The organism is Rhodospirillaceae bacterium (assembly GCA_002746255.1).
GTDB lineage: Bacteria > Pseudomonadota > Alphaproteobacteria.
This window is the reverse complement of record NVWO01000014.1, coordinates 1-45,578: the sequence shown is the minus strand read 5'-3', so window position 1 is coordinate 45,578 and position 45,578 is coordinate 1. Positions and strand designations below refer to the sequence as shown.

Genomic DNA, 45,578 nt, shown 5'->3' with positions numbered 1-45,578 from the left:
GGAAGGGTCTGTTTTGTCAGAATGACTTTTTCGGGCAGGTCGGGAATGACGGGTTTTGGTGCCGGCGCGCTTGCGTCGCGCTTGCGGACCATGACCCAGCGGATGAATTCCAGCACCGTCTGGCCGCGCTGGTTGATGCCTTTTGAGCGGACGTAAACGACGCCCGTCTTGCCGTTTGAATTTTCTTTTTTGCCGATGATCGTTGAGACCGTCGAAAGGGTGTCATTGGGAAAGGCGGGCACGCCGAAACGGCAGTCCGCGTAGCCCAGATTGGCGACGGCGTTGAGCGAGATGTCCGGTACTGTTTTTCCAAAAACGACGTGAAAGACAAGCAGGTCGTCGATGGGCGCGTCCCGATACCCGATGCTGCGTGCAAACTGGTCCGACGACTGGACGGCAAAGCGGGAACCGTACAGCGCCGTATAAAGGGCAACGTCTCCGCATGTAACGGTTCGCGGGGTCGCGTGGATAATTTTCTGCCCGATTTCAAAATCTTCGAAAAAATTGCCGACACTCGCTTTTGTCACAAGGCTGCTTCCTTTTCCATTTCCGAAATTGCCGTCGCCATCTGCACCATGCGTTCGGCATTCTGGACATGCAGGTTTTCGATCAGCTTGCCATCGACCACGACGACGCCTTTTCCTTCCGCCGCCGCCGCCTTATGGGCGTCGATGATCTTGTGGGAAAAGGCGATCTCTGCCTCGGAGGGCGCAAAGGCCGTGTTGGCTGCGCTGATCTGTTTTGGGTGGATCAGGGTCTTGCCGTCGAAGCCAAGCTCAACCCCCTGACGGCAGGCATCGGCAAAGCCTTCCGCGTCGCCAAGGTCCAGATAGACGCCGTCAACGATCGCCAGGCCAAAGGCGCGTGCGGCAAGCAGGCAAATGCCCAGGCTGGTCAACATCGGCAATCGCATGGGCGTGTGCGCCGCGTGCAAATCCTTTGCCAAATCGGACGTGCCCATGACGAAACCGCCGAGCCTGGGGCTTGCGCCCGCGATTTCTTCAGCATGGAGGATGCCGGTGGGCGTTTCCATCATGCACCAGATGGCCAAATCGTCCGGGGCACCGTTTGCGACCAGGGTGGCTTCCGCTTCGCGCACCTGTTTGGCGTTGTCGATTTTGGGCAGCAACACGCCGTTTGCACCGGCGGTTGCGGCGGCGACCAGATCGGCCTGGCCCCAGGGCGTATCAGTGCCATTGACCCGAAGCAGGATCTCGCGGTTGCCATAGCCGCCGGTTTTCAGTGCTTCGCAGACCTGCGTGCGGCCCATTTCCTTTGCGTCCGGAGCGACGGCGTCTTCAAGGTCAAAGATCAGGCCGTCGGCGGGAAGGCTGCGGGCCTTTTCAAGGGCACGCGCGTTTGATCCCGGCATGTAGAGGACGCTGCGGCGGGGGCGGGCGGTTTTGGGCATGAAGCACCTCGTCTGCGGTCGGCGGCGGGAGAGTGGTTGAGATTATCGAAAAACTTTAGGCCGAAGCAAGGGGCCTAAGCGTCGTTGCACACGCCTCAGCCAAGGTGGTCCCTGACGAGGATTTCCGCGATCTGTACGGCGTTTAAGGCCGCCCCTTTGCGCAGATTGTCGGCGACGATCCACAAATTCAAGCCGTTCTCGACGGTCGGGTCCTTGCGGATTCGTGAAACAAAGACCGGCTCTTCGCCATTGCATTCCTGGGGCGTGACATAGCCGTCTTCGGTTCGGTAATCGACCACGGAAACGCCGGGAAACGTCTTTAGGGCCTCGCGCGCCTGTTTCACCGTGATGGCGTTTTCAAAGGTCAAATTGACGGCTTCCGCATGACCGATGAAGACCGGCACGCGCACACAGGTTGCCGTCACGGCAATGTCGGGATCCAGAATCTTCTGGGTTTCGACAGCCATCTTCCATTCTTCCTTGGTGTCGCCGTTTTTAAGGAAGACGTCGATTTGCGGGATGACGTTAAACGCGATCTGTTTTGGGAATTCTTCTTTTTCGACCGGGGTGTTGACGTAAATGGCGCGCGTCTGGTTGAACAGCTCGTCCATTGCCTTGCGCCCGGCACCGGAAACGGATTGATAGGTGGAAACCACAACCCGCTGGATGCGCGCCAGATCGTGAAGCGGCTTTAGGGCCATGACCATCTGTATGGTCGAACAATTCGGATTGGCGATGATGTTGCGCGCGCGATAGCCGGCGATGGCGTCGCCATTGACTTCCGGCACGATCAGCGGCACGTCGGCGTCCATCCGGAAATGGGACGTGTTGTCGATGACGACGGCACCGGCCGCCGCTGCCCGGGGCGCATGTTTTTTCGAAACGGCGGCCCCCGGCGAGAAAAGCGCAATGTCGATGCCGGCAAAATCGAAGGATTCCAGCGCCTGCACCTGCAACGGTTTTTCGTCGCCGAAGGAAACTTCAAGGCCTTTGGAGGCCTCGGAGGCAAGGGCGACGACTTTATCGACGGGAAAAGCGCGTTCGGCAAGTATCTGCAATATTTCGTTGCCGACGGCGCCGGTCGCGCCAGCAACAGCAATGCGATATCCCATGGTTTTTAACGTCCAGATTTACGCGTGGGGGGGGGAACAGGATTAGATACGCGCCCAAGGCTCTTTTTTCAAGCGTGCCCTGCGCGTCTTAAGGCGAAAGCTTGTCGAGTTCGCGCAGCAGGGCCTCGCCCATGACCGGGGTTGAGACCCTGGCCATGCCCGGCTGCATGATGTCGGCTGTGCGCAGGCCGCCATCAAGAACATGACGGACCGCGTTTTCGATGGCGCAGGCTTCCTCCTGCAGGTCGAAGGAATAGCGCAGCAGCATCGCAAAGCTCAAAATCGTTGCCAGCGGGTTGGCGATGCCTTGGCCGGTGATGTCCGGCGCGCTTCCATGAACCGGCTCGTAAAGGGCGCGGCTGCGCCCGTTCGCATCGGCCTTCCCAAGGGAGGCGGAAGGCAGCATGCCGAGGGAGCCGGTCAACATCGCCGCTTCGTCCGACAGCATGTCGCCGAAAAGATTGTCGGTTACGATCACGTCAAACTGTTTCGGTTCGCGCACCAGTTGCATGGCGCAGTTGTCCGCGTACATGTGGGTAAGCGCGACGTCGCTATATTCCGCCGCATGCAGCTTGGTCACGTCTTCCCGCCAGAGAAGCCCGCTTTCCATCACGTTGCTTTTTTCGACAGAACAGACGCGGTTGTCGCGTTTTCTGGCAAGGGCGAAGGCGACACGCGCGACGCGGACGATTTCTTTCGTCGTGTAGACTTGCGTGTTGACGCCGCGGCGTTCGCCCTTGCCAATCTCTTCGATGCCTCGGGGCTCGCCGAAATAGATGCCGCCGGTAAGCTCGCGCACGATCAGAATGTCGAGGCCGAAAACACGGTCGCGTTTCAGGGCCGAGGCGTCGGCCAGGGCGTCGAAGACAATCGCCGGGCGCAGATTGGCAAACAGGCCCATTTCCTTGCGGATGCGAAGCAGGCCCCGCTCCGGTTTTTTGTCAAAGGGAAGCACGTCCCATTTCGGTCCGCCGACGGCGCCCAGAAGAACGGCGTCCACCGCCAGGGCGCGCGCCATCGTTTCGTCCGTTAGCGGCGTGCCTTCGACGTCATAGGCGCTGCCGCCAATCAGGCCTTCCTCGATTTCGAATTGCACATCCCGGTGTGTGTCCAGCCAGTGGATCAGGTGGCGGACTTCTGCCATCACCTCGGGGCCAATGCCATCGCCAGGCAAAAGAAGCAGCTTTCCGATTTTAGCCATCGTTTTCATTGCCCGGTTATGGGGAGAGGCTTACGCAACAAGCCAGGGATGTGTCTCACGCTGGCGCGCTTCAAAGGCGGTAATCTTTTCTTCCTTCTGCAGCGTCAACGCAATGTCGTCGAGGCCTTCCAGCAGACAGCGCTTCAGGAAGGGGTCGATCTCGAAGGAAAAAACACCACCATCGGTGCGCGTGACCGTCTGGGCCGCCAGGTCGATGGCAAGCGACCCGTTACGGCCGCGTTCGGCATCCTTCATCAGGGTTTGAACGTCGCCCTGGGGAAGCTGGATGGGCAGAATGCCGTTCTTGAAGCAGTTGCTGTAGAAAATATCGGCGAAGGACGGCGCAATGACGCACCGGATGTTGAAATCCGAAATTGCCCAGACGGCGTGTTCGCGGCTGGAGCCGCAACCGAAATTGCGGCCCGCGACCAGAATGGTGGCGTGCGTCCACGGTTCCCGGTTGAGGATAAAATCCGGTTTTTCGGCGCCGTCCTGGGTGTAACGCATCTCGAAGAAGAGGTTTTTTCCAAGCCCCGTGCGCGTGATTGTCTTTAGGAATTGTTTGGGGACAATCATGTCGGTATCGACATTGATGATCGGCAGCATTGCTGCAATGCCTTTGAAGTTTTTAAATTTTTCCATCGCGTCCGAATCCTTTAAGAGATTTTGCGAATGTCGGCGAGATGTCCGGCGAGGGCTGCGGCGCAGGCCATGATCGGGCTCATCAGATGGGTGCGTCCGTCGCGGCCCTGGCGGCCTTCGAAATTGCGGTTCGAGGTCGAGGCGCAGCGTTCGCCCGGCTTCAGCTTGTCGGCGTTCATCGCCAGGCACATCGAACAGCCGGGCTCGCGCCATTCAAAGCCCGCGTCGAGGAAAATTTGGTCGAGGCCTTCGGCTTCCGCCGCCTGTTTGACCAAGCCTGAGCCCGGCACCACCATGGCGCGAACATGGGCGTTGATTTTCTTTCCCTTTACGATGGCGGCGGCGGCGCGCAGATCTTCGATCCGCCCGTTTGTGCACGAGCCGATGAAGACGCAATCAATTTTGATGTCCTGCATCGGCGTTCCCGCCGTCAATCCCATATAGGCAAGGGCGCGTTCCATGGCACGCCGGCGGTCCGGGTCCGTTTCACGGACCGGGTCCGGCACAGCCCCGGTGATGGGGGCCACGTCCTGGGGGCTGGTTCCCCACGTCACCTGGGGGACGATGGCGTCGGCGTCGAGGGTGACTTCCTTGTCGTAGGTGGCACCTTCGTCGGAAGGAAGCGTCCGCCACATGGCAACCGCCTGTTCCCAGACGGTGCCCGTTGGCACAAAATTCCGGCCTTTCAGATAGGCAAAGGTCGTTTCATCTGGGGCGATGAGGCCTGCGCGTGCGCCTGCCTCAATGGTCATGTTGCAGAGTGTCATCCGCCCTTCCATCGACAGATTTCGAATGGCGTCGCCGGCATATTCAATGACATACCCGGTGCCGCCGGCGGTGCCGATGGCACCGATGATGGCCAGGGCAATGTCCTTGGCCGTGATTTCCGGCCCCAGGGTTCCGGTCACCGTCACGCGCATATTTTTTGCGGGTTTTTGAATAAGCGTCTGGGTGGCCAGGACGTGTTCGACCTCGGACGTGCCGATGCCAAAGGCAAGGGCACCAAAGGCGCCGTGGGTTGCCGTGTGGCTATCGCCGCAGACGATGGTCATGCCGGGTTGCGTAAAGCCCTGCTCTGGTCCGATGACGTGGACAATTCCCTGGCGGATGTCGTCCATCGAAAAATAGGCAATGCCGAATTCCTTGCAGTTTTTTTCGAGGGTTTCGACCTGCATGCGGGATTCCGGGTTGGTGATGCCGGCGGCTCGTGCTGTCGTTGGCACGTTGTGATCGGCGACGGCGAGGGTTGCCTTGGGGTGGCGCAAGCGCCGCCCGGCCGCACGCAGCCCGTCGAAGGCCTGGGGGCTGGTTACCTCATGGACGAGATGCCGGTCGATATAAAGCAGGCAGGTGCCGTCCTTGGCACTTTCCACCAGGTGGGACTGCCAGATTTTATCGAATAATGTCCTCGATCGCGCCATCGTCCTATTCGGCTTTTGCCGCCGCCGCTTTTTTCTTTCCGCGCGTTTTTTTCTTGGTCGGGCTGCTTCCCGCCGCTTCGCGCGCCTTCTCACGCGCTGCAATGCGCCGTGTTGCGTCTTCGGCGATGCGTGCGCTGCGTCCGGAACGTTCACGCAGATAATAGAGTTTTGCCCGTCGCACCGAACCAAAACGCACAACTTCGATGCTGGCGATGCGTGCGGAATAGAGGGGGAAGACACGCTCGACGCCCTCGCCATGGGAAACTTTTCGCACCGTAAAAGCAGAATTGATGCTGCGGTTTGTGCGGGCGATGCAAACGCCTTCGAAAGCCTGAACGCGCTCACGCGATCCTTCAACGACTTTCACGTTTACGCGGACCGTGTCGCCGGCCTGGAAGTCCGGAACGGGGCGTTCGGCGTTCCATTTCTCGATTTCTTTCTTTTCGAGCTGTTCGATGATGTTCATGGTCATTCCTCTTAAAGCTTTTTCCGGACGTAACGGGCCCACAGGTCCGGACGTCGCTTGTGCGTAATTTCTTCCGCCATGGCAAGACGCCAGTCGCGGATTTTCTCATGGTGCCCGGAAAGCAGAACTTCCGGCACCTCGCGGCCTTTCCAGTTTTGCGGCCGGGTGTAGTGCGGGTATTCTAGAAGCCCGCCTTCAAAACTTTCTTCAACCAGGGCATCCTGGCTTCCAATCACCCCCGGCAGCAGCCGCACGCAGGCATCGATCAGCGCGGTTGCGGCCGGTTCGCCGCCAGACAGGATGAAATCGCCGAGGCTGATTTCTTCCATGTCCCATTTCTCCAACACGCGCTCGTCGATGCCCTCGAAGCGTCCGCAAAGAAACGTCACGTCTTTCTCCTGGGCGAGGCGGCGGACGCAATCCTGGTCCAGCGGTCGGCCCCGTGGGGAAAGGCAGATCATCGGCGCTTGTGGGGTGGCTTCCGCCTCAAGGGCCGTATCAATGACGTCGGGGCGAAGCACCATCCCAGGCCCGCCGCCGAAAGGCGTGTCGTCGACAGAGCGGTGTTTATCGCGCGCAAAACGGCGAATGTCCACCACTTCCAAGGCCCAAATCCCGCTTTTACGTGCCTTGCCCGGCAGCGAAAAGTCGAGAATTCCCGGAAACATCTCCGGGTACAGGGTAAAAACCTTTGCCTGCCACAGGGGCGTCTGTCCGGCCACGGCGTTATTCCCCTTCCTTGGCTCGCGGCGGTTCTTTTGGCGGGTGTGCCGCTTGTGATCCACTGCCAGCCTCAGGATTGACACGCATTCGGCCCGCCTTCAGGTCAATCTCGGGGGCCGCCTGATGGGTGAATGGGATCATCAGGGTTGCTCCGCTTTCGGCTCCGATCTCTAAAACATCGCCGGCACCGAAATTATGGACGCCGCGTACGCTGCCAAGGGCGTTGCCGTCTCCGTCCTCGACCCGAAGTCCGATCAGGTCGCCATGGTAATATTCACCCTCTTCCGGTTCGGGCAGGGCGGCGCGCGGTACGTAAAACCGCGTGCCCTTAAGTGCCAGTGCCGTGTCGCGATCGCTAACGCCGGCGACGCGCACCAGAAGATCGTTCTTTGCCCTGCCCTCGACGGAAAGTTTGAAGACGCGTTCGCCCGCTTCGTCCGTGGCCGGGCCATAGGCCGTTAGGTCCTCCGGGTTTTCCGTGAAGCTGCGCACGCGAAGCGTCCCCTTTACGCCATGGGCACCGACGACGGCACCGACGCAGATGCGGTCTGCTTGCGTTTCACGCGCCGGGCGTTTCTCGGTCATCATGGCGTTGCCCTTTAGGAATGGCCGCGCGCTCTATTCTGCTGCGGGCGCGTCTTCGCCTTCCTTGCCGCGGTCCTTTTTAGGGATTGCCTTTTGCGGGTTGTTGCGCCGTGCCGGCATCGGGATGATTCCCGCCTCGCCAAGGAAACGGGCAACGCGATCACTTGGCTTGGCACCAACGGAAAGCCAATGGGTGATCCGGTCCGGGACGAGCTTCACGCGGTCCGGGTTGTCCTTGGCCAGCATCGGGTTGTAGGAGCCGACCTTTTCAAGGAAGCGGCCATCGCGGGGGTTGCGCGAATCCGTTACGACGATCCGATAGAAGGGGCGCTTTTTGGCACCGCCACGGGACATGCGAATTTTAACACTCATCGGCTCTTGCTCTCCTTTAGGCGTTGGGGGGACGCGTTGGGTCAAAGGGGATAGGGCCGCCAAGGGCGGGTTTTCCCATCCCCAGCTTTCCCATATTTCCCATCTTCTTCATTTTCTTCATCATCGTCTGCATGTCGCGGAATTGCTTCAGCAGGCGGTTCACATCGCGCACATCCGTGCCGGACCCTTGCGCGATGCGCTGTTTGCGCGAGGCGTGCAGGATTTTCGGGTTGCGTCGTTCGCCAGGCGTCATCGAATGGATAATGGCTTCCTGGCGTCGCAAGAGGCCTTCGTCGATTTTCGAGGCTGCCCGGTTCTTCTGGAGTTTGTTCAGTCCGGGCAAATGCGAAACCAGTTCGCTGATCCCGCCCATCTTGCGGAGCTGGCGAAACTGCTGCGCCATGTCTTCAAGGTCGAAACGGCCTTTTTCCAGTTTCGAGGTCAGGCGCGCAATGTCTTCTTCGCTGGTCGTCGCCTGGGCTTTTTCGACGAGGCTTACGATGTCGCCCATGCCCAGGATGCGACCGGCGATGCGGTCCGGGTGAAATTCTTCCAGCGCGTCGATTTTTTCACCGACGCCGACAAATTTGATTGGGCAGCCGGTTGCCGCGCGCATGGAAAGGGCGGCACCGCCGCGCGCGTCCCCGTCAAGGCGCGTCAGCACGATGCCGGTGAGGCCAATGCGGGCATGGAAAGTTTCGGCCACGCCAAGGGCGTTCTGGCCCGTCATGGCATCGGCGACAAGCAGGGTTTCGGTCGGCGTGACGGCGTTGCGGACGGCCTCGGCCTCGGCCATCATGGCGTCGTCAATCTGCAGCCGCCCGGCGGTGTCGAGCAGCACGATGTCGAACCCGCCCTTGCGGGCATCGGCCATGGCGCGCTTTGCAATCGCGACCGGCGCTTCGTCTTTTATCGGCGTCAGCACGGCGAGGGACGCCTGTTGGCCTAGAACGCCAAGCTGTTCCTGGGCGGCGGGCCGATAAACGTCAAGGGACGCCATCAGCACCTTTTTCTTTTCCTTTTGGGTCAGACGCTGGGCGATCTTGGCGACCGTCGTCGTTTTTCCCGAGCCTTGGAGGCCGACGACAAGAATGGCAAGGGGCGGTTCCGCGTTCAGGTTCAGGCCCTGGGCCTCGGCGCCAAGCATTTCGACAAGGGTATCGTGGACGATTTTCACGACCATCTGACCGGGGGCGATGGCGCGCGCGACCGCTTCGCCGACGGCGCGTTCCTCGATTTTGGTGATGAAATCCTTGACGACGGGCAGGGCGACGTCCGCTTCCAAAAGCGCAATCCGGATTTCCCGAAGCGCTGATTTCACGTCCTCTGGCGAAAGGGCACCACGTTTGCGGAGCCGATCAAAGACGTCACCAAGCCGGTTTGTAAGACTTTCGAACATGGTTTCCTTAAAAGTCGGGTCGTTCTTAAAAACGCGGTCTTTCAACGCAAAAAACGCCAGCGCGCGAAACTCGCGGACTGGCGGCCCCCCTCGAGAGGGAAAAGGCCTTTTTGGGCGGAAAGTTCGCGGCATGCTAGGGGGCCACGCGCAAAACATCAAGCCTTTCCGGGGGCTTTTGCCAAGGCGGAGGGCTTTTGCCAAGGCGACAGTCGCGCTTGCGCTGGCCGTCACGCGTCGGCCATAAGATAGGGCGATGACGGATGAGACTGTTTATGGAGAAATTAAAGCGGCGCTGGCCCCCCTTGGGCTGATTGCCCGGGGCGGCTTTTACCCAGAGGCTGGCGATGACGTGCCGCTTCTGGCTTCCGGGCACATGGCAAAGACCCTGATCATGATCGGCAATGCCGGCGGCGCGCTTTGGGAGGTTTTCCCCCTTTCGCCCGAAGCGGCGGATGGCGAGGCCGATCCCCTTGATCGCTGGACGGCCCGGGTGCTGGCGCCTCTGGCGTTAAGGCTTGGGGCCGAATTGTTCTTTCCCTTTGGCGGTGGCGGCCACCCCTTTGCCCGCTGGGCCCAACGGGCCGAGGCGGTCGCGCCCTCGCCGCTCGGTCTTCTCATTCACCCGGAACATGGCCTGTGGCATGCCTATCGCGGGGCGTTTGCCTTTGCCGGGACGCTGCCCGTGGCCCCACGGGTCGACAGGCCTGTTCCTTGCGACACTTGCGCGGCAAAGCCCTGTCTGGACGCCTGTCCGGTGGGCGCGTTTGCGTCGTCCAGCTATGACGTGCCGGCTTGCGCGACCTATCTGACGACGCCTGCGGGAAACGCCTGTCTGGAGGCGGGATGCCAGGCCCGGCGCGCCTGTCCGGTGGCGGCCCCCAACGCGCCCGTTCAGGCGTCTTTTCATATGGCGGCCTTTTTCCGCTCGTTGTGCAACGCCGGTCTCACCGGAAACGAATAGACTTCCCAAGCTTTTCGGCCATATAAGCGGGCATGGAAACGTTTTCTTTTCAAAAAATGCAGGGCGCTGGCAACGACTTTGTCGTGCTCGATGGCCGGACGCCGGATTCGCCCGCGTTGGGTTTGCCGGAGGCGGCGTTTAGCGCCGCTGGTGCGCGCGCCATTGCCGCGCGTCACACGGGTGTCGGTTGTGATCAGGTTGTGTTGATTGAAGATGCGCGCGACGCGACGGCGCAGATGCGTATCCGCAACGCCGATGGTGGCGAGGTTTCGACCTGTGGCAATGCGACGCGCTGCGTGGCGCTTTTGCTGATGGACGAAGGGGCGGAAAGCCGCGTGACCATTGCCACGAAGGCGGGCGTGCTGGAAGCCACGCGCGACGATACGGGCTGCATCTCGGTCCATATGGGGCCGGCACAAACCGATTGGCAGGCGATCCCCCTGAAGGAGGCCGCCGATACGCTGCATCTCGCCCTTGGCGATGGCGCGCTTGGGGACGCCGTGGCCGTCAGCACGGGCAATCCCCATGCGGTTTTCTTTGTCGAGGACGCGGAAAAGGTGCCCCTTGGCGAAATCGGTCCGGTTCTGGAACGGGACCCGATTTTTCCTGAACGGGCGAACATCGGCATTGCGCAAATGCTTGGCGACAATCGCCTGCGCCTGCGCGTCTGGGAACGTGGCGCGGGTCTGACGCCGGCTTGTGGCAGCGGCGCGTGCGCCGCTGTCGTCGCTGCCAGCCGCCGGGGGCTTTTGGAAACGGGTGCCGCGATTGAGGTTGTGCAGGATGGCGGCAGCCTGTTTGTGCGCCTCTTTCTCGGTGGCGATGTGTTGCTTTCAGGTCCGGCATTGCGAAGTTTTTCAGGCGAGATTTCCTGCGAATGGCTGGCCCGGGAGATGGGGCCATGACGGCGCCGGACGTTCTTACCTTCGGTTGCCGGCTGAACGCGTATGAGTCGGAAGTCATCAAGGCCCATGCGCGCGGTGCCGGTGAAACCGATGTTGTCTATGTCAACACCTGCGCCGTCACGGCAGAGGCCGAGCGCCAGGCGCGCCAGGCCATCCGGCGTCTGCGCCGCCAACGTCCGGACGCGCGCATCGTTGTGACCGGCTGTGCCGCGCAAATTTCGCCCGAAACCTATGGGCAGATGCCGGAGGTCGATTTCGTGCTTGGCAACGCCGAGAAGCTGGATCCGAAAAACTATGGCGATCCGTCCGGCGCGCGCATTCAGGTGAACGATATTTTTTCCGTGCGCGAGACGGCGTCGCATCTTGTCCAGGGGTTCGAAGGTCGCGCGCGGGCCTTCCTGCAGGTGCAGAACGGTTGCGATCATCGCTGCACATTCTGCATCATTCCCTATGGCCGGGGGGCAAGCCGCAGTGTGCCGCTGGGGGAACTTGTCGACGCGGCGCGCGCCCTTCTCGCCAATGGGTACAAGGAAATCGTTCTGACCGGTGTTGATCTGACCTCTTATGGCGCGGACCTTCCCGGCAAGCCGGGCTTTGGCGCGATGCTGCGCCGGTTCTTTGCCCTGGTGCCGGAATTGCCGCGCCTGCGCCTTTCTTCCATCGACGTGGCGGAGGTGGACGCGGATCTCTTGCGCCTGCTTGCGGACGAGCCCCGATTGATGCCGCATCTGCATTTAAGCCTGCAATCGGGCAATGACATGATTTTAAAGCGCATGAAACGTCGCCACAGCCGCGCCCAGGCTATCGCCTTTTGCGAACGCGCACGGAATTTGCGCAAAGACATCGTCTTTGGCGCCGATCTGATTGCAGGCTTTCCGACGGAAACGGACGCCATGTTTGAAGACACGCTTAGCCTGGTTGCGGCCTGCGGTCTGACCTATCTGCATGTCTTTCCCTATTCCGCCCGCCCGGAAACGCCAGCGGCACGGATGCCCCAGGTGCCGGGTGAAATTCGCAAGGCGCGCGCGGCGCGGCTGCGCGCAGCGGGCAAGCAGGCCGAGCGACGTTTTCATGAAGCCTGTGCCGGCACGCGCGCAAAGCTGCTGGTTGAAACGCCACGCCTTGGCCGCAGCGAACATTTCGCGCCCGTGCGGCTGGATACGGATGCTCTTCCCGGGACGATTGTCTCCGCCGGGATTGAATTGGGCGCGGAGGAATTGTTGGGGCGGGTTTCCCGATAATGCGCGCATGGTGAAAGGGACAAGCTGGCTTGCGCGCCTTCGAACGGGGCTTAAAAAATCATCGGCGAAGCTTACGGACGGCATCGGCGGTATTTTCAAAAACCGGCCGCTGGACACCGCCACCCTCGAAGAACTGGAAGAACTTCTGATTGGGGCCGACCTTGGCGTGGCGGCGGCATCCCGGCTTGTTGCGTCCTTAAAGGAAACGCGTTTCGGCAAGGACGTGACGCCGGAAGACGTGCGTGAAGCCCTGGCGACGGCGGTGCAAGCTCTTCTCGACCCGGTGGCAAAACCGCTTGCGATCGATCCCGAAAAAAAACCCTTCGTCGTTCTTGTTGTCGGCGTGAACGGCAGCGGCAAGACGACAACCCTTGGCAAATTGGCGGCACGCTATGCAACGGAAGGCCATCGCGTTCTTCTTGCTGCCGGGGATACGTTTCGCGCGGCGGCGGTTTCGCAATTGCAGCTTTGGGGCGAACGGGCAGGTGTGCCCGTTTTTACGCGGGAAGCGGGTTCGGACGCAGCGGCGCTTGCCTTTGATGCCTATGAACAGGCGACGCGTGATGGGCGCGACGTGCTGCTGGTGGATACGGCGGGCCGGCTGCAGAACAAGCTGGAACTGATGGAAGAACTGAAGAAAATTGTTCGCGTGCTGAAAAAATGCGACCCCACAGCCCCCCATGCAACGCTTTTAATTCTGGATGCGAATGTCGGGCAAAACGCGCATTCCCAGGTCGAAGCTTTTTGCCAGGCGGTGGCACTCACGGGCCTGATGGTGACCAAGCTGGACGGCACGGCACGTGGCGGCGTTGTCGTGGCCCTGGCCGAGCGTTTTGGCTTGCCGGTCCATGCGGTGGGGGTTGGCGAAGCGGTAGACGATTTACACGCCTTTGATCCGCGTGCTTTTGCGCGTGGCCTATTGGGGCTCGACCTGCAAAATCCGCAAGCGTAACCGGGCCGCTTTTTAGACGACGAGATCGAGAAGACTGCCGCGTGGCAGGTCGCGCGCATAGGCCTCTGCGGATTTTTTTGGGTCGAAAAGGGCTTTTGGGGGCTGGGGCGGAGCGGATGCCTGAGCTTCCCGTGGGACCGCGCCCGCCTTGCGGGCCGCCAACACCTGCTGTGCCGCCAGCGCGGCGGGTGCCGCCTGCGGGTTTTGGGGCGTTGGCTGTGGAGAGAGGGCCTGAAGAAGCGCCGGGATCGGCGTAACGTTCATCCTGCCTAGCCTCGTGGATTGTGCATATCGTGAAAGACCGTCAGGCTAGGCGCTGTCTCTTTAAAAAGCGTTAAGGCGCGTGCCTTGCGCGGTTCTCTTCATTCGCCTTCGCTGGCCTTTTTCCCATTGCCCATAATTTTTTTAAGAACCAGGTAAGGAATGGGCAACCATCCTTCGGTTAGGGTGTCGGACTGACGTGACAAGTGCATGCCGTCATAGAGCGTGTGTGCAGCCGAAGAGGGGGCGGACGCATCGGGCAATTCGGCTCATAATGGCACCGGGGTTTGTTCGTGTGGGACTGGGATGAAGAAGATGGGAAACAAAGAGATTGAGCAATTGCTCAATCTGGCGCGTGACAAATCCGACGCCGGAAGAAAACGTCTGATCAACACGGTGAGCGACCTCTTTACCAACGAGGCCAGCACGATCAGCGAGCGCGAGCACGCGCTCATGACGGATATCCTCAATCAGCTGGTCCGCGAAGTGGAAATGGTCGTCCGTCGTCATCTTTCCGAGCGGATGGCGGTTTTGCCAAATGCGCCGCGTGAATTGATTTTGATGCTTGCCAATGACGAGACCGAAGTTGCCAGACCCGTTCTTCTGAAAAGCGAAATTCTTCACGACATCGATCTTATCGAAGTTATTCAACATCGGGCGATGGAGCATCAACTTGCCATCGCCATGCGAAATAATGTCAGCGAAATTGTTTCCGACGCGCTTGTTGAAGCCGGCAACGTCGATGTAATCAAGACGCTTCTTGAAAATGTGGACGCCAAAATTTCCAAAGGCACGCGGGAATATCTTGTCGATCAATCGAAAAAAGAAAACGTCTATTGCGAGCCGCTTATTCGGCGGCCGGATCTGGGCCCGGAACTTGCCGAAAAAATGTATTGGTGGGTATCGGCGGCGCTTCGAAAAGAAATTGCCACCAATTTTGATATTGATGTTGCCGCGCTTGACGATCAGATCGAGGCATCGGTCAAGGATATCATGGCGGCTGAAGACGGTGTCGTGCCGAAGGCGGTAAAGAAACCGGATTCAGCCGAACGTCTTGCAAAAGACATCAATGTCACGCCCGAATTGCTGATCCGCGTCCTGCGTCAGGGCGAAATTTCCCTCTTCGCGGCGCTTTTTGCGAAATATACCGAGCTTTCCGGCAAGCTTGTGCGCCGCCTTCTGTTCGAACCGGGCGGCGAAGGCATGGCCATTGCCTGCAAGGCAAAAAACCTTCCCAAGCAGAGTTTTGCCTCGATTTTTCTGCTGAGTCGCAAGGCGCGCGCCTCGGAAAACGGGATAGACCCGGGGGAACTTTCACGGGTTCTTGCCTTTTACGAGCGCATTGACTCCGAAGCGGCGGCTACCGTTGCAAAACAATGGCGCCGTGACCCCGAATATCTTTATGCTATAAAGCGGCTTGATCGGGGCAAGGACGACCCTGAAGAAAAATAACCGCAAGGTGGCCTTCGTGTTTTAAGGGGTGCTTTGCCGGGCATCGCCTTATGGGGGCATTTCGGAACCTTGCAACGTAAAGAAGCAAACCCTTCGCATCTTCGATCCGTCGATCCGGCCCCGGAAGAACCGGGGTCTTCGCAGGCGCTTGAGAGCCTTCAGGTGCAGATGGGGGCGGATTTTCTGGAATCCGCATATCCCGTCTACATGGCTGATCTTGACGGCCAGCTTCTTTATACGAATGAAGCCTTCGATGCGTTGTGCCAGGTTTCGGATGACGGCACAACGACCGCGCCGCCGTTTTCGCTCCAGGAAATTGTGGATGCTGTGCGACGGGACGCACAGGCTTTTCATCACAGCTTTTCGCTTCGCCGCGGGGCGCATAACGAAACCTTCCATTCGCGCCATTTTCCGGTCCACGACTCCGATGGAACGCTTGTGGCCGTCGCAGGCAGCGTGCAAAATTTGGGCTATGGCGTCAGCCTTCGCAAGCAAGTAGCGGCAGAGCGTAAACGTTTCGAAGATCTCGCCCGGCTTGTGTCGGACTGGCTGTGGGAAACGGACGCACATTTTAATTTCACGTACGCTTCGTCGCGTATCTTCGACCTGGTTGGTGTGTTGCCGCGTGAGCTTGAGGGGCAGAGCCTTTTCACGTTCGGACGGTTTCAATCGGTTGGCGAAAGCATCGACCGGCCGGGCCCGGACATGCGCTCGCCCTTCCGGGAAGAACTTTATGAGGTGCCCCTTCCTGAAGGCGGGGTGCGGACCTTCCGTTTAAGTGGCCTTCCTATTTTCGATGATGAAAATGGGAAGTTTTGCGGTTATCGCGGGACCGCGGAAGACGTGACGAATGAAACGCTGGCTTGGTCCCGGGCGATCAAGTCGAGAATGCATCTCGTTGAAGCCATCGAAAGCATCCAGGATGCGTTTGTTATTTTCGATGATGCGGAAAAACTTGTTCTTTGCAATTCGCGGTTTCGCCAGAATTTCTTGGAGGAGACGGCGCTTTCCGAATCGGATACTACGCTTGAAGATATCCTGCGCGTGAACGTTGAGTCGGACCGCATTGTCGTGCCGGAACAGGACCCGGCCTGGTTTATTGGCCGCCTGCGCCAGCTTCGCCGGGAATCGGGTTCTCTCGAATTGGAATTGCGTGGCGGCGTCTGGGTGAATTTTACGCTTCAGCGCATCACGGATGGCGGTTGGATTGGGTTCTTTTCCGATATTACCGGCCTGAAGGAACGTGAGGCAAATTTGCAATCCGCAAAAGATGCTGCCGAAGCGGCCAGCCTGGCAAAATCGGAATTCCTTGCCAATATGAGTCACGAATTGCGCACGCCTTTAAACGCGGTGATTGGTTTTTCCGAGGTGATGCATCGTGAATTGATGGGCCCGCTTGGCAGTGACAGCTATCGTAATTATGCCGGGGATATTCTTGAAAGCGGTCGCCACCTTCTTGGAATCATCAATACCATTCTTGATGTTTCGAAGGCTGAAGCCGGTGGGCTGGATCTTGAAGAGCAGTTGATTGACCTTTGTCAGACGACAGAAGCGGCCCTTCGGGTTGTGCGTCAAAAGGCCGTGGATGGGGATGTCAGGCTTGCCTGCCGGATTGCGCCGGGGCTTCCACGCTTCCGTGGTGACGCAACGAAGCTAAAACAGATTCTGCTGAACCTGCTGGCAAATGCCATTAAATTTACGCCGGAAGGCGGGCGCATTGATGTTGACATTGCGCGATGCCCGAATGGGGGCCTGCGCATCGATGTTACGGACACCGGTATCGGTATTGCGGCAGAGGACATTGCCACGGCATTGGCCCCTTTCGGGCAGATCGATAGTGCCATCGGTCGCCGCTATCCCGGAACTGGCCTGGGGTTGCCGCTTACGAAGAAGCTTGTAGAGCTTCACGGCGGCACGCTTTCCCTTTCCAGCGTTCCGGATCAGGGAACAAAGGTGGCGGTGTGGTTTCCGCCGGAACGTCTCGAAACCCAGGATTTTTCGCCATCACCGGCGAACGCGACGTAATCCGAAACGCGTTCGGGGTTACGTCGATCGAAGGGCGATAACGCCCGGCAGATCCTTGCCGCCCAGCCAGTCCAGAAAAGCGCCGCCGGCAGTTGAGACGTAAGAAAACGCGTTTTCGACACCGGCCTGGTGCAGCGCGGCAATGGTATCGCCGCCGCCGCCGACGGAAACAAGCTTTCCTTCGCGGGTAAGCGCTGCCGCGACTTTTGCTGCCTGGGTTGTTCCCGCATCGAAGGGCGGGATTTCAAACGCGCCCAGGGGCCCGTTCCAGACCAGCGTTTTTGAGGCGCGCAAGGTTTCGCCAAGCAGGGCCACCGTCTTTGGTCCCAGGTCAAGGATCATCGCTTCCTTCGGCACAGCCGCTATCGGGACCGTTTTGGTGGCAATGCCGACGCGCAGTTTGGACGCAATAACGGCGTCTTCTGGAAGCAGCAATCGGCACCCGCTGCTTTTTGCGCGACTCTGGATGGCTGTCGCCATTTCCACCATGTCCGGTTCGGCAAGGGATTTCCCAATTTCGATCCCTTGCGCCAGCAGAAAGGTGTTGGCCATCGCACCGCCGATGGCGAGCGAATCCATCTTGCAGACAAGGTGATTGAGGATCGCAAGCTTTGTCGAAACTTTTGCGCCGCCAACGATGGCGCAGATTGGCCGGACGGGGTTTCTGAGCATTGCCTCAAGGGTTGAAAGTTCCTGTTCAAGCAACGGCCCGGCGGCGGCGGGAAGTTTTTTTGCAAGCCTCTCGACGGACGCGTGCGCTCGATGGGAACAGGAAAAGGCATCGTTGATGTAAAGGTCGCCAAGGGCCGCCAGTTCGCACGCAAACGCGTCGTCATTTTTTTCCTCGCCTTCGTGAAAGCGCAAATTTTCAAGAAGGGCGATCTCGCCGGCGTTGAGTCGGGCCACGATTTCCGCCGCGGGCTTGCCAATGCAATCCTCGGCGAACGCGACCGTTTTTGGCTTCAGCATCGCTTCGAGTGGGCCAAGAAGCGCGCGCAGCGAAAGCGCCGCCACCCGCTTGCCCTTTGGGCGCCCCAGATGGGAAAGCAGGATCACCTTTGCGCCGCGTTCCAACAATGTGTGGATCGTTGGCAGGACGCGCGTGATGCGCTGGGTGTTGGTGACGATGCCGTTTTGCATCGGCACGTTGAAATCGACGCGAAGCAGGACGCGCAATCCCTTGACGTCAAGATCGTCAAGCGTTCGAAAGGCGGTCAGTTTCGTCATGGCGTGCCGGATCGTAAAAGAGCGATTAAGCGAGCCGTTGACGAACGGCGTCAACGACCGCCTCCGGGGTAATCCCGAAATGTGGGTACAGGTCCTTGGCTGGCGCGGAAGCCCCAAAGCCGGCCATGCCGATAAAGATGCCGTCCAGGCCAAGGTAACGGTCCCAGCTCATGGAAATTGCGGCCTCAATGGCGACGCGGATCGTATTTGTTCCAAGGACGTCTTCGCGATAGGCGGCATCTTGCGCATCGAAAAGTTCCTGGCAGGGCATCGAAACGACGCGGGCGGCCACGCCTTCTTTTGCCAGCGTTTTGTGGGCGGCAAGGGCGATGCCAATTTCCGAGCCGGTTGCGATCAGGGTGACCTTCGCCTCACCCTTGGAAGGCACCAGGACGTAGGCCCCTTTTGCCGAAAGATTTTCAGGCGTTGTATCGGTGCGCACGCAGGCCAGTCCCTGGCGGGAGAGCGCAAGGACGGAAGGCCGGTTCCGCATGGCGATGGCAAGCGCCCAGCATTCTGCCGTTTCCACGGCATCCGCCGGGCGAAACACATGCAAATTCGGAATTGCGCGCAAGGCGGCCAGATGTTCGACCGGCTGATGGGTCGGGCCGTCCTCGCCAAGGCCGATCGAATCATGGGTCATGACGTAAATGACGCCCTGTTCCATCAGCGCGGAAAGCCGCATCGCCGGTCGGCAGTAATCCGAGAAGACCAGAAAGGTGCCGCCATAGGGAAGCACGCCCCCATGCAGGGCAAGCCCGTTCATCGCTGCCGCCATCGCGTGTTCGCGTACGCCGTAATAAATATAATTGCCGCCGTAATCGTCCCGATGGATTGGTTTCTGGCGGGGCGTTTTTGTGTTGTTCGAACCGGTCAGATCAGCCGAGCCGCCGATGAGTTCAGGCAGGGCTTCGGCCACTTTTTCCAGCACAATTTCAGACGCCTTGCGCGTGGCAAGGGTCGGCATTTGGGCGAGGAAGTCTTTCTTTACGCGATCCACCGCGTCTTCCCAGCCCTGGGGCAAATGCTTGTCGAGGACGCGCGTGAATTCCTGACGCTTCGGCGCGTCCATGCGGTCGCGTTGTGCTTCCCATGCCTTGCGTGCCGCGCGACCGCGTTCGCCAATTTTCCGCCAGGCGCGTTGAATGGCTTCCGGCAGGACAAAGGGCGCGTGCGGCCAGTCCAGGGCTTGTCGCGTTCCAGCGACCTCGTCGGTGCCAAGGGCCGCGCCGTGGGTTGCAGACGTTCCGGCCTTTGTCGGCGCGCCATAGCCGATGGTCGTCCGGCACGCAATGAGGGAGGGCCGGTCCGATGTCTGCGCTTTGGCGAGCGCCTGGAAGATGGCGTCGAGATCATGGCCGTCAATGCGCGTGGTCGTCCAGCCGGCTGCCTCGAAGCGCTTTAACTGATCGTCGGAAACCGTAAGGGATGTCGGCCCGTCGATTGAGATTTCGTTGTCGTCAAAGAGCAAAATCAGCTTGCGAAGACGCAGATGCCCGGCGAGCGAGATGGCTTCATGGCTAATTCCCTCCATCAGGCAGCCATCGCCGGCGATGACATAGGTTCGGTGGTCAACAACGTCTTCACCAAAGCGTGCTGCCAGGTTCCGTTCGGCGAGGGCCATGCCGACAGCGTTTGCCAAGCCCTGGCCAAGGGGGCCGGTTGTGGTTTCAATGCCTTGGGTGTGGCCATATTCCGGGTGGCCGGGGGTGCGCGCGCCAAGCTTGCGGAAGCGTTCGATCTCTTCGATCGGCATGTCCGCATAGCCGGTAAGATGCAAAAGCGCGTACAGCAGCATCGAGCCATGTCCGGCCGAAAGCACGAAGCGATCGCGGTCCGGCCAATTCGGGGCGGCGGCGTCGAATTTCAGGAAATTCTGGACCAGCACGGTTGCGACGTCCGCCATGCCCATTGGCATGCCGGGATGGCCGGATTGTGCTTTTTCCACGGCGTCCATCGCCAGCACGCGGATGGCATTGGCCAGGTCCCGGTGGGACGGTGCCGTCTGAGGGGTCGGATCGGGGTTTTGGGCGTTGGGGTTCACGGTCGTTTCGACGCTCTGGTTTTTTGCTTGAATTCAGGCATTGCCAAGGTTGCTACGAAGTTGGCTGCGCCAGTGTAGGCGATGAGACGTCTATAACAGATCGGGCCGTGTGGGGGGAGAGCCCTTTTCCGTAAAAACGATTTCGGGGCCAATATTTCACCGTGATACGGATTTGCGCTTTGCAAGCTGTCCTTGGCCGGAACGGATTTGATCCCACCGGAGGCATGGGCTATTAGGCTATGCCAAGGGACCGGCCCGCGTGGCGGGCATGGCCTTGTTGAGGGGAACATCGGATGGCGGCCTGGAAATGGCGAGGCTTCGCGGTCGGACGGATTGCCGGGGCGATGGAGAGACATTGGGGGGCCTTTTTTCTGAAACTGGCCATTTCCACCCTTCTGATCGTCTTTCTTGCCGTCACCTATGATGTGGGCGAAGCCCTTCGCCGTCTTGGTGCGATTGATCCGCCATGGTTTTTTGCGAGCCTGCTGCTTCTTTGCCTCGGCATTTTTCTGGCGGCGCTTCGTTGGCGGTCAATTCTTGACGGCATTGGGATTGCGCTTTCTTTTCAGAGGGTCCTGCGCATCGTTTTTATTGGCCTGATCTTCAATCAGGCGCTGCCGTCTTCGATTGGCGGCGATGCCATGCGTGCGTGGCAAATTCATCGCGTGATCGCTTCGGTGGGGCTTGCGTTTCGCAGCGTCGTTCTCGACCGTCTTGCCGGTCTTGCCGGCCTGGTTCTGCTGGTTGTGGCGGCTATTTTTCTTCTTCCCCGGCTTGCGGTAAAGAGTGCCGCCCCTGTTTCCGCGATGGGGGACGCCATGATGGGCGTGGCCATCGTCGCGATGGCCGGTTTTGCCCTAATCCTGCTGTTCGACCGGTTGCCCCTGGCGTTTCTTGGTGCGCGCGCTCAGAAAACCCTGGTCCGGATTGCCATGGAAGGGCGACAGCTGTTGCTGACATCCTGGCGGGCACCCTACGTGCTTGGTCTGTCCTGCCTGATCCATGTTTTTTCCGCCCTTTCCGTTTTTTGTCTTGCCCAGGGAATGGGGATCGCTCTTGGCGTCGTGGAATGTCTGGTGCTGGTTCCGCCGGTCATTTTGTTGATGGTTCTGCCGATTTCCCTTGCCGGATGGGGGGTGCGCGAGGGTGCGATGATCGCGGCCTTTGGCCTTGTCGGCGTGCCGGCTGGCGAGGCCCTTGTCTTGTCGATTGCCTTTGGGCTTAGCGTGCTGCTCTCCAGCCTGCCGGGAGGGGCGGTCTGGTTTCTTACGCGAAGCACACAAAAAATACGGCGGGAGGCCGTGGAAGAATGATGCCGGAACCCGTCACGCCAATGCTGGAACGTGAAGCCGGCTCCACGCGCAAACAGAAAATCCGCGCGCTTTTCGATGGCCTTGCCGGGGAGCGGGACAAATGGCTTGCGCGCAATGCGTTCTTTCACGAGGACGACCGCAACTATATGCGCTTCCTCATTCCCGAAGGGTTGCGCGTTCTTGAGCTTGGCTGTGGAACGGGCAGCGTGCTTCACGCCTTGCACCCGTCCCGGGGGGTGGGGGTCGATTTCAGTGGGCCGGCGATCGATTTGGCGCGTTCTGAACATCCGGACCTTGAATTTGTGGTCGGCGACATTGAAGACCCAGCCACCCTTGAAAAACTTGGCGGGCCTTTCGATGTCATCGTTCTTTCCGATACGGTCGGCTATCTTGAGGATTGCCAGGCGCTGCTTGCCTCGCTTCACACGCTTTGCGTGCCAGAGACGCGCCTTGTCATTTCCTATTATTCGCCCCTTTGGGAACCGGTCCTGTGGCTTGCCGAACGGTTTGGGGCCAAGATGCCGCAACCGCCGCTGAACTGGATTACGTCGGATGATTTTTCCGGCCTTCTGGATTTGGCTGGTTTTGAGGTTATCAAGCGGGAATGGCGGCAATTGCTTCCGAAACGTTTTTTTGGTCTTGGAAGGCTGGTCAACCGCTTTTTGGGCACGCTTCCTGTTTTTCGCCGGCTTTCACTCCGCACATATATTGTTGCAAGGGCGCAACGGCGCAGGGTGTCGGCCCAACTTTCAGCGACCGTGCTTGTGCCTTGCCGGAATGAGCGCGGCAACATCGAAAATGCGGTTCTCCGGACGCCGCGTTTTTGCGAGGATCTGGAAATTCTGTTTGTTGAGGGGAACAGCACGGATGGAACTTTTGAAGAATGCGAGCGCGTAAAAGCGGCCTATCCGGATTTTAAAATCCGTGTTCTTCGTCAGGACGGCAAGGGAAAAGGCGACGCCGTTCGCAAGGGATTTGCGGAAGCGGGCGGGGACGTGTTGATGATCCTGGATGCCGATTTAACGATGCCTCCGGAATCGCTGCCGAAGTTTTATGAGGCAATCGCCAGCGGTCAGGGCGAGTTTATCAACGGCACTCGAATGGTCTATCCGCTGGAAAAAGATTCGATGCGCTTTTTGAACTATTGGGCGAACCGGGTTTTTTCCTGGCTTTTTTCCTGGCTTTTAAATCAAAGATTCACGGACACGCTTTGCGGGACGAAGGTGCTTCGCCGGGACGCTTACGCGCGCATTGCTGCCAACCGTGCCTATTTTGGCGATTTCGATCCCTTTGGCGATTTTGATCTGATTTTCGGCGCGGCGAAATTAAATTTGAAAATCGTCGAAGTACCGGTCCGCTATGCCAGTCGCAGTTATGGCACGACGCAAATCTCCCGCTTTCGTCATGGCTGGTTGCTGTTGCAGATGGTGGTTTTTGCGTACCGTAAGCTTAAGGCGTTTTAGTTTTGATGGATACGCGTCTTGCTGCACACCGCCGGCAATGGGAAGAGAAAGCCGTTCTTCGGGATATCTATACCGATCTTTATCGCCGGATGGCGTCGCGGCTGGTGCCGGGGCGCAGCCTTGAAGTCGGCGGCGGTTCAGGGAATCTGAAGGCGTATGCGCCCGAGGTGGTTGCGACGGATCTTTTGGAAGTTCCCTGGCTTGACGCGGTTGCCGACGCCCAGACGTTGCCTTTTGCCGAAGAAAGTTTCGACAACATCGTTCTGTTTGACGTTCTTCATCACCTTCCCCGGCCGCGGGCTTTTTTTGGGGAGGCCATCCGTGTGTTACGGAAAGGCGGAAGGCTGGTCATGGTGGAACCGGCGATGACGCCCGTGAGCACGCTTTTTTATCGCTTCTTTCACCCGGAGCCGGTTGTGATGGGCGTCGACCCCCTGGCCGATCAGGACATGGGCTCCGCGGGCCCCGCGCGCGACGCGTTTGATGCCAATCAGGCGGTGCCGACCCTTCTGTTTCGCAGGCACCGGACGGCGTTTCAGCAGGCCTTTCCGCAATTAAAAATTTGCGAAACGGCTTTTTTAAGCCTTTTCACCTATCCTCTTTCCGGCGGCTTTCGTCCCTGGAGTCTGATCCCCGCCGGTGCAACACACGGCCTGCTTCGTCTTGAAGATCGCCTGCTGCCGCTTCTTGGGCCGTTGATGGCCTTTCGGATGCTTGTTGTGCTGGAGCGTGCGTGATGCAAATCGATAAAGCCTCCACGCAGGACGCTGCCGGCCGCGTGCTTTCCCAAGGCAGCGTTGACGGCTTTTGGATTTTTCTCGTCTTTGGCCTTCTTTTCTTTTTCCCGCTCAGTGTTGGGTTGGTTGGTTCCAAAATCAATCTTTCTCTCTACGACGTGCTGCTGCCGCTGATTTTTTTCTTCGAGCTTGTTCGCGGGCGAATCTGGTGGCCGGGCCGAAAAATCGTTCTTCTCTTTCTTTTGCCGATCCTTGCCATCGGCCTTCATTCGGTTTTGACGGGGGTTTTTCTGGACGGCGTTCATCTGACGCCATTGCTGATCGGCACGCTTCGCCAGGTGGCGTTCTTCGCCGACATCGGCATGCTTGTCCTTCTGTTTCAACTTCCCGAACGTCGCTGCCCTTCCTCAGGCGTTCTTCTGGCCCTTCTTTTTATGGCGGGGGCCTACGCGCTCACGATGCGCAACATGGAGGGGCATTATGCCGATTGGGCCATCCATGAAACAATTTACGCGGTCATTGTTACGGGCCTGCTGCTGCTCTTTCTTTTTTTGCAAAGCAGGGAAGAAAAACCGGCGAATTTTTTGAAGCCGGTGGCGGCCATCGTCTGGGCGCTTGTCGTCATTATTCTTCTTTATACGAAGTTTTTTATTCTGATCGTTTTTCTAGTGGCCGTGCTTTTTTTCTTTTCGGAATCGCTAAAATTTAAAGAAAGAAGGCTCAGGCGGATGCTGCTTCTCATTGGTTTCTCCGCCGCGTTGACCGCCCTTTTTGTCGCCGCTCTCATCCAGATAAATCTGGGGACTCCCTTTGTTGCAATATACAGCCACCTTGATGGGAGCCTCTGGCATTCCATCGACACCCGCATCCGGCTCTGGTCGTTTGGGTGGCAGCTTGTCGTTGAAAGCTTTCCATGGGGAACGGGCTTAAATCAATTTGGCAGCCATATCGCGGAAAATTCCAGTCTGCAGGCGCTGCGCCTGGCGAACGTTCATAACACGCCGCTGCACCTGTTGATGGAACTTGGCGCGCTCGGCGTCGGCATCTTCGGTGTGGTGCTTGCGTTTATCGTTCTTGGCGGAAAAAAACTGAACGCTTCCTGGAAGGCAAGCCTCTGTCTTTGTATCCTGATGCCGATGTTGCTTCATGACGCGCTTGGCTTTCGTGCGGCCCATGTCGTTTTGGCATTTTTTCTTGCCGGGACGTTTTTTAGCTCTGCCCCGACGCCTTTTAAAGCTGCCCCGGCGGTTTTTCAGGCCGGCGCGGCGGTCAGGGCGCGTGAGTCGCTTCGATGATTGCGCGCGGCATTGCGGCGGCCGTTTTCGGCGGCCTTGTTGCGCGTGGCGTCACGGTGCTGATCCCGGTGATGGTGGCACACACCTACACGCTGGGCGTTGCGACGGACGCCTTTTTTCTGGCCGCTGCGGGCATTCTTTTCTGGGGAACGACGATGGGGCTTCTTCTGGAAGCCTCCATCGTCTCTAGAATTCTCAAATGCGCTGCGGCGGAACGCTGGGCGCTTGTTTTTCATTCCGGGGTTCTACTTTCCGGGTTTACGCTGCTTCTTGGGGCTGTGTTGGTGGCGAGTCTGTGGGCCTTCCCATGGGGTGAAGAAAATGTGGCGCTTGTTGCCCGGACGCGCCTTCTTTTCGTCGAGCTTTCGCCCCTCCTGATACTCAGCATATGGATCAGCCTTTTTTCCGGATGGCTGAATGCCGATCGCCGTTTCGCCACCGTTGCCGCCTCGCCAGCCCTGCTGGGCATCTTTGTTTTGGGTGCGATGTGGTTGCTGCATGACCGTTTTGGGGTTCATGCGCTCGCCATCGGCTACCTGCTGGGGGAGCTTGCAAGGCTTGCCTTTCTTGGGGCCAGCCTTCTGCGCCGCCACCCGCTTGCGGGCTTTTCCTGGCGGGGAACACCGGCGGCGCCCTATTTTAGGAACATCGGCCTGCAATGGGGCGGCCTTGCCTTGATGAACGGCAATCCGCTGGTCGACCGGGTGATGGCGGGAGGGCTCACAGAAGGTTCGGTCAGCACGTTTGAGTTGATCGAGCGTATTTACCTTATTCCGGTCGGCGTTCTTGGCTGGGCGGTGCTGTCCGTGATGACGACGGCGTGGTCGTTGGCGCAAGGCGAGGTGGCACGCCAATGGCAAAGCATTCGTCGTTCGGTCGGTGTTGCACTTCTAGGCGGCGCGGCGATTGCGCTCTTTCTGGGGCTTGTGCACCAGCCACTGCTTGTCTGGCTTTACGCCTCACCGGGTGTGGAAACATGGTCGCAGGAAGGCGAACGCGCCTTTCTCTTTCTTGTCTGGGGGCTTCCGTTTCAGCTTGCAACCCTGATGCTGTGGCGTGCCGCAATGTTGAATGCACAGCTGAATGCACGCATGGGATGGCACATTCTTGCGATTGGCGGTTTCGCTTTTGCTCTCAACGCCCTTGGTGATTTTATCCTGCGCGACATCTGGGGGCTTGCCGGCATTGCCGTCGTGACAGGATTTACATTTCTCTGTACGTTCCTATTGCTGTTTCGTTCGGTTCGACCCTCTTGAGGATTGCCGCTTTGCCATACGCCCCACAACGCTGTTTTCTTGCAAAGCCCGGACCGTCGATCAAGGAATGGTCGGCGGCTTCGCAATTGCTTTCCCTTCCGTCTGATCGAAAAGTGCTCCGCTGCGGGGACGTTGCCTGGTTGGATCCCATGCCGAGCTTTGAGGAATGCAAGGCGCTCTATTCGGAGGCCTATTACACATGCCGGGATGCGGCCTGCCCGTTCAGCTGCATTGAAGGGCGGCAGCTCGAATATTTCGGGCACCGGGTCCGGCGGATTGCAAAGCGCTTGGGGCGCAAGCCGGAAAGCCTTCTTGATATTGGTGCGGCCAGCGGCTTTTTCGTTCGCGCGGCGCGGGATCAGGGGATTGCCGCCGAAGGCGTCGAGATTTCCAGCTGGGCCTGTGAAGAGGCACGGCGCACCCATGGCATCGAAATTTTCGAGGGCGACCTCCTTCGTGACGACTTGCCGTTGCGGTCCCATTACGACGTGGTTGTCATGAACCATGTGTTGGAGCATTTGTTGGATCCGCTTGCCTATCTGGACGCCATTCGCACGCTTTTGGCCCCGGATGGTTTGCTGGTAATCGAAATTCCCCAGCAATTCATCAACCCGATTGATCTTATTTATCGCGCGGCAGGCCACCATCGTCCCTATAATCTGGCGTCCCTCCATCATCCTTATTTTTACACTGCGTCAAGCGCTTTGCGCCTGATGGAAATGGGCGGGTTCCGGGCCGAGAGTCTGTCCACCTGGCTGCCTGAGCAGGTGTTTCACCTGCCCAACCCGGCGATTACGCTGCCGTTGCAGGGCCTGCTTTGGTTGTCGGATCGTGTCGCCAGGCGCGGCCATATTATTGAAATTTTCGCCACGCCGGAAATGGCTTAACGCGACCTCAAACCGGGTTTCCGGAAATCAGCGGCCAAGCAGATCGCGATAGAGCGTCATTGTCTGTTCGACGATCACGCGTTCGGAAAAAAATTCCGCGACGAAAAGACGGCCCTGTTTTCCCATGGATGCGCGCAAATCCGCGTCCCCTGCCAGACGTGCCATTGCCGCTGCCAGGGCCTGGGCATTTCCGGGCGGGACAAGTAGGCCGGTTTTTTCCGGCTGCACGACGCTCCGGCAACCGGGAACGTCCGTTGTGACAATGGCGCGCGCGCAGGCAGCGGCTTCAAGCAGGGATTTCGGCAGGCCTTCCCCCCCACAAGAAGGGAGAATGGCGAAATGAGCCTCCTGCCAGACGCGCCGAACGTCGCGTTCGAACCCACGCCACTCGGCAATACCCTCGGCCGTCCAGGCCTCCAATTGGGTCTGGGAAATGGAGCTTGGGTTTTCCGGATCGGGAAGGCCGAAAAGAAGAATGCGGAGCGTCATGCCCTGGCGCCGCAGGCATCGCGCCGCTTCGATCAGGTCGAGGACGCCCTTGTCGATCAGCATGCGGGAAACTATAGCGACGGTGACCGGTGTGCCGGATGGTTCCGACAGCGCCTGGAAGTGGTCCATGTCGACGCCGGACCCGGCAATCACAAGGCTTCGCCCATCTTCAAGATGCGCCACCCTTTTCAGGGTTCTTTGGTCATCCGGATTTTGCAGGATCACCCGGCCGGGCACGCGGTTTAGCAAAAAACGTAGGGCAAAACTGGCAAAGGGACGCAGCGCGCGCGCGCGCCATGTTGGTGAGGTGAAGATAAAGCCCAGGCCCGCAAGGGCATTCACAACGGCAGGAATCCGTAGCAGCCAGGCGACGAAGGAACCGTAAAGAACCGGCTTGATGGCCACGTGATGGACAAGGTCGGGCCGTTCCTGCCGATAAAGACGGAACAGCGCGATCAAACAGCGCGCCTCGTTCAGGGGGTTGAGGCTGCCCCTTCGAAATGCAAGCGGGATGAGGCAAAACCCTTCCTTTCGGATCGCCGCACCATGATCCGTCACATTGGTTGCGACGGCTACCTCCATGCCGGCATCGCGTGCCGCCCGTGCGACGGGAAGGCGGTGGGAACAGAAATACCAGTCCTCTGTTACCAGAAAGAGAATCTTTGCTTTTCGAGGGCGGGGCATATGTTACCTTCGCTGCGTTCTTGGACGGTACAAAAAACGGTCAGGTGCCGTCTGGCACTGTGGCGCAATTTTTTTCAATGAGTATCCCGCCGCACTCCCCCAAAAACCTGCAGGAACATGGGCCAAAACCTAGCAAAGCACGGTTGGATAGAATGAAGAGAAAATTGCTCATCGTTACCGGTGATCTGGATGTTGGCGGTACGGCACGCCATCTTACCCGAGTCCTTCCTCACCTCAATCGCGATATCTTTCAAATTACCGTTTACACGCTGACCCACAAGGGCGTGCTGGCGCCCATGCTGGAACAGGCGGGCATTCTTGTTGTTGAGCCCTGGGGGGGGGGCGGATCCGCCGCCTGTTGCCAAAGGGGTTGCGTCTGGTGGTCCTTCTTCCCCTGACGATATTTCGTTTAATGACGCTGTTGCGCCGCTTTCGACCGGATGTCGTGCATTTTTTCCTTCCTATGGCTTATTTGATCGGCGGGGCCTGTGCCATCCTGACGCAAACCCGTTGTCGGGTGATGAGCCGGCGTAGCCTTGCCGCCTATCAGAAAAGCCACCCGTTCCTTGCGCGGGTGGAGAGATGGTTGCACGCGCGCATGTGCGCCGTGCTTGGCAATTCAAAGGCGGTGCTGGAAGAACTTCGCAGGGAAGGTGTCCAGGAAGAAAAGCTCGGTCTTATTTACAATGGCATCGAGAATGCCGGCCCTGCCTCTGGGGCGGAAAAAGCCTCTCGGGGGGAGCTGCTTCCGGCTCACAATGTTGACGACGAGACGCTTGTTTTTATCCTTGTCGCCAATCTGATTTATTACAAGGGCCACGCAAATCTGTTGCGCGCTTTTGGGCAAATCCGCGCGTCTTTGCCGAAAAAATGGGTGCTGCTTTGCGTTGGTCGCGATGACGGCATTGGGGCCGCGCTGATGGAAACTGCTCGCGAAAACCGGATCTTTTCAAACGTGCGCTGGTTGGGGCCACGTTCGGATACGGCACTGCTTTTAGCCTCTGCCGATATCGGGTTGCTTTGCTCGGACGAAGAAGGCTTTTCGAACGCTATCCTTGAAGGCATGGCAGCGGGCCTGCCGATGGTCGTCACGGACGTTGGTGGCAATACCGAGGCGGTCGCGGATGGCGAGACCGGTTTCGTGGTGCCGCCCCAGGACCCGGTGCGCCTTGGCGAGGCTATTCTGACGCTTGTGAAAGATCCGGAGCTTTGCCGGCGGATGGGGGATGCCGGTCGGGAAAGGATGGCGAAGAAATTTTCCGCTGCGGCCTGTGTGCAGAGCTATGAGAGGCTTTATGCCGGGTTGATCGCGGGCGAGAAAAAAGCCATCGGTGATCTGCTCCAGCGCGAAGAGAATTAGGATGTGTGGATTGAAGCGACAGGGTGTCTTCTGGCGGGGCGACAGGGGTCGTTGAATGTGTGGGATTGCGGGTTTCGTCGATCTTTCCCGTGCGACGCCCCCCGATCGGCTGGTGGCGACGGTCCGGCGTATGGCGCGCACCCTTCGCCATCGCGGCCCCGACGACGACGGCGCCTGGATTGAGGCCGCCGCCGGTGTTGCCATTGCCCACCGCCGACTTTCAATCCTCGACCTCTCGCCTTCTGGCCATCAACCAATGGAATCCCGGGATGGCCGTTATGTGCTTTCCTATAACGGCGAAGTCTATAATTTTGAAAAATTGCGCGCCGAGCTGGCGCAAAAAGGCATTGGCTTTCGTGGGCATTGCGATTCCGAAATCCTCATTGAGGCGATTGCGGCCTGGGGGCTTGCCGCCACCCTTGAACGCCTTGTAGGCATGTTTGCTTTCGCACTCTGGGATCGCAGGGAGCGCACGCTAACCCTTGTGCGCGACCGGCTGGGCATCAAGCCGCTTTATTGGGCGCATCAGGGCAATCTTTTTCTCTTCGCATCCGAACTGAAAGCTTTGCGTGCCCATCCTGATTTCCGTGCGGATGTGAACCGCAACGCGCTCACGTCCTTTTTGCGCCACAATTATATCCCGGCCCCGCACAGCATTTACCGCGATAGTTTTAAGCTGGAGCCGGGAAAGATGCTGACGCTTCGCTTTAACGGAACGCCGGAGATTTCCACCTGGTGGAATTTGCGGGAAATTGCCGGAGACGCGGTCGCATCGCGATCGGAAATGGACGCGGGGCACGCGACCGAAGAACTCGATGTGCTGCTTCGTGATGCGGTGAAGCAACGGATGGTTGCGGATGTTCCTCTCGGCGCATTTCTTTCCGGCGGCATCGATTCCTCGACAATCGCAGCGTTGATGCAGGCGCAAAGCCGTCGCCCGGTGCGCACATTTACGATTGGTTTTCATGAGAAGGCTTATAACGAAGCTGGTGATGCAAAAAAAGTTGCGGCACATCTTGGGACCGAACATACAGAACTTTACGCGACGCCGAGGGACGCCCTGGAGGTTATTCCAAAACTTCCACAGATTTATGACGAACCCTTTTCCGATTCCTCGCAGATCCCGACCTTCCTTGTTTCAGAGCTGACCCGGCAGCATGTGACGGTTGCCCTTTCCGGCGATGGCGGTGACGAGCTTTTTGCAGGCTACAACCGGTATTTCTGGGCGGAAGCGCTTTGGCGCAAGCTGGAGTTCCTGCCCTTGCCGCTCCGCCATGGCGCGGCGGCGATGCTTCGTGCGGTTTCACCGGCGGACTGGAGCCGTCTGTTTGGCGTGTTGCCGTCTCGTCTGCGTCCGCGCCAGGCTGGGGACAAGCTGCACAAGCTTGCGGATTTGCTAGCCCTTTCGAATTGCGATGCCCTTTACCGGCGGCTGCTGACCCATTGGGAAAACCCGGCGTCCATCCTGCGTGAGGGGACCGAGCCGACGGGCATTTTATGGGACGAAAATCTGGCGGGGGAATTCCCGGATTTCATGGAGCGGATGCAATTTCTTGATACCGTTACCTACCTTCCAGACGACATTCTGACGAAGGTGGACCGGGCAAGCATGGCGGTTGGGTTGGAGGTGCGCGTTCCCATTCTTGACCATCGCGTGGTTGAATTCGCCTGGCGTTTGCCGCGAAATATGAAATTACGGCATGGTCAGGGGAAGTGGCTGTTGCGCCAAGTGCTTGGCCGCTACGTTCCCGGCGAACTCATCGACCGGCCAAAGATGGGGTTTGGCGTTCCGATTGATTCCTGGCTTCGTGGTCCCTTGCGGGACTGGGGCGAGGCCTTGCTGGAAGAGGGCCGTCTGCGGGATGAGGGGTTCTTTGACCCGGAGCCCATTTTGGAAAAATGGCGGGAACATCAGCAGGGGAAGCGAAACTGGCAGTATCCTCTTTGGGACGTGCTCATGTTTCAGGCCTGGCTCGATCACACGCGCGCCTCATAACGTGGAAGGAAGGCCTATGCCTGAAAAGACGCTTTATCTTCTGCGCCATGGGGAGTCGGATTTGACAGGTGGCCCCCGTGCGGATTTTGATCGCTGCCTGAACAAATGCGGGCAACGCGATGCGCAGAAGATGGGGGCGCATCTGGCGAAAAAAGGCATGCGGCCGGCCTTGGTGCTTTGTTCGACGGCGCGCCGTGCCGTCGAAACCTGGGAGCAGCTTCGCGTGGGCCTTGGCCCGGACGTGCCGGTCCATTTTCTAAAGACGCTTTACCTTGCGTCGCCAAGCCAGATTCTAGCCTGTCTCCGCCGTCTTCCGGCCAATGTCGATTCGGCGTTGGTCATCGGACACAATCCCGGCTTCACGCATCTTGTGCGCAAGCTTGTGATGGATGGAACGCCAAAGGCATTGAAACGTTTAAGCCGGGGGCATCCGGCGGCGGGCCTTGCCGTGATTGGCCTTTCCGGCGCCGATTGGCAGGACGCCGATGCCGGCCTTGGGACTCTCTCGGCATTTGTGTGGCCCCAGGACCTTTCGTAAGGCGCGCCATCCATTTATGCCCTTGTCCCGGAGTGTTTGTGGGTGCAGCAAAAAATAGGCTAGCCTCGCTATTCGGAGATTATTTTAGAAGGAGCGTTCAAAATGGGAAGCAATGCAACAAAGGGCATGGCCCTTATCGTCCTTGGCGTGCTCGTGAACAATTTAAGCTATTTGTACGATGTCATTCTCGACAAGCATGAGGGGTGGATCTTCCTTGGGGGGAAGGCACAGAGCGGCGTTGCGGTTGGTGTGCTGGCCGTCGTGATCGGCCTTTTCCTGATTTGGCGGGGGTCGAAGACACCCGATTAGAAAAAAGAAAATGGCCCGGAATGACTTCGGTGCGCGGCCTGAAGGCGGGCACGGCTATTCTGAAGGCGAGAGGCCGTATCCCTCCAGGCATTGGATGCGTGCCCGGTTAAAAAATTGGCGCGCTTTTACACCTAGATTCCGGTCGCGACCCTTCGATGCGGCTTTTTCCCGTTTTACGAAGCGGCCGCGCTCTTTTTGCGCGTAGGACTTGCAGTACGCGATGATCTCGTCGCGCTGGTCCTGTTCGGACGGGGATGTTTCCGTCGTCTGGCATGCCGCGAGCAGAAAAATTGGGAACAGCATTCCGCAAAGAATTTTGGAAAACTGTTTTTTTAGGGCCATTTTTTTCTGCAGCATCTTTTTTACACCGTCTTTTTTGCGCCGTCTTTTTTGCGCTAAGGCTGTTCTTGGCAGCTCTCAAGATCAGGGCGATTAGGATGCTGATCGGCGCGGCTGTCAAGCCGTTCGCGACCAAAGAAAATGGTGCGCCCGGCGGGATTCGAACCCACGACCCCCAGATTAGGAATCTGGTGCTCTATCCTGCTGAGCTACGGGCGCTTGGTTGGCCATAACGGTCCTCAGGCACGCGCAGCGCGCAGAGCCGTCTTACCAGTGCTTGAGAAAGCGGTCGATTGGCAGGGCATAGAAAAGCATGACGGATTCTTCGCCCGGATTGCGGGTGCCAATGGACGCGTTTGAGAGGTGAAAAAGCCCGGCGCTAAGCCTGGAGCGATCGTCGAAGCGGTAGGCCAGTTCAACACCTGAGCGAAATTCCAAGGCGCTGCCCAGGTCCCTGCCGCTGCCTTCTTCAAAGATGCCGATTGCGGTGCTGGGGCTTAAAACCCAGCGACGACCCAGAAACACATCGACCCGAAAGCCCGCATAGCCGTACACCGCGCCGTCCGTCGTTACGAAGATGCCGCCATGGGGCTTGAAGATCCACAGCCGTAAATTCGAGCGATATTCGAAATGCAACTGCCCCGCCGTTTTGTCGTCCAGTGCATCAAAGGCACCCAGGCCGATGGCAAGGAAGGCCGGTTCGTTATCGACGGCCTTAAAGATCTGGGCCTGGCTTTCGCGGGGGCCAAGAAAGACAAGGCCAAGCAATGCGAGGCCCCAGCTAAAGCCAGAGCCAAAGCTGCGAAGACGGGGGGCGCGAAGACGGGTGCGTAATGGCATAGAATTTCCAGCCCAAAGAAGACGAATTTTTCTGGATTGTTTCGGGAATGAGCCGGATACGCAAGCCTTTTGCGCTGGTTTTTCAACCCCTTCCTGCAAAGGCCTCCGTCGCCTGCACAAGGGCGGCCTGAATGCCGGGTTCGAAGGCGGTGTGACCGGCGTCTTCCACCACCCGGTAGGTTGCCTTCGGCCAGCGTCTCGCCAGCGTGTCGGCCGTGTGGGCCGGGCAAATAAGGTCATAGCGGCCCTGGACGATCGTCGCCGGCAGGTGGGCGATGCGGTCCAGATGATCGAGCAGCGTGTTTTCCTTCAGGAACATGTTGTGGGCCATGTAGTGGGCTTCGATCCGGGCGATGGCGAGCTGGGCCTGGGTTGTTTCCCGCCGCCGTGGTGCGGGCGATGGCAGCAGGCTGACGCAGGCGCGCTCATACGCGTTCCAGGCGGCGGCGGCCGGAAAATGGACTGCCGGGTCTGGATGCTTCAGCCGACGGAGATAGGACTTCAGGCGCGTCCCGCGTTCCTTCTCGGGCAGGAATTCATGAAAAGCGCGTCCCGCTTCGGGGCAAAAATTTTCCATGCCGTGAAGGAACCAGTCAATTTCCCTCGCCCGGCCAAGGAAGATGCCGCGCAGGATGAAGCCAAGGACGCGTTGGGGATGCGCCTGGCCATAGGCAAGCGCCAGCGTGCTTCCCCATGAGCCACCGAAAAGCAGCCAGCGTTCGATTCCCAAATATCGGCGTAATTTTTCGATGTCGCGGACAAGATGGCGGGTCGTGTTTGCCAGAAGTGATGTTTTTGGAGTCGATCTGCCGGCGCCGCGCTGGTCGAAAAGGACAATCTGGTAGTGGCTGGGACGAAAGAAGCGACGACTGGCCGGTGAAATGCCCGATCCTGGGCCACCGTGTAGAAAAAGAACGGGAATCCCGTTCGCCTGGCCGGCGGTTTCCCAATACATGCGATGCCCGTGGTCCAGAGGCAGCATCCCCGTTTTCCGGGGCTCAATTTCTGGGAAGAGGCGTTTTCGCAGCATCGCTCTTTCAGCCTTTGAATCTTATGGATCGAGCGGAAAGCGTATCGCAACGCGGCGCGCGGCACAAAGCCGTTGGCTTGCTATACTCATCAAAATGAGGCTGCGCGCGCGCTTTCTTTTTCTACTTTTTTTTCTTCCCATGCCCGTCCTTGCCGCTGCGGAAAGGGTGGTGGAATGGGGCGTTGTCCGCGACGTCGTGGATGGGGATACGGTGATCCTGGAAAATGGGGAGGCCGTCCGGCTGGTGGGTATTCAGGCACCAACGCTTTCCCTCGGGCGGTCGGGCGTTGCCAGCCAGCCACTGGCGGACGCAGCGAGGGAAGCGCTGGCCGATTTCGCCCTTGGCAGAAAAATTCAGCTGCGTTTTTTTGGGCGCCAACGTGACCGGCACGGCCGGCTGTTGGCGCATCTCTTCGTAAACGGTCAAGACCGGGGCGGCCAAGACCGGGGCGGCCAAGACCAGGGCGGGCAAGACCAAAGCGATGGCGAATGGTTGCAGGGAAAAATGCTGTCACGCGGTCTTGCGCGCGTTTACAGTTTTACCGACAATCGGGCGCGGATTGCCTTGATGCTGGCGCTGGAGCGTAAGGCGCGCGCGGAAAAGCGCGGCATCTGGGCACATCCTTTTTACCGAGTGCTTGACGTGGGCGGGGCTGCCGATCGCTTGAACCGTTTTGCACTTGTCACGGGCAGGGTCCGAAAGGCCCTTGTCGTGAAAGGTCGCGGTTATTTGAATTTTGGAGATGACTGGCGCAAGGATTTCACCATCGCCATCTCACCGAAGGCACGTCGCGTTTTCGAGCGGGAAGGCGCTGACATCAGCGCTTATGCCGGCAAGCGCGTTCGCGTGCGCGGCTGGATCAAACGCTTTAACGGTCCGATGATCGAAGCCACGCATCCCGAACAGATCGAAATTCTAGAAGAATAGACCTTATCCCTGGTCAGCAGGGTCGGGCGGTGGTGGCGTCGGTTGGTCGGCCTGTAATTGGCCCTCGATTTTTTGCACCGCTTTTTCGTCGTCGAGATTTTCGACGGCAGCGACTTCCCGGCACAGACGTTCGAAGGCAAGTTCGTAGATCTGCCGCTCGCTGTAGGACTGATCCGGCTGGCCGGCATTCCGGTGCAGATCCCGCACAACCTCGGCGATCAAAATCGGGTTGCCGGAATTGATCTTCAACTCATATTCCTGCGCCCGACGGCTCCACATCGTGCGACGTATTCTCGCTCTTCCGCGTAGAATTTTCAGCGCGCCGCGCATTTTTTCGCGACTGGAGAGCTTGCGAAGACCAGAGGCTTCCGCTTTTTCAAGGGGCACCCGCAGCGTCATTTTTTCTTTCGGAAAATGAATGACGAAGACCTGTAATTCCTGACCAACGACCGTCTGCTTTTCGATGGCCGTGATTTTACCGACACCGTGGGTGGGATAGACGGCGTAGTCCCCCTTGCCATAGGGCGCAGGCTTTAGTTTGGGCGCAGGCTTTGACGCCGGTTTTGGTTTGGGCTCGATTTTTGGTTTGGGCGTGGCTTTCGGTGCTGCTTTTGGCGCAGCTTTTGTTTTTTGTTTCGACACGGGTTTTGTTTTTACCTTTGCTTTTGTTTTTGGCGCGAGCTTCGGCTTCACCTTGGCTTTGGGCTTAGCCTTCGGCTTCGGTTTTGGCTTAGCCTTTGGCTTGGCTTTCGGCTTGGCTTTCGGCTTCGGTTTCGGTTTCGGTTTTGGCTTAGCCTTCGGCTTGGCTTTCGGCTTCACCTTAGCCTTCGGCTTCACCTTAGCCTTCGGCTTGGCTTTCGGCCTGGGCTTGGATTTTGGCGCTGCTTTTGCTTTGGGCTTCGTTTTGGGCTTCGTTTTCTTGGGCATCGGCGTCAATTTCCCCCAATCCTGGCCATCACGGGAACCCTTTGCGGGCGGGCAAACCGCTGCCCCGCAGCCAGGACCGCCAAGCTGCCAGCCGGGATGTGCAGCACATGAAGCGCCACGGGATATCACAAAAACCGACAAAAGGACAGGATATGTGCCGCTTTTCAGATTTTATCTGGAAAATCAAGCGGTTGCTTGGGTGGTTCCGGCAGGATGAGTCTTTAGTCGCCTTCGCCTGGTTTGGTGCTGAAATGCGTCTCGAATTTATTTTTGACATCCTTCCAGTCATCGGCGTCGGCAGGCTGATCTTTTTTCTTCGTGATATTCGGCCAGATTTTTGAATATTCCGTATTCAATTCCAGCCACTTGTCGGCATCCCCTTCGCTGTCGGGGATAATTGCTTCAACCGGGCATTCCGGCTCGCACACACCGCAATCGATGCATTCGTCCGGATGGATGATGAGCATGTTTTCCCCTTCGTAGAAGCAGTCAACCGGACAGACCTCGACACAGTCCGTGTATTTGCACTTGATGCAGGCTTCCGTGACGACGTAAGGCATTACGCTCTCCTTCCGGCCATTTTTCTTCCAGCTATTTTTCTTCCAGCCACGGGGTTTTTAGGTCCGTCGACATTCGATGGCTTTACCTTGGGTTTTTGCTTTCGTCAATAGCGAGGCGGCTTAGGACGCGCTTTCGCGCCTGACCCCTTTCTCGATCGGATACGTAAATAAGGCCACCTATTCGGCGGAGTAAATTTGCCTCGAAGTCGTCGATGCGGCCATCCGCGTAGGCGACCTCCCATAGCATCTCAATCAGCTCGACGCGTTCTTCGTGCGGCATGGCGTCCTTGACGGTTTTTGTGAAGCGGTGAAGGTTGTTTGGATCTTCCGCCCAGATCTGCGCCTGTTCGCATAGGGTCTGCGCCGCCATTTCACTTAAATCAAAGCGTGCGCGAAGCAGTTTCAGGATTTGTCTCCGTTCCCGGTCGTCAAAATGGCCGTCAAACAGGGCCGCTTCAATCAGAAGGGCCGCCACCGCCATTTGCACCGGGGCGTCGTCCTCGACCGCATCCATCGGGGTGGTGGTGGGCTTAAAAAGCTTTCGGATATGTTTCAGCATTGCGTCTCTTTGTTCCTTTTCAGATTATTCGCGCAGATTATTCGCGCAGATCATTCGCCACGGGCAATGCCTTCGCGTCGGGGGTCGGCCCCGCCGGCAAACCCGTTTTCCTGGCGGGCGATCCCGTGAAGGCCGCTTGTCAGTTTGCGGGAAAGGACGATGTGTCCAAGCTTTTCCAGGTCGTGCACGGTGGCGTCAAGGGCCGTTTTGGCTTCAAGTTCCGTCTTGCCATTGCGGTTCACAAAATTCGGCAGCGCGATGGCTTCCTGGATGTCCATCTTCCAGTCAAGGGTGGCGACAAGGGTCTTGAGGACAAAGCCGATGATGTACGGCCCGCCGGGCGACCCGATCGCCATGCGAAAGCGCCCGTCCGGATCGAACACCAGGGTTGGCGTCATTGAGCTTCGCGGACGTTTGCCGGGGGCGACACGGTTGGCGACGGGCATGTTGTCCTGCACCGGCAGGAAGGCGAAATCCGTCAGTTCATTGTTCAGCAAAAAGCCGTGGACCATTAACCGCGAGCCAAAGGGCCCTTCGATGCTGGCGGTCAGGGCAAGTGCGTTGCCCTCGCCATCGACGACGCTTAGATGTGTTGTGGAAAGTGATTCCGGATGCGCCGGGGATGGTTTTTCCGGCGGCGTGCCGGAAATAATTCCCGGTTGGGCGATCCCCATGCTTTTCGTTCTTGAAATTAGGCGGGCGCGCTTTTTGAGATAGGCCGGGTTCAGCAACGCGTCGATGGGTTGCGGTACAAAATCCGGGTCGGCGAGATAGCGGTTGCGGTCGGCAAAGGCAAGCCGGCTGGCTTCGGTGATGAGGTGGATGGTCTGGGTGGTGCCGGGCCGATATGCGCCAAGGTCGAAATTTTCCAAGATGCCTAGAATTTGCAACAGCGTGACCCCGCCCGAGCTTGGCGGCCCCATCGTACAAATGCGTGCGCCGCGATACGAGCGGCAGATGGCGGCGCGTTTGAGCGGGCGATAGGCGGCGATATCTTCCGGTGTCATGGCGCCGGGATTGCGGCTTGCGGTGGCGACCGTTTTCGCGATGGCTTTCGCAATCGGCCCTTCATAGAAGCCGTCGGCACCGTCTTCGGCAATGCGGCGAAGCGTATGCGCAAGGGCCGGGTTGCGCAAAACCGTGCCGGCGGGTTTTGGTGTGCCGTCCGGGTTCAGGAAATAGGCCTTCGTCGCGGCGAAGGCATCAAGGTCCTTCGTGTTGGCGATCATGCGGGCCAGCCGCTTTGAAATTTCGAAGCCTTCTTCGGCATGACGGATGGCGGGTGCGAACAGGCGTTTCCAGGGAAGGTTTCCATGGGCCTTGTGGGCCATCTCCAACATGCGTAACAGGCCGGGAACGCCGACGGAATGGCCGCCGACAACCGCTTTGTGAAAGGGGCGTGGGCGACCTTCTGCATCGAGGAAAAGCGTTTCATCCACGCCGGCGGGCGCGGTTTCCCGACCATCAAAACTTTCAACCCGGCCGGTTTTTTTTGCGTAATGGACGAGGAAGCCGCCACCGCCAATGCCAGAGGACTGGGGTTCGACAAGGGTCAGCACAAGCTCGGTGGCAATCGCGGCGTCGATGGCGCTGCCGCCTTCTCGGAGAATTTCCAGGCCCGCCTGGACGGCGAGCGGGTGGGCGGCTGCCACCATATGGGGGGACGTCGTGGCGTTTTCGGCTGCAGATGCGGGCAGGAGTGCGGAAAAGAAAAGAAAAACGGTCATGGCGAGGCACGTGCGTGCGTGCGCAAGCCACGGATTGCGGGCGGGTTTCCGAGATTTTGTGAAAATTCGAGCGGGACGGGTCATCGCATGTTTTTCATATCAGGTTTTGTCCGGGTGGTTTCTGGTTGCCGGGCGTATGGGCCGGGCGGCTTCGCGGTTTTCCTTAAGGCCTCCCTTCGATAAGATGCCACAACGCACCCCATGGCGGGGTTTTTTGAACAGCCAATTTTTTGAACAGCCAAGGGCAGGCTCCATGTTTGCAACCTTTTTTACGTTGACCGCGCTTGTTCTGCTGACGGTTTTTGTGCATTACGAGGTCTTGCGGCTGGCATCAATTGCTTTGCCCCGGCTCGCGATTCCGCCGCGAACGCGGATGCTCTTCGTGATGATTGCCGCATTCTTTGCGCACACGATTGAGGTGTGGCTCTATGCGCTGGCCTATTACATCTTTGTCGATCATTTCGCCCTTGGGAGTTTTGAAGGGCTGCCGGTTACAACCTTTATGGACTATCTTTATTTTTCGACCGGCACGTACACATCGTTGGGTATGGGCGACATCTATCCGGCCGGTGGCCTGCGCCTGATTGCCGCCGTTGAATCGTTGAACGGCCTGGTGCTGATCGGTTGGTCGGCGTCGTTCACCTATCTGTCGATGCAGGAATTCTGGCCGATGCACATGGCGCCGCGGCGCGAAACGAAGCAGTAAGACGGACTGGCCTTGAGGGAGGCCGTTCAGAGAGGCGAAAAATGCCCAAGGCAACAAAGGCAACAAAGGCAACAAAGGCAATCACCATCCCGGCGCTTCGCGCGCGCAAGGGCCATGCGCCGATTGTGTGCCTGACCGCGTATACGACGCCTATGGCAAAGTGGCTGGACGCGCATGTTGACCTGCTGCTTGTGGGCGATTCTCTCGGCATGGTTCTTTATGGGATGGAAAGCACGCTTGGCGTGACGGTCGACATGATGATCGCGCACGGACAGGCGGTCATGCGTGGGGCGTCGCGTGCCTGCGTAATCATTGACCTGCCTTTCGGCAGCTATCAGGAATCGCCACAGGCCGCCTACCGCATTTCGGCGCGCGTCCTTAAGGAAACGGGCGCCGCCGGGGTCAAGCTGGAAGGCGGGGAGGCGATGGCGGAAACCGTTTCCTTTCTGACCCAGCGCGGCATTCCCGTCATGGGGCATGTCGGCATGATGCCGCAATCCGTGCGTGCTTATGGCGGGTTCGGCGCGCGCGGCAAAACGAAAGCCGAGGCAAAGCAGATTCTGGCTGACGGCAGGGCCATTGCGGCGGCGGGGGCCTTTGCCGTTGTCGTCGAAGGCACCCTTGCACCCATTGCGGCGGAATTAACGGAATTGCTTGATGTCCCGACAATTGGCATCGGCGCTTCGGTTGCTTGCGACGGGCAAATTCTTGTGTCGGAAGATATCTTCGGCCTGTTCTCCGACTTCACCCCAAGTTTTGTAAAACGCTACGCGACTCTTGGCGAGACGATTGAAAAGGCGGCTGCGCGATACGCAAGGGATGTCAAAAAACGACGTTTCCCCGAAGCCAGCCATTGCTTTGGCATGAAGAAGCGGAAGCCTTAAGCCGCGACCGCCGCCGCGCAACCTTGAGACACGTTGCTTTGAGACACGTCATGGATTTTTCATGAACCGCATGCACCACGCAAAAACAGGAGATGAGACAGGCTGCGTGCGGACGGTCGCTGATTTGCGGCATGTGGTCACATCCTGGCGCGCGGCCGGTGAAACGGTCGGCCTTGTGCCGACGATGGGCGCCCTGCATGCAGGGCATCTTGCCCTTGTCCGTGCGTCCAGGGAAAAGATGGACCGCACGCTGGTAACGATCCTTGTGAATCCTTTGCAATTTGGGCCGGACGAAGACCTTGCCGCCTACCCCCGGAACGAAGCGGCGGATTTGGAGAAACTTGCGGCGGTCGGGGCCGACCTTCTCTATGCGCCAGCCATTGAGGAAATTTATCCGCAAGGCTTTGCAACGGAGGTTCGCGTAACAGGCCTCAGCGACATGCTTTGCGGCGTGTTGCGACCGGTGCATTTTGCTGGTGTTGCGACCGTGGTGACGAAGCTTTTTCTTCAGGTGCTACCGGATGCGGCGTTCTTCGGTGAAAAGGATTACCAGCAATTGCTGGTTGTGCGGCGGCTTGCGCGCGATCTTGATCTTCCGGTGCGTATCGAAAGCGTTGCGACCATGCGCGAGGCGGACGGGCTTGCGATGTCATCGCGCAACGCCTACCTCACGGCGCAAGAGCGCGCGATCGCGCCAAAACTTTTTGACGCCCTTGGACAGATGGCCGTTTTCCTGAGGCAAGGCCGCGCAATTGCGGAAACCCTTGCCTGGGGCCGGTCCGAACTTCGTCATGCCGGTTTTGGGGAGATCGACTATCTTGAAATTCGCGACTCGGAAAACCTAGCCCCTGTTGCAACGGCATATATCGCGACGGCGGATCAACCGGCGCGCATCTTCGCTGCTGTCTATCTAGGGAAAACGCGGCTGATCGATAATCTTGCCGTCGCAGACTAGTCCGACGCGGGCGAACCCATTATGGGCGAACCCGGGTTTTCCCATGGAAATGCGATCCATACATTCTGGGGGACCTTTTCGGCGCAATGATCGATGAAAGGCGCGCCATCGGGTTTTGCGTAAATGGTGACGAAACAGGCCTCGGGCAAAAGGGCGCGAACGATCTCGGCAGTTTTCCCTGTGTCCACGATGTCATCGACGACAAGGCAGCCATCGCCCGAACTCTCGCAAGCCTTCAGGACGCGGGGTGTTTCCTGGCGTTGGCCGTCATAACTGGCAATGGCGATGGTTTCGATGCGACGAATGTCAAGTTCGGCCGCAAGGATCGCTGCCGGCACCATACCGCCCCGGGTGATGGCGACGATCATGTGCCAGGGGCCGTCGCCCCGGATGGCTTGGGCCAGGTCCTGCGCCGCCTGGTGGATTTCCTGCCAGCTTGGTGAGCGTGTTTCGGTTTTTGGCGCGTTCATGCACACGAATTTTCAGTTTTAAGCGATGTTCAGTTTCCATCGACAGGGTAGCCAAGAAAAACCGGTCCGTCATTTCTGACGGGCCGGTTTTTTCATTGGAGCGGTGCGATCAGGGTGCGCGGCGAAATCAGCGCACGTAGATATGCACCTCGTTCGATTCGGCCGCTGCGCTTTGGGTGGCCTTCAGGTTCAGGCGCTCCGCCGGCAGGCCCATGTCCCGTAACGCACGCAGGACGCCTTCCGTGCTTTTCTTTGAGGCGTTTGTATTGCGTGCGGCATCCGCCGTGTTGCCTTTTGTCGAGGCCACGGCGACGAGATCAAAAATCGCATTCGGACGGCGGTCCAGGGCGTTGCGCACGGCGGTATATAAGGCCTGGGAGTATTCGACGTTCGGGCGATCAAAGCGGATGACGATGAGGGGTCGCCGTCCCAGAACCGGCGCCGGGGTGGCAAGGGCGACCTGGCCGGCGTTCCCCGAAAATTGGGCGTGGATCGGCGGCGAGGAAAAGGCCCGGTTCGAAAGGCTGGGCCCATAAAGCTCGCCATTTTTGACCGAGACGGAGAGAATTGTCAGATTGCGGCGCTCGGTGCCGAGGTAGGTGGTCTGGCGGCTGATGTCCTCGCTCAACTCGTTTAAAAGCCGGTCAACCATCACAACCGAACGATTTACTTCGTCCTCAAGGATGGCAAGCTGCCGGTGATCCTCGTCGATGGCGCCGGAAAGGCTGTAGGCCGCTCGGGCGGATTCGAGAATATAGGCCGACATCGCCGAATCGCCGGCCACTTGATTGGCAAGGCTGTTCAGGCTGGCGACGTCTTTGCCGACGTTGTTGAGATGTTGCTGCGCCGTCTGCCACTGGCTGATCAGGATTGGGTTGCCCGGTGTCGTGCCGACCTGCAGGCGGGCCTGAATAGCGGCGATAATGCCGTGATATTGCTGGGCGTTGCTGACCGTCGTGCTGCGGATCTGTTGCAGCACGCCGTTGCGTTGGGAAAGCTGCGTGCGCAGGGTTGCCAGCTCGTTACGGATCTGGACGACCTTCTGGCCTACATAGGTGCCAGTGGCCGCGCCGGACGTAACGGCGGTCGGCTCGAAACTGGTTGTGCCAAGAATGGGCGGCGCGCCGCGACCCGGTGCCGGCGCACGTGCCGGTGGTGCCGTGGTGCCTAGAACACGCACAGGGGCCGTGCTGTTCGTCTGTCCCGCTTCGTACGGCTCGATAATGATCCGGTCTGTCGACGGTTCCGACGTGGAGGCGATCAAGGTGCCGCCTTCGGCGGGTTCATCGCCGGTAAGGGATGGCCAAAGTTCTTCCCCGAAAGAGGCACAGCCTCCGAGAAGAATTACCGCTCCAAGCGCGGCGACGTGTCGCTTTGAAAAGGTCATGAAATGTTTCTCAAATACCGCTCAGCTAAAATGACTTCCAAGGCCTATTTACCCAGCCTCTCGGAGGACCAAGCATTATTATGGAAGGCACCGTATCTGCCAACCCTTTAATTTTCCTATGGATAACGCGCGTTCCCCGGCCGCGCTGTGACCCATGCGTGGGTTCTTTGCGAGCTTGTGCGTCCATGCGCCCCAGCTTGCCATTCGCCTGGGCTTTGGGTAGGTTCCGCTTTCTACTGTGACCGTTTTGGGCGCCCGTAGCTCAGCTGGATAGAGCACCAGACTACGAATCTGGGGGTCGGGAGTTCGAATCTCTCCGGGCGCACCAGACGTCTTCCCAGGCTTTTACAAGGTTTTTCCAGGCCTTTCTTGTCTTCGCCCGTCGTTGCCTTGCAGCGCCGTGGTGGCTACATGGCGGTGTAACCGCCATCGACGACGAATTCGGCGCCGTTCACATAAGAGGCGTCGTCCGACGCCAGGAACAGGGTGGCATTGGCCACTTCTTCCGGTCTGCCGGTGCGTCCCAGGATGGTTGGGCCGATCACCGCAAGCTTCATTTCCGGGCTTTCCGTGATATCGGACGTCATCGGGGTTTCGATGTAGCCCGGATGGACGGAATTCACACGGATGTTGTGGGGGGCATATTCGGCGGCGACCGATTTTGTCAGGATTCGCACGGCACCCTTCGACGCCTGATAGGCCGCTGCAACGCCGCCCGGCGCGCCGATCAGCCCATAGATCGACGAAATGTTGATAATGGAGCCGCCGCCGGCTTTCTGCATGGCGGGCAGGACATGCTTACAGCCCAGGAAGACGCCTTTCACGTTAATGTTCAGGACAAGGTCCAGTTCCTCGACGCTTGTATCCTGACAGCCTTTCAAAAGCAGGATGCCGGCATTGTTGACGAGCACGTCAACCTGGCCGAATTCGCCGATGGCTTTGTCGACGACAGCCTTCCACTCGTTTTCCTTGGTGACGTCCTGTTTCAGAAAGATGGCTTCGCCGCCTGCCTGCTTGATCGCTTCGACAACGGCTTTGCCTTCAACTTCCTTGATGTCCGTTACGACGACTTTTGCGCCTTCTCTTGCGAAAAGCAGGCTCGTCGCCTTGCCCATGCCCAATGCGCCGCCGGTAACAATCGCGACCTTTCCTTCGATGCGTCCCACGTGTGTTCCCTCCCCTGAAGGTTGTGCGTGCGTTTTACTGAACGTGCGGGTAAGCGTCGGGCGGGACCCACAGGGAGTCAAGGGGCAACCGCCACGGCTTTCGGAAATCGGCAGTAGAATGCTGCATTCCGGGTGTTATGCTTGGGGCAATTCTGCTCGTAAAAAACGACAGAAAGGAAAGAGCATGGGACGCGTTTCGGGAAAAATTGCCCTTGTCACGGGCGGTGCGCTTGGCATTGGCAGGGCAATCAGCCAATTGCTTGCGAAAGAAGGTGCAAAAGTCGTCGTAACGGACATCAAGGAAGTTGAAGGCAAAGCCGTTGTCGAAGCGATCAAGCAGGCAGGCGGCGAAGCCATCTTTCTGAAACAGGAC

At 58.7% G+C, this 45,578-nt stretch carries 49 protein-coding genes and 2 tRNA genes; 24 read left to right on the top strand and 27 right to left on the bottom strand.

Annotated features, from left to right (window positions below):
* The 11 genes from COA65_08135 to COA65_08085 form a co-directional block, all read right to left on the bottom strand.
* Positions 1–527 (bottom strand): hypothetical protein (locus COA65_08135; protein PCJ58393.1); only part of this gene is annotated, 527 nt, incomplete at its 3' end.
* Positions 524–1,411, bottom strand: coding sequence for a CoA ester lyase (locus tag COA65_08130; GenBank protein ID PCJ58392.1), 888 nt, complete (start codon positions 1,409–1,411; stop codon positions 524–526). The genes COA65_08135 and COA65_08130, both read right to left, overlap by 4 nt.
* A gap of 95 nt (positions 1,412–1,506) precedes the next feature.
* Positions 1,507–2,523, bottom strand: coding sequence for an aspartate-semialdehyde dehydrogenase (locus COA65_08125; protein PCJ58391.1), 1,017 nt, complete (start codon positions 2,521–2,523; stop codon positions 1,507–1,509).
* A gap of 88 nt (positions 2,524–2,611) precedes the next feature.
* Positions 2,612–3,724 (bottom strand): 3-isopropylmalate dehydrogenase, encoded by a 1,113-nt coding sequence (gene leuB / locus COA65_08120; GenBank protein ID PCJ58401.1) that lies wholly within the window; start codon positions 3,722–3,724, stop codon positions 2,612–2,614.
* Between the two features lie 30 nt (positions 3,725–3,754).
* Complete coding sequence (gene leuD, locus COA65_08115) at positions 3,755–4,366, bottom strand: 3-isopropylmalate dehydratase small subunit (protein ID PCJ58390.1); 612 nt, start codon at positions 4,364–4,366, stop codon at positions 3,755–3,757.
* A gap of 14 nt (positions 4,367–4,380) precedes the next feature.
* Positions 4,381–5,787: a 3-isopropylmalate dehydratase large subunit gene (gene leuC, locus COA65_08110; protein PCJ58389.1), complete on the bottom strand. Its 1,407-nt coding sequence runs from the start codon at positions 5,785–5,787 to the stop codon at positions 4,381–4,383.
* Positions 5,788–5,791: 4 nt separating this feature from the next.
* On the bottom strand, positions 5,792–6,253 hold the full coding sequence (locus tag COA65_08105) for a 50S ribosomal protein L19 (protein PCJ58400.1): 462 nt from the start codon (positions 6,251–6,253) through the stop codon (positions 5,792–5,794).
* A gap of 11 nt (positions 6,254–6,264) precedes the next feature.
* The gene (locus COA65_08100) at positions 6,265–6,975 is read right to left on the bottom strand and encodes a tRNA (guanosine(37)-N1)-methyltransferase TrmD (GenBank protein ID PCJ58388.1); all 711 of its coding nucleotides are present in this window, start codon (positions 6,973–6,975) and stop codon (positions 6,265–6,267) included.
* Between the two features lie 4 nt (positions 6,976–6,979).
* Positions 6,980–7,561 carry a 16S rRNA processing protein RimM gene (rimM, locus tag COA65_08095; protein PCJ58399.1) on the bottom strand — a complete coding sequence of 194 codons (582 nt, stop codon included), beginning with the start codon at positions 7,559–7,561 and terminating at the stop codon, positions 6,980–6,982.
* 33 nt (positions 7,562–7,594) lie between these two features.
* Positions 7,595–7,933: a 30S ribosomal protein S16 gene (locus COA65_08090; GenBank protein ID PCJ58387.1), complete on the bottom strand. Its 339-nt coding sequence runs from the start codon at positions 7,931–7,933 to the stop codon at positions 7,595–7,597.
* 16 nt (positions 7,934–7,949) lie between these two features.
* Positions 7,950–9,332, bottom strand: coding sequence for a signal recognition particle protein (locus COA65_08085; GenBank protein ID PCJ58386.1), 1,383 nt, complete (start codon positions 9,330–9,332; stop codon positions 7,950–7,952).
* On the opposite strand from COA65_08085, the gene COA65_08080 reads away from it, so the two are divergent.
* From COA65_08080 to COA65_08060, 5 genes are read left to right on the top strand one after another with little or no spacing between them, the layout of a single operon-like run.
* On the top strand, positions 9,331–9,576 hold the full coding sequence (locus COA65_08080; protein ID PCJ58385.1) for a hypothetical protein: 246 nt from the start codon (positions 9,331–9,333) through the stop codon (positions 9,574–9,576). The two genes, COA65_08085 and COA65_08080, sit on opposite strands and share 2 nt — an antisense overlap.
* Before the next feature lie 9 nt (positions 9,577–9,585).
* Complete coding sequence (locus COA65_08075) at positions 9,586–10,293, top strand: ferredoxin (GenBank protein PCJ58384.1); 708 nt, start codon at positions 9,586–9,588, stop codon at positions 10,291–10,293.
* Between the two features lie 32 nt (positions 10,294–10,325).
* Positions 10,326–11,198, top strand: coding sequence for a diaminopimelate epimerase (locus COA65_08070; protein ID PCJ58383.1), 873 nt, complete (start codon positions 10,326–10,328; stop codon positions 11,196–11,198).
* Positions 11,195–12,439 (top strand): tRNA (N(6)-L-threonylcarbamoyladenosine(37)-C(2))-methylthiotransferase MtaB, encoded by a 1,245-nt coding sequence (locus tag COA65_08065; GenBank protein ID PCJ58398.1) that lies wholly within the window; start codon positions 11,195–11,197, stop codon positions 12,437–12,439. Before COA65_08070 ends, COA65_08065 begins: the two co-directional genes overlap by 4 nt.
* 7 nt (positions 12,440–12,446) lie before the next feature.
* A complete protein-coding gene (locus tag COA65_08060; protein PCJ58382.1) occupies positions 12,447–13,391 on the top strand; it encodes a signal recognition particle-docking protein FtsY in 945 nt (314 codons plus the stop codon).
* 12 nt (positions 13,392–13,403) lie between these two features.
* Here the strand turns inward: COA65_08060 and COA65_08055 are convergent, their stop codons facing one another.
* Positions 13,404–13,655, bottom strand: coding sequence for a hypothetical protein (locus COA65_08055; GenBank protein PCJ58381.1), 252 nt, complete (start codon positions 13,653–13,655; stop codon positions 13,404–13,406).
* Positions 13,656–13,958: 303 nt separating this feature from the next.
* On the opposite strand from COA65_08055, the gene COA65_08050 reads away from it, so the two are divergent.
* A complete protein-coding gene (locus COA65_08050; protein ID PCJ58380.1) occupies positions 13,959–15,104 on the top strand; it encodes a hypothetical protein in 1,146 nt (381 codons plus the stop codon).
* Positions 15,105–15,137: 33 nt separating this feature from the next.
* Positions 15,138–17,129: a hypothetical protein gene (locus COA65_08045; protein ID PCJ58379.1), complete on the top strand. Its 1,992-nt coding sequence runs from the start codon at positions 15,138–15,140 to the stop codon at positions 17,127–17,129.
* Between the two features lie 18 nt (positions 17,130–17,147).
* Here COA65_08045 and pgk read toward each other — a convergent pair whose 3' ends face one another.
* Positions 17,148–18,356 (bottom strand): phosphoglycerate kinase, encoded by a 1,209-nt coding sequence (pgk, locus tag COA65_08040; GenBank protein ID PCJ58378.1) that lies wholly within the window; start codon positions 18,354–18,356, stop codon positions 17,148–17,150.
* 25 nt (positions 18,357–18,381) lie between these two features.
* Positions 18,382–20,400, bottom strand: coding sequence for a transketolase (gene tkt / locus COA65_08035; protein ID PCJ58377.1), 2,019 nt, complete (start codon positions 20,398–20,400; stop codon positions 18,382–18,384).
* Between the two features lie 293 nt (positions 20,401–20,693).
* Here tkt and COA65_08030 point away from each other — a divergent pair, with 293 nt between their 5' ends.
* The 6 genes from COA65_08030 to COA65_08005 are packed head-to-tail and all read left to right on the top strand — an operon-like array spanning position 20,694 to position 27,351.
* The gene (locus COA65_08030; protein PCJ58376.1) at positions 20,694–21,713 is read left to right on the top strand and encodes a hypothetical protein; all 1,020 of its coding nucleotides are present in this window, start codon (positions 20,694–20,696) and stop codon (positions 21,711–21,713) included.
* Positions 21,713–23,176: a glycosyl transferase gene (locus tag COA65_08025; protein ID PCJ58397.1), complete on the top strand. Its 1,464-nt coding sequence runs from the start codon at positions 21,713–21,715 to the stop codon at positions 23,174–23,176. Before COA65_08030 ends, COA65_08025 begins: the two co-directional genes overlap by 1 nt.
* A gap of 5 nt (positions 23,177–23,181) precedes the next feature.
* A complete protein-coding gene (locus tag COA65_08020) occupies positions 23,182–23,913 on the top strand; it encodes an SAM-dependent methyltransferase (protein ID PCJ58375.1) in 732 nt (243 codons plus the stop codon).
* Positions 23,913–25,208: a hypothetical protein gene (locus tag COA65_08015; protein ID PCJ58374.1), complete on the top strand. Its 1,296-nt coding sequence runs from the start codon at positions 23,913–23,915 to the stop codon at positions 25,206–25,208. Before COA65_08020 ends, COA65_08015 begins: the two co-directional genes overlap by 1 nt.
* Positions 25,205–26,464 carry a hypothetical protein gene (locus COA65_08010; GenBank protein ID PCJ58373.1) on the top strand — a complete coding sequence of 420 codons (1,260 nt, stop codon included), beginning with the start codon at positions 25,205–25,207 and terminating at the stop codon, positions 26,462–26,464. The genes COA65_08015 and COA65_08010 overlap by 4 nt, the downstream gene beginning before the upstream one ends.
* Positions 26,461–27,351 carry a hypothetical protein gene (locus COA65_08005; protein PCJ58372.1) on the top strand — a complete coding sequence of 297 codons (891 nt, stop codon included), beginning with the start codon at positions 26,461–26,463 and terminating at the stop codon, positions 27,349–27,351. The genes COA65_08010 and COA65_08005 overlap by 4 nt, the downstream gene beginning before the upstream one ends.
* A 27-nt stretch (positions 27,352–27,378) precedes the next feature.
* On the opposite strand, the gene COA65_08000 is transcribed toward COA65_08005, so the two are convergent.
* Entirely contained in the window at positions 27,379–28,524 is a 1,146-nt protein-coding gene (locus COA65_08000; protein ID PCJ58371.1) for a glycosyltransferase family 1 protein, read from the bottom strand.
* Between the two features lie 74 nt (positions 28,525–28,598).
* The gene (locus COA65_07995; GenBank protein PCJ58370.1) at positions 28,599–28,778 is read right to left on the bottom strand and encodes a hypothetical protein; all 180 of its coding nucleotides are present in this window, start codon (positions 28,776–28,778) and stop codon (positions 28,599–28,601) included.
* Between the two features lie 104 nt (positions 28,779–28,882).
* Between COA65_07995 and COA65_07990 the strand changes: the two genes are divergently transcribed.
* The 4 genes from COA65_07990 (at position 28,883) to COA65_07975 (ending at position 32,727) form a co-directional block, all read left to right on the top strand.
* Entirely contained in the window at positions 28,883–29,884 is a 1,002-nt protein-coding gene (locus tag COA65_07990; protein PCJ58369.1) for a glycosyl transferase group 1 family protein, read from the top strand.
* Positions 29,885–29,939: 55 nt separating this feature from the next.
* The gene (gene asnB, locus COA65_07985) at positions 29,940–31,880 is read left to right on the top strand and encodes an asparagine synthase (glutamine-hydrolyzing) (GenBank protein PCJ58368.1); all 1,941 of its coding nucleotides are present in this window, start codon (positions 29,940–29,942) and stop codon (positions 31,878–31,880) included.
* 1 nt (position 31,881) lies between these two features.
* A complete protein-coding gene (locus tag COA65_07980; protein PCJ58367.1) occupies positions 31,882–32,418 on the top strand; it encodes a histidine phosphatase family protein in 537 nt (178 codons plus the stop codon).
* A gap of 102 nt (positions 32,419–32,520) precedes the next feature.
* Positions 32,521–32,727 (top strand): hypothetical protein, encoded by a 207-nt coding sequence (locus COA65_07975; GenBank protein PCJ58366.1) that lies wholly within the window; start codon positions 32,521–32,523, stop codon positions 32,725–32,727.
* A gap of 54 nt (positions 32,728–32,781) precedes the next feature.
* Here the strand turns inward: COA65_07975 and COA65_07970 are convergent, their stop codons facing one another.
* From COA65_07970 to pip, 4 genes are all read right to left on the bottom strand, one after another.
* Complete coding sequence (locus COA65_07970; GenBank protein PCJ58365.1) at positions 32,782–33,084, bottom strand: hypothetical protein; 303 nt, start codon at positions 33,082–33,084, stop codon at positions 32,782–32,784.
* Positions 33,085–33,208: 124 nt separating this feature from the next.
* Positions 33,209–33,285, bottom strand: a tRNA-Arg gene (locus COA65_07965).
* A gap of 48 nt (positions 33,286–33,333) precedes the next feature.
* Positions 33,334–33,906 carry a deacylase gene (locus COA65_07960; GenBank protein ID PCJ58396.1) on the bottom strand — a complete coding sequence of 191 codons (573 nt, stop codon included), beginning with the start codon at positions 33,904–33,906 and terminating at the stop codon, positions 33,334–33,336.
* Positions 33,907–33,988: 82 nt separating this feature from the next.
* On the bottom strand, positions 33,989–34,936 hold the full coding sequence (pip, locus tag COA65_07955; GenBank protein PCJ58364.1) for a prolyl aminopeptidase: 948 nt from the start codon (positions 34,934–34,936) through the stop codon (positions 33,989–33,991).
* 94 nt (positions 34,937–35,030) lie between these two features.
* On the opposite strand from pip, the gene COA65_07950 reads away from it, so the two are divergent.
* Positions 35,031–35,864 (top strand): nuclease (SNase), encoded by an 834-nt coding sequence (locus COA65_07950; GenBank protein ID PCJ58363.1) that lies wholly within the window; start codon positions 35,031–35,033, stop codon positions 35,862–35,864.
* Between the two features lie 3 nt (positions 35,865–35,867).
* Here COA65_07950 and COA65_07945 read toward each other — a convergent pair whose 3' ends face one another.
* The gene (locus COA65_07945) at positions 35,868–36,557 is read right to left on the bottom strand and encodes a CarD family transcriptional regulator (protein PCJ58362.1); all 690 of its coding nucleotides are present in this window, start codon (positions 36,555–36,557) and stop codon (positions 35,868–35,870) included.
* A 1-nt stretch (position 36,558) separates the two neighbouring features.
* On the opposite strand from COA65_07945, the gene COA65_07940 reads away from it, so the two are divergent.
* Complete coding sequence (locus COA65_07940; GenBank protein PCJ58361.1) at positions 36,559–37,008, top strand: hypothetical protein; 450 nt, start codon at positions 36,559–36,561, stop codon at positions 37,006–37,008.
* Positions 37,009–37,012: 4 nt separating this feature from the next.
* Here the strand turns inward: COA65_07940 and COA65_07935 are convergent, their stop codons facing one another.
* From COA65_07935 to ggt, 3 genes are all read right to left on the bottom strand, one after another.
* Positions 37,013–37,351: a ferredoxin gene (locus COA65_07935; GenBank protein ID PCJ58360.1), complete on the bottom strand. Its 339-nt coding sequence runs from the start codon at positions 37,349–37,351 to the stop codon at positions 37,013–37,015.
* Between the two features lie 82 nt (positions 37,352–37,433).
* The gene (locus COA65_07930) at positions 37,434–37,910 is read right to left on the bottom strand and encodes a hypothetical protein (protein PCJ58359.1); all 477 of its coding nucleotides are present in this window, start codon (positions 37,908–37,910) and stop codon (positions 37,434–37,436) included.
* Positions 37,911–37,960: 50 nt separating this feature from the next.
* A complete protein-coding gene (gene ggt, locus COA65_07925; GenBank protein ID PCJ58358.1) occupies positions 37,961–39,637 on the bottom strand; it encodes a gamma-glutamyltransferase in 1,677 nt (558 codons plus the stop codon).
* Between ggt and COA65_07920 the strand changes: the two genes are divergently transcribed.
* From COA65_07920 to COA65_07910, 3 genes are all read left to right on the top strand, one after another.
* A complete protein-coding gene (locus COA65_07920) occupies positions 39,495–40,343 on the top strand; it encodes a hypothetical protein (protein PCJ58395.1) in 849 nt (282 codons plus the stop codon). The two genes, ggt and COA65_07920, sit on opposite strands and share 143 nt — an antisense overlap.
* A gap of 41 nt (positions 40,344–40,384) precedes the next feature.
* The gene (gene panB, locus COA65_07915; GenBank protein PCJ58357.1) at positions 40,385–41,227 is read left to right on the top strand and encodes a 3-methyl-2-oxobutanoate hydroxymethyltransferase; all 843 of its coding nucleotides are present in this window, start codon (positions 40,385–40,387) and stop codon (positions 41,225–41,227) included.
* 70 nt (positions 41,228–41,297) lie between these two features.
* Complete coding sequence (locus COA65_07910) at positions 41,298–42,182, top strand: pantoate--beta-alanine ligase (GenBank protein ID PCJ58394.1); 885 nt, start codon at positions 41,298–41,300, stop codon at positions 42,180–42,182.
* Here COA65_07910 and COA65_07905 read toward each other — a convergent pair.
* Together COA65_07905 and COA65_07900 are read right to left on the bottom strand one after the other, a co-directional pair.
* Positions 42,179–42,652 carry a xanthine phosphoribosyltransferase gene (locus COA65_07905; protein PCJ58356.1) on the bottom strand — a complete coding sequence of 158 codons (474 nt, stop codon included), beginning with the start codon at positions 42,650–42,652 and terminating at the stop codon, positions 42,179–42,181. The genes COA65_07910 and COA65_07905 overlap by 4 nt on opposite strands.
* A 127-nt stretch (positions 42,653–42,779) precedes the next feature.
* Entirely contained in the window at positions 42,780–44,039 is a 1,260-nt protein-coding gene (locus tag COA65_07900; protein ID PCJ58355.1) for a hypothetical protein, read from the bottom strand.
* 251 nt (positions 44,040–44,290) lie between these two features.
* Between COA65_07900 and COA65_07895 the strand changes: the two genes are divergently transcribed.
* Positions 44,291–44,367 (top strand) — tRNA-Arg (locus tag COA65_07895).
* Between the two features lie 79 nt (positions 44,368–44,446).
* Here the strand turns inward: COA65_07895 and COA65_07890 are convergent.
* A complete protein-coding gene (locus COA65_07890; protein PCJ58354.1) occupies positions 44,447–45,205 on the bottom strand; it encodes a cyclopentanol dehydrogenase in 759 nt (252 codons plus the stop codon).
* Positions 45,206–45,389: 184 nt separating this feature from the next.
* On the opposite strand from COA65_07890, the gene COA65_07885 reads away from it, so the two are divergent.
* A partial coding sequence (locus COA65_07885; GenBank protein ID PCJ58353.1) for a 3-beta hydroxysteroid dehydrogenase occupies positions 45,390–45,578 on the top strand: 189 nt, incomplete at its 3' end.

Bases quoted from the DNA above. Each gene is read 5' to 3' on its own strand.
- COA65_08130 (PCJ58392.1), bottom strand. From the start codon at position 1,411: ATGCCCAAAACCGCCCGCCCCCGCCGCAGCGTCCTCTACATGCCGGGA.
- COA65_08065 (PCJ58398.1), top strand. From the start codon at position 11,195: ATGACGGCGCCGGACGTTCTTACCTTCGGTTGCCGGCTGAACGCGTAT.
- COA65_08080 (PCJ58385.1), top strand. From the start codon at position 9,331: ATGGTTTCCTTAAAAGTCGGGTCGTTCTTAAAAACGCGGTCTTTCAAC.
- COA65_08030 (PCJ58376.1), top strand. From the start codon at position 20,694: ATGGCGGCCTGGAAATGGCGAGGCTTCGCGGTCGGACGGATTGCCGGG.
- COA65_07905 (PCJ58356.1), bottom strand. From the start codon at position 42,652: ATGAACGCGCCAAAAACCGAAACACGCTCACCAAGCTGGCAGGAAATC.
- COA65_08125 (PCJ58391.1), bottom strand. From the start codon at position 2,523: ATGGGATATCGCATTGCTGTTGCTGGCGCGACCGGCGCCGTCGGCAAC.
- COA65_07975 (PCJ58366.1), top strand. From the start codon at position 32,521: ATGGGAAGCAATGCAACAAAGGGCATGGCCCTTATCGTCCTTGGCGTG.
- leuC (PCJ58389.1), bottom strand. From the start codon at position 5,787: ATGGCGCGATCGAGGACATTATTCGATAAAATCTGGCAGTCCCACCTG.
- COA65_08085 (PCJ58386.1), bottom strand. From the start codon at position 9,332: ATGTTCGAAAGTCTTACAAACCGGCTTGGTGACGTCTTTGATCGGCTC.
- COA65_08025 (PCJ58397.1), top strand. From the start codon at position 21,713: ATGCCGGAACCCGTCACGCCAATGCTGGAACGTGAAGCCGGCTCCACG.
- COA65_08075 (PCJ58384.1), top strand. From the start codon at position 9,586: ATGACGGATGAGACTGTTTATGGAGAAATTAAAGCGGCGCTGGCCCCC.
- COA65_07970 (PCJ58365.1), bottom strand. From the start codon at position 33,084: ATGCTGCAGAAAAAAATGGCCCTAAAAAAACAGTTTTCCAAAATTCTT.
- panB (PCJ58357.1), top strand. From the start codon at position 40,385: ATGCCCAAGGCAACAAAGGCAACAAAGGCAACAAAGGCAATCACCATC.
- COA65_08070 (PCJ58383.1), top strand. From the start codon at position 10,326: ATGGAAACGTTTTCTTTTCAAAAAATGCAGGGCGCTGGCAACGACTTT.
- COA65_07920 (PCJ58395.1), top strand. From the start codon at position 39,495: ATGGCGCTGCCGCCTTCTCGGAGAATTTCCAGGCCCGCCTGGACGGCG.
- COA65_08020 (PCJ58375.1), top strand. From the start codon at position 23,182: ATGGATACGCGTCTTGCTGCACACCGCCGGCAATGGGAAGAGAAAGCC.
- COA65_08015 (PCJ58374.1), top strand. From the start codon at position 23,913: ATGCAAATCGATAAAGCCTCCACGCAGGACGCTGCCGGCCGCGTGCTT.
- COA65_07935 (PCJ58360.1), bottom strand. From the start codon at position 37,351: ATGCCTTACGTCGTCACGGAAGCCTGCATCAAGTGCAAATACACGGAC.
- asnB (PCJ58368.1), top strand. From the start codon at position 29,940: ATGTGTGGGATTGCGGGTTTCGTCGATCTTTCCCGTGCGACGCCCCCC.
- leuD (PCJ58390.1), bottom strand. From the start codon at position 4,366: ATGGAAAAATTTAAAAACTTCAAAGGCATTGCAGCAATGCTGCCGATC.
- pip (PCJ58364.1), bottom strand. From the start codon at position 34,936: ATGCTGCGAAAACGCCTCTTCCCAGAAATTGAGCCCCGGAAAACGGGG.
- COA65_07950 (PCJ58363.1), top strand. From the start codon at position 35,031: ATGAGGCTGCGCGCGCGCTTTCTTTTTCTACTTTTTTTTCTTCCCATG.
- COA65_08010 (PCJ58373.1), top strand. From the start codon at position 25,205: ATGATTGCGCGCGGCATTGCGGCGGCCGTTTTCGGCGGCCTTGTTGCG.
- COA65_08090 (PCJ58387.1), bottom strand. From the start codon at position 7,933: ATGAGTGTTAAAATTCGCATGTCCCGTGGCGGTGCCAAAAAGCGCCCC.
- COA65_07910 (PCJ58394.1), top strand. From the start codon at position 41,298: ATGCACCACGCAAAAACAGGAGATGAGACAGGCTGCGTGCGGACGGTC.
- COA65_08105 (PCJ58400.1), bottom strand. From the start codon at position 6,253: ATGAACATCATCGAACAGCTCGAAAAGAAAGAAATCGAGAAATGGAAC.
- rimM (PCJ58399.1), bottom strand. From the start codon at position 7,561: ATGACCGAGAAACGCCCGGCGCGTGAAACGCAAGCAGACCGCATCTGC.
- leuB (PCJ58401.1), bottom strand. From the start codon at position 3,724: ATGGCTAAAATCGGAAAGCTGCTTCTTTTGCCTGGCGATGGCATTGGC.
- COA65_08060 (PCJ58382.1), top strand. From the start codon at position 12,447: ATGGTGAAAGGGACAAGCTGGCTTGCGCGCCTTCGAACGGGGCTTAAA.
- COA65_08000 (PCJ58371.1), bottom strand. From the start codon at position 28,524: ATGCCCCGCCCTCGAAAAGCAAAGATTCTCTTTCTGGTAACAGAGGAC.
- ggt (PCJ58358.1), bottom strand. From the start codon at position 39,637: ATGACCGTTTTTCTTTTCTTTTCCGCACTCCTGCCCGCATCTGCAGCC.
- pgk (PCJ58378.1), bottom strand. From the start codon at position 18,356: ATGACGAAACTGACCGCCTTTCGAACGCTTGACGATCTTGACGTCAAG.
- COA65_07900 (PCJ58355.1), bottom strand. From the start codon at position 44,039: ATGACCTTTTCAAAGCGACACGTCGCCGCGCTTGGAGCGGTAATTCTT.
- COA65_07960 (PCJ58396.1), bottom strand. From the start codon at position 33,906: ATGCCATTACGCACCCGTCTTCGCGCCCCCCGTCTTCGCAGCTTTGGC.
- COA65_08050 (PCJ58380.1), top strand. From the start codon at position 13,959: ATGAAGAAGATGGGAAACAAAGAGATTGAGCAATTGCTCAATCTGGCG.
- COA65_07930 (PCJ58359.1), bottom strand. From the start codon at position 37,910: ATGCTGAAACATATCCGAAAGCTTTTTAAGCCCACCACCACCCCGATG.
- COA65_08055 (PCJ58381.1), bottom strand. From the start codon at position 13,655: ATGAACGTTACGCCGATCCCGGCGCTTCTTCAGGCCCTCTCTCCACAG.